The sequence below is a fragment of the Algibacillus agarilyticus genome (assembly GCF_003286125.1).
Lineage (GTDB): Bacteria > Pseudomonadota > Gammaproteobacteria > Enterobacterales > Alteromonadaceae > Algibacillus > Algibacillus agarilyticus.
This window is the reverse complement of the sequence record NZ_QMED01000017.1, coordinates 57,672-109,318: the sequence shown is the minus strand read 5'-3', so window position 1 is coordinate 109,318 and position 51,647 is coordinate 57,672. Positions and strand designations below refer to the sequence as shown.

The window sequence follows — 51,647 nt, the reverse complement described above, 5'->3', positions numbered from 1 at the left end:
CCGATTAAGGTGGCAAATTGAGTTATTGTTCAAAGAGCTTAAATCGTATTGCAACCTTAAAAAATTCAGCACACAAAAAGAGCCTATTGTTTGCGCCTTAATCTATGCCAGCTTCATCACTGTGTTACTAAAAAGGATGATGGCATTTGCAACAGAGGCATTAAAATCTTTATGGATATCGACACAAAAAGTGGCGAGGTCCGCACCAACATGGCTATCACTGTTAGTTAATAAACTGAGTCAACATCATGCAGTAGCGATAGCAGTGGAGGAATGCGTAGAACTAATATCAAAGCTATGTCCACGCGCCCACCCCAAGCGAGATTTGAAAGATGGGCTATATCAATTCGGTGTTACATCCTTGGTTGAGAATAACGGGATTGATTAATAAGTGAGCTTAAGTACCTACATATGAAGCGCATTTAAACGCTCGCTGAGTGGGCTCTTATTATTACGGATTGGTATTAATGCCTTTAAAAAGTCACACTCATACCAATAGACGGGAAAATTCCCATGTCTTGTTCTTTTTCGATAGCCAACTCCCCTGTTTTATTCACTCGGGCATAATCTAGATCTTCTCCGGTTATATTTTTACGGTTAAACGCATTAATAATGTCGACATAAAATTTGGCTTCTTGGCCAAAAAATGCAAACGGTTTGCTGGCTCTTAAGTCTAAACGTGAATAAACGGGCAGTCTTTTAGCAAAGGGATCACCATATACACCGATGTATTTATCTTCAAAAAAGGGATTGGCTTGAATCCCCATCACTTGAGTATAAGATTCGCCTGATTTTGCAATAAATCTGAATCCTAATTCCCATTTTGATTTTAACAGGTAGCTTCCCACTAAGTTAAATACCACGGGCGTATCAAATCTATAATTGCTTGTTTGTCCGGTTAAATTATTGGTTCGATCACTTTTAGCGTAACTTAACGACATCCAGCCATACCAGTTATCGGCTCTGTCACGATTTATCAATAGCTCAACCCCTTTAGCCGTACCCGATGTTTGCGCTACGTAATAGTTTTTTTCTGCGTCTTGATCTTCCGGTATTGCGGTGGGTAATCGATCAAAGGTTTTATAGTAGCTGTCTACTTGCCAACTCCAGTTTGTTAAAAAATCGCCTTTAAAACCAAAAGTATAATGATTAGATACGGGCTGCTTAATTTTAGGATTACCAATTTCAGGTAATGCAGTGCCGATATCAGCAAAACGGTTGTAGCGCCCTGCGGCTGATAACAAGGTTAAATTGGGACTTAAATGCCAGCTAAAAGCCATACGAGGATGCACAAAGGTTTCATCTAAATAATGATTACGTGTTGCTTGCAGACCGGTTTCTAAACTCATATCAGGGTTAATTTGCCAACGATCAGTAATAAAAGCGCTACTGTCTTTGGCGGTTAAACTATGCGTAGCACGAATAGGGTCGCGTCTTGACGCTTGGCAATTAACATCAAATTCAGTACACACAAATAGAATAGAATTGAGGTCGTAAGTAAAATCTGTTTTTTTGTGCTCCACACCCAAAGTTAATTGATGCGATTGATTTAATGCAAAGCGATAACGCCCTTTAATATATTGCTCAATAAAATCGATACTTTCGTAATAGTCGCTGCCCCATTCGGTTGTCATTTCATCTTTATAACGTGCGATTATCCATTGCATTTCGCTGGTTGAATTAGCGTTATATAACCAAGTAAGCGCTTGACTAGCGAAGCCTTCATTTATTTTGGCATCACCCGCAAAATCTGGATTAAGCGCCACCATATCAAAGTTATCGGTTAATTCAGCTTCTACATAATCTTTAGCGCCCACCGCCAATAACGAAAGTTGATGGCGGGGGTTAATATCCCAGACATATTTTGCAACATAATCACTGTCTTGTGGCGGATCGATAATGCGAACACCATCTTCGTCGGCTTCATCTTGTTTTGGCAAAAAATATTGAATTAACCCTTGGCGAGCAGATAGATAAAAAGCAGAGTTGTCGGTGACTTGCCCCTCAACAAATACACCTGCTCTTAATAAAGACGCGTCTAAGGTAATGGCGATATCTTGTTTTTTGGGATCGCGTAAACGCACATCAAATACGGCACCTGTTGCACCGGTATATTCAGCGCCAAAACCCGCAGAATAAAGTTGAAAGTCTTGTATGGTTTGCGCATCAAAAATAGAGGTATTAAATTCGTGAAAAATATAACCGGCGGGCATGCCATCAATATAATATCGGTTATCAGCCGGTGAAGAACCTCGCACCGCTGGCTCACCTCCTGCCGTCGGAATAATAACGCCTGGCAATGCGGCAATAGCGGCCATAGGATCACCCATAGATCCCGGCATATTAGTCAGCTTTTCAGCATTTTCAGTAATTTGCGTGTAATACGCTCGACGGCTGCCTTTCACCTCGATTTTTTCGATATTCTGCTTTTGCTGTTGCTTTTGCAGTTCTGGGGGTTGATCCGCCGGTAAATCGTTTGCATCAGCATAAACAAGGTTTACGCTAGATAAGATCAACCCGCTCCCCACGATCCTCCAATTCATTTTTTTAGGTATTATGCTTGCAGCTCGATTAATAAAATTAACAGTATTACGGTACATGTCTGACTCCATTTAAACGTATATTAATCCCAAGTAACTTGGGTATAGAAACCGGCCCCTAAAACCCGATCGCTTTGACTATATAACCAGCTTAAATAAAAAGTTCGTCAATAAATGTAACCAAAGCTTTCACTTTTGTATCAATATGTAACGGATTGCTTGAACATCAATTCTGTTACACTTAGTTACACATAAATTGGGATTATTCGTGCATAATTAGCCTATCCAAAAGCCTGAACTGAATGTTATGAATTCATTTTACAAATTAGCCTCGCATTTATTTTTATTATCAGCCATGTTATGCACTCACAGTTATGCTGAAGACATTAGCCATTCTGTAAGAGGCGGCGCGAGTATTCCGGCGGATCAAAACGGCGGTTTTTTAGATTTAGGTTTAGGCCTTACTTATTTTAAGAGCCCACTTTGGGGCTACCCAGAAAAAAACACAGATAAAAATGTGGGTATGAGCACCGAGGTATACCTCAATATAAATGGCCGTTATCAATATGAAGGTTTTTTTATTGAAGCTTATGCCGAAGGCTTTAACGGTTTTAATATCGGCTATAATTTTATTAGCGACACCCATTGGTCATTCGATATAATTCTTGCACCTGAGCATTACGGTATGGGGGATGAAGACGATAATCAAACATGGAAAGATTCAAACTTAACCCCACGTGAAGCTGATTTTAATTTGGGTTTGAGAGCCAATTATAGCCAGCCAGGTTATCGAGTTGAAGTTAGAGTTTTACAAGATATAAGTGACACTCACGATGGCCATGCCGTAACCGCGTTTATTGGCAAAAATTGGCAAAAACGCAACTTAAACTTACACGTATTAGGCGGTTTGGCTTATCACAGCAGGCATGCTGCTGAGTATTATTTTAACGTAAGGCCTGAAGAACAGAGCGAGCAATTACCTGCTTATGATGGCGCGAAAGGGGGATTAATCGCTAATGCCGAATTTGGCCTCACTTACCCAATAAAAGAAAATTGGGTATGGCGCGGTTTGTATCGATATACCAAGTTTTTGTCTGGCGTAACCGACAGCCCTTTACTCATTCATGACGAAGCGCACATTCTGGCATCTTCAGTTAGTTATGTGTTTTAGGGATCGACTCGTGTATAAATTAACTTTGCTTAGTGTTTTGTTTCTTACTAGCCTAAATGATATATCGAGTGCATTTGCCAACCCGATCAGCACTCAGCTGCACGTTACCCCAACCCGCTGCGTTGCTTTGCATCAAGGGCAAACCTGTTATCAACTGATTGATATTAGTTGGGAAATAACATCTCAAGGTTCATATTGTTTGTTTATTAGCTCAACAAAGCAAGCCCTAAACTGTTGGCAACAAAACACCGCACAACACGGCACTTATCAATACGATGTACAAAGTGCAAAAGATGTCATAATTAGTATTAAAAACATGCAGTCAGAACAAACCATTGCGCAAATGAGATTTGAAATTGCTTGGGTGTATAGTCAATCACAACAAAGGCGTTCATCATGGCGACTGTTTTAAAAAACAACGGCAACCTATTATTGGTTGAAGATGACGAATCACTCGCACAATGGATCGGTGACTATTTACTTAGCCATAACTTCACTCTATTTCATGCATTAGATGGCGAACAAGCCATAACACTCTTTACTGAACACACGATTGATTGTGTTATTTTGGATTTAAATTTACCCAAACTCAGTGGGTTTGAGGTGTGCCAATATATAAGGCAACAGCAACAAATTCCCATTTTAATGTTAACCGCGAGCAATGAAGACAATGACGAAATTACCGGGCTTGAGCTAGGCGTCAGTGACTTTATGCACAAACCAGTACGACCACGTGTATTATTAGCCCATATTCAAGCCTTATTGCGTAGAGCAATGCCTACCGCCAATGAGCATTTACAGTTTGGATGTTTGTCTATAAATAAAACCAGTCGCGATGTAAAACTCGATGCTCATAAAATAGAGCTAACCGCCAACGAATTTGATCTACTGTGGTTACTGGCTAGCCAAGCAGGTCAAATTGTTTCACGAGAAGCCCTGTTAAAGTCGTTAAGAGGGTTAGAGTATGATGGCTTTGACCGGTCAGTTGATATTAGCATTTCAAGGCTACGCAAAAAATTAGGCGATACAGCCCAGCCATCCAACAAAATAAAAACGATCCGCGCTAAAGGTTATTTGTTTAACCAGCACGCTTGGCAACACAATTAATTGAGCACATCGCATGCGAATTTTCACCTTGTCACTCATCACTGTCACATTAAGTGCCGCTATTGGCTTAGGCTACTTACTCGACTATAGCTACCTCAATATTCAGCAACCGCAGCAAGAAAACATTCAAATAAATCAGCAGCAAAGCTTTTTGTTTGAATTAGCAAAACAACTCAAGCCCGATAGCCAATTACAGGCGCCACTCAGCTTAGCGTATAACAATTTAACCGAGCTAGCCCTACCAGCCGAATTGACAGCACATATTAAAACTGGAGAGCCGCTATTTTTACAATCTAGCCAACAAATAACTTTATATTGGCTAACCGACCATCGGCAGCCCGATCACATGATGAGTTTAAACTACCAGTTACCTGAGCAAAATTTAACAATGCCAACAACCGACTATCGTTTATGGTTTACTCTCATTTTTTATACTGGCATTGCGTTGCTGGTGATTGGGTGGTCAGCCCCCTTGATTAGGCGTTTATTTATTATTCAAGCGGCACTGCATAGGTTTGGTAACGGTGAACTCAAGCAACGCATTCCCAATAGTCATTTTAGCTACATTAAAAACATTGAAATGGGCTACAACCAAATGGCACAGCGCATTGAAACACTTCTAGAAGATAACAAACTATTAAGCAGTGCGGTATCACATGATTTGCGCACGCCAATTGCGAGACTACGTTTTGGTTTAGATTGGCTAGAAGAAAAATTAGAAAATGATGTTGATATCTTGCAACACATTCAACGGCTTAGCCAAGATTTAGACGAAATGTCGAACCTCGTTGAAACCTTGTTAAAATTCGCCCGCTTGGAGCAACAACAAATTGAATTAAAACCCCGAGCCTATGCAATAAAACAACAAGTAAACCACATTATTGACGCCTTAAAACAACAGTATCCAGACAAAGCTTTTGAACTCAACATTGATGACCAAGCAATCATTCAAGTTGATCATACTTATTTTTCGATGCTGTTAAATAACCTGATCAGTAATGCCTGCCGTTATGGGCAAACACATATTCAAATTAGCTTTGTGCAGCATAAACTCAATTGGCAATTGCACATTTGCGATGATGGCCAAGGTATCGCGCCCGACATACGCGACAAAGTGTTACTGCCTTTTTTTCGGCAAGCAAACTCTCAGGGATACGGAATGGGGCTAGCGATAGTGACAAAAATTGCTCAATGGCATAAGCTTAAATTGCATTTAGATGCCTCACCCATGGGCGGGCTGCAAGTCATTATTCAAGCAGACTCAAGCTCATAACGTCAAACTAAGCCGTAACGTTAAGCCGTTAGCATTTTGTGTAATTTATTAATGGTATTCAAATTACGCCCGGTCGCAAAAACACCTAAACAAGCTTCAACCTTAGCCACTAGTTTTGAACGTCCAATCCCGTTAGGGGCGTGTAAATATAAAACAGAATCGATAAGCTGATAGCTTTCTGTTTCAGCCAATAAATGCTGTGTTTTATCTACATCTAAGGTGGGTGTTTGGCCGCAAATATAAAAATGCACAAATTTACCTTCAGCTGAATCATAAGGGTTATTGACTCTAATTTGCTCAAACTCGGCTTGACTTAAAATAAGTAAATCAACAACAAAACCAAACTTATCTGCCACTAACTGTTTGATAAACTCAATTTTAGGTGGCTGTGCGCTTTGCACAACAACGTTACCACTTTGAATGTAGGTTTTAACGTGATGAAATCCACCTGCATTTAACGCCTCAACTAATGCCTTCATCGGCATTATATTTTTACCCGATACATTAATGCCTCTAAACAAAATAACAAAACTTGGCATAAATAAGCTCCTTGACCTGTTTTACAACAACATAGTGAATACGATTTTATTCGCCGGTATCTTTCAACTTTTTAGCTGCTAACCTTTAAAGTTAGCCCAAGGATCCGCTTTAATTTTTGATTTTGAATGAGAAGCTGCAGAGGATTTTTTATGGCCTTTTTTGGGCGTAACGGCTTGCGCTTCCAATTCATTTTTTGCAGAAAGTGAACGAGGCTTGGGTATTGAGTCAGTGAATGTCGTAATATATAAATCTTCAACCTCATCACGTGCCCACTGGGTTTTGCGTAAAAATTTTAAAGAGGATTTAATCGAAGGATCACTTCTAAAACAGTTTATTTTCACGATCTGTGCTAGTTCACGCCAACCATAATGATCGACCAATTGCGTTACGACGTTTTCTAACGTGATACCATGTAATGGATTATTGGGTTGTGCGTGCATAGATTGACTCTGTATTCAAAAAACTAACAAAAAGTATAACGTGATCTTGGCAACAACTCATTAAAAAACCAATTTTGAAACGCGATTAAACCTCGGCTCATTTTGCTGATTAAACGCATCGTTAACTTTACATCACAGGCAATAAAATGAAAAAATCGGATAAAAAAATTGAAAATGCATTAATCAAAATACTCACAACTGTATGTGAGCCCGCATTAGATAATGTGCCTGGGTTTGTCTGGTTAACTCACGTGGTAAATTATGCTGATGTACCTAACTCGTTAAACGTTATTCTTGTGTTTAAGACAATAGATGATCGAGCGCAAGCCGAAAAAAATCAACACGATTTGCAGCTCATTAAAGAGACAAAAAAAGCCCTATCCAATATCAACATCACACTTAAAAACCCACAAAAACAAATTAAGTTTGATACAGAAGAGGCTTGCGATCTAGAACATAATGGTAATTGGGCACTGCGCTTAAGTTAATGGGTTACGGCGGGTAGATTGTTCATCGATCGCAGATTGCAATTTTTCTAATTGCTCAATAATAACTAAAAATTGCTCTCCAAACGTAGTGACTTGATATTCTACTCGAGGCGGTAATTCATTAAAAACAATTTTCTCTAAAATGCCAAATTCTATATTTCGTTTTAAGCATTGATTTAACACTTTAGTGCTTAAACCTTCCACGTTATTAACCATTTCTCCTGGCCTGTTTATACCTTGAGCTAATAATTGATAAACGGTTAATGACCATTTACAACCAAAAATAACCTCAACCATACGAGCACTACTTTTAGGCGCTAATTTTCGTGGAAATAGTTTTTCTTTATTAATCATAAAGATGTACCTCTAAGTGCCTACCCTACCAATTTGTACCGACTATTCAGTCAGTTGTGAAGCTTTTAAGATTATCACGTTCATACAATTTGGAGATAAAAAAATGACATTTAAAAAGACAACAAGCGCGCTGATTATAGGTGGTACCAGTGGTATTGGTTATGAAACGGCAAAGCAGCTACTGCAAAAAAACATACCTGTTATTATTGTGGGCAAAAATAAAAGCAAGTTAGAAAAAGCAACGCAAACACTTAAATCATTTGGCGATGTAACTGGCTATGCTGTCGATTTATACCAAGCCGAAAGCGTAGATAACTTCATCGACAAGATTAATAATTTTTCAATTCATATTAACTACCTCGTCAATGCCGCTGGTTATTTTTACCCTAAACCTTTTATTGAACATACCGAAGCTGATTTTGATCGATATCATCACTTAAATAAATCAATTTTTAGGATCAGCCAAGCTGTCACACAAAATATGATCCGATACACAGGAGGAAACATCGTCAATATTGGTTCGATGTGGGCAAAACAAGCGGTTAAAGCAACACCTTCATCGGCATATTCGATGGCTAAAGCAGGGTTACATGCATTTACACAACATTTAGCCATGGAACTAGCTGAATATAATATTCGGGTAAACGCAGTCGCACCAGCCGTTGTAGAAACACCGATTTACAATGCCTTTATTGACACTGACAATATAAAAGAAACACTAACAGGCTTTAACCGTTTTCATCCCATTGGCCGTATCGGCACAACAAAAGATGTTGCTAACAGTATTCTATTCTTGTTATCTGAAGAATCAAGTTGGGTAACTGGCGCAATTTGGGATGTAGATGGCGGCGTGATGGCCGGTAGAAATTAGCAAAAAACCATTTTAATTAAAATGGATAAATAGAGGTTATACTCTCGTTTATCCATTCTTTTATTCAAAATATTCTGAATATCCTCAAATAGCAGACGAAAATAAAACTGTAACTTACAAAATATTAACAATATATTTTATACATAGGCTAAACTACTATAATGTGACTTAAAATTTTTGCTATCCGACGATTAATTATGCAAGTAAGAGGAAATAAGTAAATGAAATGTGTGAAGTTTATAACACTACTTTGCTTAACATTATGTAGTTTTGTCAGTTTGGCAGCATCAGAAGCCATTCGTATTCAAGGCAATAGCGATGTTAGCTCATTACCCCTTACGCTACTTAAAGCAATCACTAAAAACAACCCACAATACCACCTTGATTTCCCTTATGATGGTCAAGGCAACTTAACGAAATCTCGACTTTTAGAAGAAGTAAAAAACGGCCAGATTGATATACATTGGAGCCAATCTAACGCCGCCTTTGAAGAAGATTATAATGCGATTTATATCCCTATTTATCGTGGTTTGATAGGGTTACGGTTAGCGGTTGTGCCCAAAGACAAACGTAACATTTTGCAAAACGTTAGAACCCTTGAAGATTTGCAGCAATACACGGCAGGTTCAGGTAGTTTGTGGTCCGATACCATCACGCTCATCCATAACGGCATCCCCGTTGTTAAAGAACAAAAGTTTCCTAATTTATTCCCCATGCTTGAAGGCGGTCGGTTTGATTACTTCCCACGTGGTTTACACGAACCCTGGCGTGAACTTGACCGTTGGCCTGAATATAACTTAATTGTTGAACCCCATATTTTGATTAGATACGCAGCTCCCTTTTATTTTTTCGTGACACGAGAAAATGCAAAAGTGACCCGTTTTTTAAATAACGCCCTAAATGAGTTATATGCGTCAGGTGAATTTGAACGTTTATTTTTTGCAGATAAAGATGTCGCCCGCGCCCTAGAAAATGCCAATTTAGCCGACAGAAAAGTTATTGAGCTATCGAGCCCTAATATTACATCGAGAACACCGCTTGATAAAGCACACTTATGGTTCAACCCTTATAAGAATTAGTGCCTATACTCAGCTCGTTTTTTGATCGGTATCGCAAGTAATTGTTTAAATATTGCGTTCACCAATATAACGAGCCTAAATATTACCGATATCAATAACCGCTCCAGTTAACCGCTGGAGTGCCTTTATTTTTAGTCTTCTCGCTCAGGCTTTATGGTTCATTGTCAGCGCTTACTCTCGACTTTGGCTCCTGCGTCGTTCTAACACCTAAATCCATTTNAGGCGGCCCCAATCACATAATAGAGCATATGCTCATGGGGTCTCGAAGCTTGCCTGCATGGATGCAGGTAAGGGGCGAGAGCAGGACGCGGTAGCTTTTGACGGCTTTGCTTACATGGATGTAAGTACTGAGGTTTCGCCTGGAACTAGAAACCAGCCCTAAAACCCGATCGCTTTGACTATATTTATCCCTTTATGCTATCTCTTTTTCCCCTATTAGTAATAATTTAACCGTACCCTGCACCTTCTTCTACCTACCCTCGATAAAAATAATTTATATAACTTTTAGATATAGCAAATTGATATGTAGACTTTGTGTTAAAATTACTTTTTGCTATTGTTAATTATCTGTTATCGCTATAACAGATACACCACACAAGGCATCGCTAATCGTTTTTAGCGCCAACCCAAAATTTAGTAACCAATAACGAGAAACAAACTCGTGATTCAATAGCATCCACTTCTGCATGCCTTGAATTTAGGTTTATAAGACAAACTCACGCAGGCTCTATATTTTAAACGTCTGTGTTATCAAGTTTGCACAATAAAAAACACACTATTTTTAAACAACAACACTTGAACACTTAAGGATAAACATGAAAATCAAATTAATGGCATTATTATGTCTATTAATGGGGATATCTATCTCGGCATTTGCCACTATTTTACCCACAAAAACCTATAACAATATTACCTATTTAGCCAACACTGAATCCAATCAGCTCAAACGTTATTCACATACCATCGACGATTTTTTATTACCCATAACACTAACAGGCAACCCCTGGGCTTTTCATGTTGATGAGAGTGGTATTTATTTAAGTTATGGTAACGAGATAAAGCATGTTGACCATACTGGTAATAATGAAAGTCTCTATCGGAGTACCAGTCAAGAGGTACACAGCTTGCTCTCGACAGATGACTACTTAATTGTCGCAGGTTATGGTTACTTACTTAGCATTAATAAAAGTAGCGGTATTTTAGCGGATGAATATGAAGATCGCTTACAAGATACTGGCCCTAATATCGCATTAAGCCCAAATAAAAATAAAATATATGCAACCAGCTATAACAATGCTTATGTTATTAATATCGATGATAATGGCCAATTAAACCAAGCGGCAGAAAGTTTTTACACACTCGTTAATGATCCCACTTATTACCCTGTGCCGGGCAGTACACATGTACTCGACAATTATGGTTCAGTTTATAATGCAGCTAACTTAACACCGTTAATTAAAGGAACCGAAGATGGAGAGTGGTATACCGTCCGTGCTGATGACACCACTTTTTGGCAAGGCTTACCGATTGTTTTACGCAACAATGCCTTGCATGCATTAAATAAAGCTTATCAATCAACCGGCAGCCAAACAGTTTCAATACATAATGCAATTCACACTGAAAGCTTTACCATTCCTAATGGCGATGAAACGGTCACATTCAACATGTCAATCGAGCGTAAAAATGGCACATCAGAAATTTTAAGTGTTACTCCAACCTTAAATTTTTATACGACAGGCACTTATGCTCGAGGTGATCTGGAATCAGCTAATGCTGTGCAGCAGGCCATTTTTGAAGGCCAACATGGGGCTCTGCATGTATATGACGGGGGCGGTTGGAGCTACTGGTTATCGAACGACGAAAACCAAGGCGAAAGCAAAAAAAGCGTAACGGTTATTAACGATAAGGCTTATGTGTTTTCAACCGATAAAAACGAAACCTTAGTTCAGATAATCGATATTGCCGACTTATCACCTGCCGATCCCAATGCAAAATTAGATGCTAATGGCCTAAAATTTAATGTTGATGCTGTCCAAGCTGATGCTAATAACGACTATTTATATGTATTGAGTCAGGCACATGCCAGTATTTTTGTGTGGTCAGTGATCGAACAAAAATTCATTGATACGATCGCATTAACTAAAACCCCAACTGAATTTACTTACGCTGAAAAATGGCAGCGTATTTATATGAGTGCCGATGATGGCTCATTGTTTTATTTAGATTTAAGTGATAACTCAATAACCACGCTCGACTGGCAAGAAAAGCTTAGCGCTTTAGTCAGTGCAGGCGATTTTATCGTAGGTAAAAGTAGCGAACAAAGCAATAACTACCTGCTTGATAAAGAAGGTCAAATTCTCGATACTCAGTATCTTTCAGCTCCTGTTGATAGCATGGTTTGGGATGCAAATAAAAACCGAATTTATTATTTAACCCTTTGGTCACCGGCTGATCTCGAAGCCGTTAATATTAACCCTATAACAAAACAATTTGCACAGCAGGACGAAAGTGACTTTCATGATGGCAATGGCTGGGCGAATCCACTGAGTGTATCTTCTAATGGCCATCTTATCGCCAATGCAACAGGTCGCGTATCAACCGCGGCAAAATTAGGTGAAAAAGCCGATATATTAAATGACGGCTTATTAACCGATTTAGCTTGGCTTCAAGGTAATTTATTTAGTTTAAAGGGCGTAGATTCAAATAGTTACAGCAAATTACAACGCTGGCAAGCCGACTTTACCGAATACCCTCTCGATGCCTATGAAGTGCAAGGCACCCCGATTAAATTAATCGCGTTAGCCAACAAGCAGCAGCTTGCTTTAGTGTATAGCTCCGATACACAAATCAATATTGAACTGCTCGATTTTGTTGAACATGATTTCGATAACGATGGTTACCTTGATAGTGCCGATGAGTTACCCGCAGATGCTTCGGATCATCTTGATAACGACGGTGACGGCGTAGGTAACAGCGCAGATATCGATGATGACAATGACGGCGTCATGGACGATGTAGATAAATTTCCTTTCAATACTCATGAATCAACAGATAACGATAATGATGCGATAGGTGATAACCAAGATCCTGATGATGACAATGATGGTGTTAACGATGATGAAGATATATTTCCATTTGACCCTAATGAGTCAATTGATTCTGATTGGGATAACATTGGAAATACAGCCGATTTAGATGATGATAACGATGGCGTTAACGATGAGGAAGATGCATTTCCATTAAACCCGCATGAGCAATATGATCATGATAAAGACGGTATGGGCAATGAAGAAGATCAAGATGACGATAACGATGGTGTACTTGATTACGAAGATCGATTTCCGACGGATCCAGCTGAAACAACCGATTTAGATCACGATGGGATTGGTGATAATAGTGATCCAGATATCGATGGCGATAACACAAATAATGATGAAGACCCATTTCCATTAGACAGTTCTGAATGGGCTGATACTGATAATGACGGTATCGGCAACAATACAGATTCTGATGACGATGGCGATGGTATTAGTGATGCAAACGATTACTACCCAACCAATGCCGCTAAAAGCGCTATTACGGCCAGTGATTACTTCTTATTAAATGCGGGTAGCACTTGGCAATATAACGGTAATAACGCACGCATCAGTTCAGCGATCAATATTGCGGGTCAAAACATAACACCGTTAACGTTTACACAAGGGTCAAAACTATACTTAAAAGTGGTGGACAATAAAGTTCAATTGTTTGGTTTTTACCTACCCACTGTTTACACCAATTATGGTGATTTCAGCACAGACATAAGGTTGGATAAAGGCATAAATTTACTGCAAAGTAATACAGGAAATGGAAGTGGCAATGTCAATATATCGCCAACCTATGGTGATCGTTCAATGACTTGGTCTGCGAGAACAAGATATCAAACACCTGAGTCACTTTCACTTCCTGCGGGGCAATTTGATACCTTGCATACGCAAATTTCATTTACTGGCGCAGTGAATATTGACGGGGCAGACATCAGAGTCACCTACGACGTGAGCTTTTGGTTTGCCGAGGGTATTGGTATTGTGCAAGTTGCAGAGAATGGTTACTCCAGTGAATTAACAAACTACACAATAACCAATAATGCAGCGGCAGATGCGAGCTCAAATAACGCAAACGGTAATACGTCAAATAACGCAGGCGGAGATAGCGGTGGTGGCGGTAGCACGCATTGGTGGTTATTCACGATGTTAACGGTGAGCTTATTAATTCGTAGAAAAGCCATCGCCAAATAACCCCTCCCTTGTTCTACTAGGGTAGATATACCCTAGTCACTTGGGGATAAAGCCACTTGGGGATAAAATCAAAAAAAACAATAAACGCCCATAAAAAAACGGCCAGTAACTAACCGGCCGTTTTTTATTTTTCACTTCTCGCCGGCGATCAAACCGGTTTATTAAGCAGTCTTGACAAGGTGCAACCTCCCAACTCAGATAAGTTCTTATGCGCTCGTATGATTAACGAGTCAGCGAAACGCCCTTTTTATAACAAGCTAATGCTTGGCTGGTTTGCTGGCTTTGCTCTAAAACATGCGCTAAGGCAAAGTATTCATCTTGAGCAGGCTGTTTACGGATAACCATTTCAAACGCTTTTTGTGCTAACGTCCAATCTCGAGCGCTAGCCGCAACATAGGCTAAGGCGGTAACGGCTAATATATCATCTGGATTTTTCTTAATGGCTTGTTCTAACCACGCAATTAATTTTAAAGGTTGCTGAAACTGCGCATGTTTAAGCATCATCACCCATTCAGGCGTGATCGCATTTTTAGCGCTTTTTAACACAAATTTTTCTGCGTCGTCGTTAAACCCAGCTTGATTTAATGCATTTACGTATAAGTAAATTAGCTTTTCAGGCGCATCACTGAGTTTCTTTAAACGATCGGCTAATTGCTGCAATGGTTTAAGTTGTTTGGCATTGGCTAGTTCACTAAACAAGCCACTAAACGCACTTTTTACTAAACCTTCGTATACCTCGTTTGGCATATCAGTATGCTGTTTGAGTGGTTTTAAAAGCTCAACTAAATGCGCACTGCGATTAGCATCTTTATATAACATACTCAGTAAAACTAACGTTTGGCACTGCTTAGGGTGCTTTTTATATAACGCTTCGGCTTGTTCTATCGCTTGTAATAACTCGCCCTGCTCTTTCAAATTTTGAACAAGCACTAATTGCTTTTCAAGATCAGAGCCTTGCTCTACGGCACGCAAACTATAACGCGCATGATCATCAAATTTACCTTGGCGTTTTGCCGATTCAGCCGCCATTAAAAAATGCGATTTACGCACAGGGCTATGCTCCGCTTGCGTTAAACTTAACTTTTCTGCAGTCACATATTCACCACTCAAAAAAGCTTCAAATGCTTTATCAAATTGTATAAATGCTCCTTTTTGTCGGCGCTGGGCACGCCAAGCTTTACTGACTGAGCGCAAACGAAACACTGCAACAATAAAACGAACGGATAAATGAAAAGCAAAATACGCGCCTATTAACATGATCACGCTAGCAACAACCGATGTCTCAATCGTCCATTCATTCATGGCGATCAACACATAGCCTTTTTCATCAACCCAATAAAAGCCTAACGCTAATACCCCAGTGATAAATAGAATAAATAAAATAAAACGTATCATAACGCATCACCTGACGGCTCTGTTGGTATTACCTTTTTTGGAGATTGAGATAATAACGCTAAGCTAGCAAGTTGAACCTGAGATAAATCTTGCACAATGGTTTGATTAATTAATTGATTTAACTGTGATTTAGCCTCTAAAACAGGCCGCTCATCGAGGTTGTAGTATTGACTCAACCAATTTTGCACCTGCTGCAAAGCATCTTTATATAATGCAGGCTGTTTGTTGATCACCGCGTGCTGCGCGTGCATTATTTTGGCTTGCATGTTCTGGCGTAAATTCGTTTCATGTTTAGGCGACAATAATGCCTCAACATTACCATTACGACGCTTTACGGTTATAAACTTCTCCGTTAAGGTTAACCACGTTTTATGCACATTTTCGAGCCAATCATCGGTTGAATCCGAAAGCGTTAAATCTTGTGGAGCCTCAACCTCATCTGGGATCATGGCTTGATTAAGCGGAAGGTTAGCCACAAGCGCCGCCAACGATGTTAAATCAAGATAAGTTTTCTCAGTTTGTACGGGGTTAATCGATTGTAATTCACCTAAATCATGGGCTATTGCATTTTTTAGCGCTGACCAGTCTGGCGTGTTAAATTTAGCAATGCGCTGCTGAGCGAGCGCTAAAATTTGCATACTCGCTTGCACATCTTGCTCTAATCCTAATTTACGCCCTGCTAAGTTAATTAACTGGCTGGCATCGGCACGAGCCGCTTCAGCATCAATATCGAGCGTTTTACGCTCAATAGCGCCCATTAATTCTTTTAGTGTTTGCTGATTATTTTTAGCTTCTTGTACAAAATAGTCTTGCGTTTGCTGCAATTGAGTCGCCACTTGCTGTTGAAAACCTTTTTGCTGTTGCTTAACATCTTGCTGCCAAACGCTCACTTGGCTTTGATCTTGTTCGATACGCTGTTGCAACAACCAACCTTGCCAGGCAATAAATGCGACACCGCCAAGGCCGATAAAGGCCAATAAAAAAGCCAGCCAAGCAACCGCCCCGTTACGTTTTTTTACAACAACGTTTTGCTTCAAATTCGCACGAGCATCTGAATGCGCGATATCATCATTATGGTTTTTAACTGATGTATCGCCTATCACTGCAGCATTTGGTTCTATCGTGTGATCTAAAACGGCGTCTACTGGTGGTGTAGGCTTGTTAGTCTCTGCGTCGGCTGATTTATCACTCTTAGCAGGATCAGCAAGAGCTTCTTCAGGTTTAGCTAATTGCGCGTCTTCTGCCGAGTTATCGACATTCTTGTTTGGCGTTTGCTTCATTTATCAACCTTGAAATTATTATTTTGATAATAGCGTTGTAATGCCTTTATCATATCGCTATTCGATGCACTTTTTACATCGATTACTTGGGTAAATGCAAATGATTTTGCGATTTGTGCAACACGCTCACTTGGCACAAAAATAAGTAGATCATGTTGTGGTGTTAATTGGTTTTTATCACATTGACGCATTAAATGTTCTAACATTTCGCCACTGGTTATAAACCATGCGTTCAGTTGGCAAATACGCGTTAAATCAGCGTATGATAAAAGCGTCCAGCAACGTTTGTATACAGCATAATTATCAACACTAAATCCCAATTTAGCCAATTCTATCGCTAAAGTATTTCGACCTTGCTCACCTTTTATAATAACAACGTTATCTGAGGTTTTTAATGAGGTTGAACCCAAAAAGCTTTCAGATGTGTGCCCTGCATTTACCACAATATCAGTAAAGCCTTTTTGGCGTAAGCTATGTGCTGTTGCTTGACCTATCGCATATACTGTTTGAGGTTTAATGGTGTTTAAGGTTTTGGTATCAAGTTGATTTAAGCCAAACTCAATGGCGTACTGGCTCGTAAAAATCAAACTACAATGCGTTAAATTAGCACGCTGAAAGGCGTTTAAGTCGTTACCCGATTGAATAGAAAAAAGAGGGATCGAACAGGGGGTAAAACCGGCTGCAAGTAAGCTTTGAGTTAAAGCAACCCCCGATTGCGAAAACCGAGGGTTAAGCACTCGAATGGTCGATAAGGAGTTAACCATATACCGCTTTTAATACTTCTCCTGCGCCTTGGTCTAACAAGTTTTGAGCAATACGCTCACCTAATGCACTTGCATCATTCACCGATGCCGTTTCTTCTGCTGTAAAGCGCTGCTTACCATCAACTGAAGCAATTAAACCTCTAAAACGAATGGCATTATCAGCGGTCAATTCAGCGTAACCGCCAATAGGCACTTGGCAACCACCATTTAATTTTTTATTAAAAGCACGCTCAGTTGTTAAACGAACTGTTGTTTCGGCATGGGCAAGCGGTGCTAATAAATCAAGTATCGCTTGGTCTCCTTCACGGCACTCAATACCAACGGCACCTTGACCCACCGCCGGTAAAATCAATTCAGGTGCAATATATTGCTTAATACGCTCTGGCATTTCTAAACGCAATAACCCAGCAGATGCTAATATAATGGCATCATACCCGCCTTCATCTAATTTACGTAAACGCGTATTCACATTACCGCGTAAAAAATTCACTTGTAAATCAGGTCGATAAGATTTTAATTGGCATTCACGACGTAAACTCGACGTACCAACAATGGCGCCTTGTGGTAAATCATCAATGCATGCATAGTCATTAGAAACAAACGCATCACGAGGGTCTTCACGTTCACAAATACACGCGAGCTGTAAACCTTCAGGAAATTCCATCGGCACATCTTTCATTGAATGCACAGCGATATCGGCTTCGCCCATCATAATGGCATGTTCAAGCTCTTTAATGAATAAGCCTTTACCACCAATTTTAGCCAAAGGGGTATCAAGTATAATATCGCCTTTTGATTTCATCGGTAACAAGATGACCGTTAAGTCAGGATGGCATTTTTCTAATTCAGCTTTAACAAATTCAGCCTGCCACATGGCAAGGGCAGATTCACGAGTTGCGATGCGTAGAGTTTGGTTCATAAGAAATCTTTTATATTGAATGGATATAACGAAACAAAGCCGTTAAACGCCATATTTAAATCGTTTAACGTCGAGCAAATTATTATCGGCGTCTAGCACTTCAACTCGCCAATCACCTTGCCAACGCCATAAAATACGTTTACTTGACCATGTGCGCCAGTTAGCGTCTTTCACGTCAAGTGTCACTTCCGAAACCACTTTATCACGCCAAAACCAGCGATGGGTAATCGTTTGTTTTGTGTAATCTTGTAATTCAGTAAACATATATAGTTTAAACGTGGTTGTTTGGGCATTAATACGTGTTGATTCAACCACAACAGGCTCGCGGCTTTCAATAGCCGAGCTTAAAACAGAACGCTTGATAAAGGCCGATGTTTTGGTTTGAGCTTGTTTCGCCTTGGATGACGCACGCGCTGTCTTATCGGTAGAATGTGGATCTTGCGTGGTGGATTCAAGCTCAGCTTGAGATGTTGTTACATCGCTTTCTAAACCCACGTTAGCCGTTTTTAAAGGCTTAGATAATGATACCGAATTAATTTCATTCTCAGATAACGCGTTCGCTTGCTGATTTTTTTTGACATCTGCGGCACGAATATACTCAAGTCCGACCACTTTTTGAGTTTTTTTGTCATCAACAATCTTTTGTTCGATCTCTAATAAATTAGGTGTCAGGCTACTCACAGTAACCACATTAGAGGTCGGCGGTGCAGAGGTTTGCGTAGTTTGTGTCGCTTGGTTAACCTTGTCAGCAGACGCTTCAGGGTCAGCGATAGCATGCACCAAACCGGTACAGCCTAAAATGCTCACCGCTAACGCAGCAAATACCTTGCGCATATTAAAAGGCGCGGGTGAATGATCGATATCCATTTCAGGTTCAAGCAAGGTTTCTCGCTTGATTTTCACCTGTATTTTAAGTGCAGCTTTAGCCATTATGCGTTAAACACCTTGTTTAGCCATTGTCCAATATAGGTAATTTGCTGTGGGCATAAATTATGTTGCATGGGGTATTCTTGCCACTCAACATTAAAACCAAGTTGGCTAAGCGAATCAGCCGCCATTTTACCGGCAGCAAAAGGCACAACATCATCAGCGGTACCGTGAGCCGCTAATAAAGGTGTCTGTTTGTTAATATCATTAACTTCTTGTGCTAATTTTTCAGGCACGGCTAAATAAGTCGATAACGCTAAAATACCGGCTATTTTATACTTTAAACGAGTACCAATGTGGTAAGCCATCACACCACCTTGCGAGAATCCCGCAATCACCATGTTCTCGGCTTTAAAACCTTTTGCTAATTCAGCTTCAATCAGCGCTTCAATTTGTAAAGCCGATTCGCGCACACCTTTTTCGTCAGCTCGGCTAACAATGTCCATACTTGCAATATCGTACCAGCCTGGCATTTTCATACCATTATTAATCGTAATAGGACGGATTGGTGCATGCGGAAACACAAAACGAACATGACACTCATCTGGTAAGTTAAACGCAGGCACGATAGGCGCAAAGCCATGACCAGAATCACCTAAACCATGTAACCATATAACCAGTTTATCGGGCTTTTCAGCAGTTTCGACATCGACAAAAGGTAATAAGTTAGTCATCCTGACTTATCCTTTTAATGAAATTGTACGACCAGCTTGTTTTGAAGCGGCAGCATCAATGAAATGCCAAAACTCATCACCAAAACGCTCATCGATCCATTGATCGGTATCAGCATGATAATTAAAGTGGTAACCATTGAATTTTGTGGCGACCCAAATTTGATGCAACGGTTCTTGTTTATTAATAATGATTTTACTGCGATCGGCAAATTCGATATCTAACTTGCCGCCATTTGATTCAAAATCAAAATCGAGATCGGTTTCATCTAAAATATCGAGGGCTTCTTCGATCTTTAAAATAATGGCATCAACTTTTTGATGATATAAGGTATCACTTAACTGGCTTTTGTGTTCGCTCATTAAAAAATGTCTCTAATTATTATTCGTTTTATTACGGTGAATGGAGATCGCTCTTGGCATTTATACGCAAATTATATAATGCACTGATTTTATACAAAAGTCATAACTTTGCTTGGAATGAATTCATCAACAAAAGTCACAATGCTTTATATCAAATCAACTAATTTGGCCATTATACGCAAATTACGTAAAGATGTAGAAATAAGCATGGCAAAAAAATTGAGCATATCGCATCAAGCACGCGGTTATTGCTTGATTTTAAAATAATCAATGCGATTATAGAGCGCTGATTTCAACAATTTAAGACCTATTGATGAGAAATCGTACATTTTATCTATTTTTGATCTTGATTGCACTTGCTGGGTGCGGCCAAAAAGGGCCTTTATATTTACCAGCTGAGCCAGAACAAAATCCAAACCAACCCAAAGATTAGGGAGCTGAAACGTGGACTTTTTTGATTACCGCGAAAACCAACTATTTGTTGAAGATGTGGCCGTGGCTGACATTGCTAACAACTATAATACCCCATGTTATATTTATTCGCGCAAAACAATAGAGCGTCACTGGTTAGCTTTTGATAACGCGGCTAAAAGCCATCCTCACCTTATTTGTTACGCGGTTAAAGCGAACTCAAATATTGGCGTATTAAGTGTGTTAGCTAAATTAGGCTCAGGCTTTGATATCGTGTCGGGCGGCGAACTCGCCCGTGTTATAAAAGCCGGTGGCGATCCAAGCAAAATTGTATTTTCTGGTGTTGGTAAAACCGAAGCAGAAATAGAATATGCTTTAGAAGCCGGTATTCATTGTTTTAACGTTGAATCGATCCCTGAGTTAGAGCGCATTAATAAAGTCGCTGGTGAAGTGGGTAAAAAAGCGCCAATTTCATTACGAGTTAACCCTGATGTCGATGCTAAAACGCATCCTTATATTTCAACGGGTTTAAAAGCCAATAAGTTTGGTATTGCGCGTGAACAAGCACTTGGCGCTTACCAAAAAGCAGCCGCCTTACCTCATTTAGCGATCCGCGGTATTGATTGTCATATCGGCTCACAGTTAACTGAATTACAACCTTTTATTGATGCGTTAGATAAAGTGCTTGTCTTAATTGATGAGTTGGCCAATGCCGGCATTCACATTAAACATTTAGATTTTGGTGGGGGCTTAGGGGTAACTTACACCGATGAAAAACCGCCACATCCAGATGAATACGCAGCCGTGATCGTTGACAAACTAAAAGATCGACCCGATTTACAACTTATTTTTGAACCGGGTCGTGCCATTATGGCAAACGCAGGCATACTTGTTACTAAAGTTGAGTTTTTAAAAGAAGGCGAAGAAAAGAACTTTGCCATTATTGATGCTGCGATGAACGATTTAATTCGCCCTGCTTTATACAGCGCTTATCAAGAAATCATTCAAGTTGATAATAGTTTAACGCACAACAACGCAGTCTACGATATCGTCGGCCCTATTTGTGAAACCGGTGATTTCTTAGGTAAAGACCGCGAATTAGCCCTTGCCAGTGGCGACTTATTAGCCGTGCGTTCAGCAGGTGCTTATGGTTTTACAATGGCATCAAACTACAATAGTCGCGTTCGTCCGGTTGAGTTATTAGTTGAAGATGAAACCGTACATGTTGTGCGCGAACGTGAACAGCTTGATGACTTATGGCGTGGTGAAAGCGTTTTATAAATGTTTTAAAACGCAAAATAACCCTTCTTAAATTGAAAACTTAAAACAAAAGTCCGAAGCCTCTTTATACAGAAGCATCGGACTTTTTAGTTTTATCATTTACCTCTCAGTGACTTAAACCTAACTGACTTAAGCCTATTTTATTAGCTATCGTAATAACGCTTAGGCGATCACAAGCCAACCAAAGCAGCTGGGGTTAAATCTTTGGGTCGTGATTGATCTCCTTGCTCAAAATCACAAACGCCATCAGGAAACAAAGCTTGTAATTGTCCTTTATACGAGGTGACATCAACGCCTTCATAAATGCCTTTTTTAATCGCTTGATCAATTGAAATACGGGCACAATCGAACACGTTACCCGCCCAACGGCCGCCCGCCTGTATACGGCTCGTTTTATGTAATTTGTAAACTTGCTGACAAGCACCTAAAGGTTGTTTATTCCATTCACCATGCCAAACTTCATCGCCGATTGCGATAACACCACCTTGCTCATCAAAACAGGCATCTTGTGCTATATCTGGTTTTGCTATATCCAAAGCCTGCCCAGCTTTAATACCCTGCATCCATTCATCCATCACTTCAAAAGCGCGATCAACAGGGTCATAATCTGCATTGGCAACCCATATTACATGATGCGATGTTTTTCCTTGCCAATCTTCAATTCGCTGACGAGATTGAAAACTCGCTGAAACATGATGCATATCGAGTTTATCTTCTAAATAATGACGCACATCTAAAATAGGGATATCAGCCACACCCAGATAGATTTGGCCGTAACGGTAACCACGCTCTGTTGCCGTATAATCGGTTGCGTGACGGCTAGCGGACTTACCCGTTTCAACTTCGGTTACATTATGAAATCCCCATAAAGACAACCAAAATGGTTTATCCCAGATCGGAATACGCGCAATATTTTCAGGTTGCATTTCTTCAACCGGCTTCCAACTGCCCACTTTACGATTTACATCCATAAATTCATCAAATGACATCTCGCCTTTTTTTAAAGGCTCTAAACCATATTGAATACCCTGATTACCCCAAACATGACGAGCAAAGCCATTATCGTCTTCACCATAAATATTGACTAAATCTTGCCAATGATTCCAATGATGCTGATCAACGACATCCTGCGAGAAGTAATCACGCATCCAACCTTGTCTCGGGTTATGAATAAAAGCATATAAACCAAACCAACCATTAACACATTCACTATTGCCATCAGGGTAATTAGGCCATAAACCTTGCAGCACTTGATTAATGGGCTGAAAAATAGCACTTGGGTGTGCATCTCCATTTTGTGTGACTAACCCATCAAGTTGACGACGCTTGTTCATGTCTTGCCAACTGTCTCGATCTTCCGCTCGAAAAGTGTAATAAGTATTTAATAAGTCACAGTCCATCGCATATAACGTTTGCGATACCATATCGGGATAGGAATAAAGTGGGATAGCGGCATCAATTAAACCCGGTGCGTTCTGTGCCAATAGATATTGCGCTAACCCCCCACCAGACCCACCAATACCAACGGTGTATTCAGGTTCTCCATACAATGAAATAAAATTAAGTTTTACACGTCGCGCAATATCTTCCGATAACAGCATGTTATAGGTGTAAGATGTGCGGTTACCACTTGACGTAACAATGGCATAACCTAATTTCAGCTGGTCATACTGACGCTGAAACATGTGATAAAGTTTGATTTTACCTTGTCTAAAACCGATACCGGCTCCACCGCCAAATTGATAAATTAGTTTATTATTCCACTGACTTTTCGCTTGTCGGTCACCAAGTTCATCTAGGTTAATCGGCATTGCCATCGCATATAAAAACCGATTAATACTGCCGTATTCAAGTCTAACCAGCATATCCTCGGCGTTTAACTGACCATCAAATAATGAAAACTCTTGATCTGGCGTGACCCGATAATATTGAATCGCAGTTTTTACCAGACAATCTTTACTGTAACCGATAATATCGGCTCGAGTTCGGTTTTCAGCCGCAATATCAGGTGAATATACCGGCATACCATAACCGTCTTGGTTATCAACTTCAGGTTGACCAAAGCCTGTGCGCTCTGACATGCAAATAAAAGGATATTGCGCGGGTCCTGAAAACAAGCTTTGTACGGGGCCAATTTCACCAATCGAAATAGGGAACGAAAAAGTTTCAGTCGGGCGCGGAGTGACTCTGACATGAGTTTGCGGTTTAAGTAAATAATTAGGCTCTGGCGTGGCCACTTTATCAATTCGCAACGGATTAGCCGGTTTAGTCGACATGAATGATGCAATCAATAAAATAGTGAGTGTGGCGATCAAACCCACTTTAATGATTCGAACAACTTTACGCATACAAAACACCTCAATGAATAATCATTTCAACAACTTAGCCTGTATTTGCTGCAGCATTCTTGTCGGTTATTGTTTAGTGCGTCCTTATCTAGGCTTAGTTATAAGTGTAGTTCAAATATACATAAGCAGCTAAAAAGTCGCTTTATTTAAGGGTCATTATGGTGGTGAAAAACTTAAGTAATTGTATTTTCATGCAAATAACCTGAACTCTGGCCTATTCGCTTAACGCTTAATTGGTTATCACAGGTACCTGCCATGCGGCAAACTCACTTAAACACGACACCTCTCCACCTGAGACAACCCGTTTGAAAAAACAAAACCTAGCTTAAATACAGTCAAAGCGATCGGGTTTTAGCGGCAGGTTTCTAACCGAAGTACTGACATCAATGTAAGCAAAGCCGTCAAAGCTACCGCGTCCTGCTCTCGCCCCTTACCTGCATCCATGCAGGCAAAGCTACCGCGTCCTGCTCTCGCCCCTTACCTGCATCCATGCAGGCAAGCTTCGAGACCCCATGAGCCTATGTGATTGGGACGAGTAAGCACTGACAATGAACCATAAAACTTGAGCGAGAAGACTATAGAGACCAAGCCCAAAGCAAGGCTCAAAACCCCAAGCAAAAATAATCTACACTTAGCGATACACATGCGCTGACGTTCTAGGTAAACTATATCGATTAGAGTTTTAAGATTTATATGTGTAATGCAATTTACCTTTTCAAAAATGCACGGTTTAGGCAACGACTTTTTAGTGCTCGACAATGTGAGCCAGTCTGTTTTTTTATCGCCTGAGCAAGTCGCAAAATTAGCGGATAGAAACTTCGGGGTTGGCTTTGACCAACTGCTTATCGTTGAACCTCCTTACTCACCCGATTTAGATTTTCATTATCGCATTTATAATGCAGACGGTAGCGAAGTTGAGCAATGCGGTAACGGAGCTCGGTGCTTTGCGCGCTTTGTACGCTTAAAAGGCTTAACCAATAAAGCAAAAATCAATGTGAGCACCGCTAACGGCAATATCGTTTTACACGTAGAACAAGATGGCCGTATCACAGTTAATATGGGTGTGCCACAGTTAACACCTGAAAAAATCCCTTTTAAAGCGAATAAAACAGAAAAAACCTACATATTACAAGCCGACGATAGAAACATCTTATGCGGCGCAGTATCAATGGGTAACCCCCATTGTGTTTTAACCGTCGATGATGTGAATAACGCCGATGTTGAAACATTAGGACCATTATTAGAAAGCCATGAGCGCTTCCCTAACAAAGCGAACATTGGCTTTATGCAGGTTGTTTCTCCTGATCGTATTAAGTTACGTGTTTTTGAACGTGGCTCAGGCGAAACATTGGCTTGTGGTACAGGTGCTTGTGCGGCCGTTGTTGTGGGTATTTTACAAGGTAAACTCAATAATTCGGTCACAGTTGAATTACCGGGTGGTGAACTTTCAATCCGTTGGCAAGGCGAAGGGCAACCGGTGAAAATGACAGGCCCAGCACAACACGTATTTGATGGGCAAATAAATATATGAGCGATGAACAACCCGAATTGATCACCTTAAATGAAAGTGATGTATTGTATTATCTCGCTCAAAACGTCGACCTTTTTGCGCGCAACCCAGAAGCCCTTGTTGCGCTGACGTTGCCACATCAACAAAAAGGATCGATTTCATTACTTGAGCGGCAGCAAGAGATTTTACGCGCAAAAAACAAACAACTCGAAGCCGAAAAAAAACAATTAGTCGCAACCGCTAAAAGCAACGAGAAAATTTACAAAGCGTTCATTAATTTATACATGGCACTAATCGAAGACCCCGATAGTGAAAAATTAATGACCTTACTCAAAACGATATTAATCGAACAAATAAAATTAGACGGTGTTAAATTATGTTTGTTTACACCGCCAACCGATAATAAAACCGATTACCTTGTTAATAATCTAGCCGACTTTAATGATGTATTGTCTGATCGTTTAGCGCGTGACACTTACTATTTTGGCCGGTTAAAACAACAAGAAATGGATTTATTTTTTCAAGCAGAACAACGTATCGGCTCGGTTTGTTTGATACGTTTAGGCGCACAAAAAGATTTAGGTCTGCTTATTTTTGGCAGTCGTGACGAACATCATTTTAGCCCAGAAATGGACACTGTCTTTTTAGCGCCTATGGTTAAGTTAATTAACCGAATTTTATTTAATTAGCTTAAGGTTTTTATTCAGCAGGAATTAAGCCTAATCACTTTTCATAAGGAAGTCATGAACACGATCAATAAAATTGTAGAGGCTTATTGGCGATACTTAGGTGAAGAAAAACGTTTATCACCACAAACCCTGATTACTTACAAAGAACAATTAAAAACGATATTGACTAAACAACCGATTGAAAATATCGCTGATATCGATAATCAATATGTACGTCAAGTACTCGCTAATGCTAAATTACAAAAACTCAGCCCCAGGAGTATTAGCTTAAGGCTGTCAGTGATCCGCTCTTTTTGTCAGTTTTTAGTGCGCGAAAAAATACTTGAGCACAATCCAGCTAAAATAGTTAACGCCCCTTCACAAGGCCGTTCACTGCCTAAGAACTTAGACATTGATGAAATAACCCAACTTTTACAAGCGCACCCGAGCACAACAATCGCTATACGCGATTTTGCAATGATGGAATTAATGTATAGCTCTGGTTTACGAGTTAGTGAATTGATTAATTTAAATATCGCAGATATCAATTGGGGCGATAAAACGTTAATCATAAACGGTAAAGGCAATAAACAACGTATAGCGCCTTTTGGCAAAATTGCCGAGCAAAGATTAAAACGCTGGCTAGAATGCCGTTATAAACATACCGAACAAAAGAATGACGCTGTTTTTAGAGCAAACAGCGGCCGTCGATTAAGTGTTAGGCAGTGCCGCGAACGCATGCGCAAATGGGGTGTTGAGCAAGGTTTAGCTAAACATTTAAATCCGCATAAGTTAAGGCATTCATTTGCGACTCATCTACTTGAGGGCAGCCAAAACTTAAGGGCGGTACAAGAGCTACTTGGGCATGAAAATTTATCAACAACCCAAGTTTATACTCACCTCGATTTTGAGCATTTAAGCAAAGTGTACGATAGCGCCCATCCAAGAGCTAAAACACCGCCTAAAAAATAAATGTAAACCGAATACGAACAAAGGCCTATTTTAACGATGAAATTTTATAAAGCATATCAGCCCATTAAAGCCATTAGTTTTGATCTCGACGATACACTTTATAACAATCAGCCCATTATTCTTAACGCCGAACAGGCATTGCACCAGCATTTAGTTAATACTTATCCTGAACTCAAAAACATCTCAAAATGCGATTTATCCAGCGCTAAACAATTTGCAACGTTAAAACGCCCCGAATTACAAAATGATGTCACCTTGTTACGTAAAGCCTGGTTAGCTTATTTATTTCAAAAACACGATATCACCTATAGCGATAGTGATATTGACAGCGCTTTTGCTATTTTTATGCAGGCGCGTAATCAAATAGTGATCAGTAAAGAGTTTCAAGACACATTAATCGCACTCAGTGAACATTTTACCCTTGTCGTTATTTCGAATGGCAATGTCGATTTTGATCGTTTAGCCATATCAAGACTATTCAAACTAAAATTATTTGCCAACACACAAAACAAAGCCAAACCTGAACAAGATATGTTTAACAAAATAGCGTCTGCGTTGAACTTACCTGTACAGCAAATATTGCATATAGGTGATAACCTCGAAACCGATATTTTTGGTGCAAACCGTGCTGGCATGCAATCATGTTGGTATAACCCGTTTAACAGTAAAACCAATTACCCCGCTCTGCCTCATATGCAAATTAATGCGTTAGCTGATTTACTTAAATTGCGGCCTTAGGCTTAGCACTCAGCAACTCAAAGCTCCTTCAGCTCTCGGGCTATACTCTTATTTAATCAAAATTCACTAAGGCGTGTTTATCTTTATCGTATATATTTTGTTCAATTCCAAAACGTTTTGATCGCGGCATTGGCTTGATGGCATAGTGGTTCTACGTCAAAAGCCAATAACAAAGAGCAAAACCTTTTGGATTGAACCCAAAGGGCAGCGCATTTCCACTATTTCTACTATGTTGCCCCACATGGATGTGGGGTAAGGTGACTTTGCAGAAGCATAAAGTCTTTGCCCCACATGGATGTGGGGTAAGGTGACTTTGCAGGAGCATAAAGTCTTTGCCCCACATGGATGTGGGGTAAGGTGACTTTGCAGGAGCATAAAGTCTTTGCCCCACATGGATGTGGGGTAAGGTGACTTTGCAGGAGCATAAAGTCTTTATCGCTCTTTTATGTAGAATAACGACACCACAATCGCTCTGCCTTGTATAAATCGTGCAAATACGGCTGCAAAAGCATACACAATAGATAAACACGCCCTAACAGAGCAATACATTATTTTTTGCCATTTTGATGTGTTGTTGCCGATCTCTGACTATATTTTAAACAAGCTATTTATAAAGAGTTAATATGCAATGTCAGTTAATATCATGGTGGTTGATGACGATAAGTTGATCCACAAAATAATTGATAAGCACCTCAAAGATCAGTTTGCTTTGCAACACTGTTTTTCAGGTACCGAAGCCCTAAAACAACTGAAGATGAATAAGCCTCAGCTTATTTTGCTCGACGTTGAAATGCCGGGACAAAATGGCTACGAAGTTTGTGATGCGATCCGTCACATCAAAAGTCTTAAAAACATTCCTATTATATTTTTATCCGGCAAAACATCGCTACGTGAAGTGATGCTAGGTTATGAAGCCGGTGCTGATGATTACCTCGTCAAGCCGTTTGAAAGTGATTTACTGCTGAAAAAAATTCATATTCACCTCCAACATTCACATGAAAGAGAAGAGTTAAGTCATCAAAAAAACCAAGCTGAACATGTTGCAATGGAGGCGTTAAAAGGCTTTAGCGAACTGGGTCAAGTCATGTTATTTATTGAGCAATCATATTCAATAACCAGTTTAGAATCTTTATCTTCACGTTTTTTTGCATTGACTAACATGCTAAAGCTTAATACTAGCCTTATGTTTACATTGCATGATAATGCCCAATTCTATTCAGCAAAAGGGCTTGTTAAGCCACTTGAGAAAGAGTTATTTAAATCAGCTAAAGACACAAAGCGCTTTGTCGATTTTGGCTGCAGAACAATCATTAATTACCCTCACGTGAGTGTGCTCATTAAAAATATGCCACTCGATAATGCGGAGAACTATGGCCGTTATAAAGATTTATTTCCAGCGGTACTTGGTGCGGTTGATGCAAAAATAATGGCTTTAATTGAGCAAAGCTTCATTATTGAACAAGCTAAAAAAATGACGTCGTCGTTTCAAGCCATTAAAGAAACACTGGTGAGTTTAGCCGGCACATTAAATACAAACACCGAAAAAAATAAAAGTCACTTAACCGCGATGTATAATGAATTAGAAGAAAGGATCCCTCGTCTAGGCCTCGAAGAAGATCAAGAAATATATATACTCAATTTAGTTCAAACCACCTTAGATAAAGTCAATGAAGAAACATATGATGCGGATACAACCAATCGAAAATTAGCCAAGGTGTTAATAACAATGCAGCGCCTCGTTAATGAGCAAAACCACATTGTTGAAGAAGTGCAAAAAGAGTCAATTTATATCAACAACCATTTAAAGAATGAAGATAAAGCAGATTATCAAATGGATGTAGAATTGTTTTGATTAAATTATCTTCTAAATATCAATAAGGTAAGAACATATACCCAAGTCACTTCAACATGCTCGTTCAGAGCCCTTGAGCGATATTAATTCTAGGCGTATTAATGCAGGAATGTAGTCTCCTTTCAAGTTAATACAACACCGAAGTAACATCGCTCAGGGGCTCCGTTCCGGTGGGTTTTAAATTGATTTATGCTGTGTTAAACAGGCTTAATTTAACCCGCTAAACTTGCACCTGTTTGCCGTGCCTAAATCAATTTAAATTCCCACTGAATCCTGCATCTTGAAGTCACTTGGGTATAAAACCATTTGCATGAAGATAATGGCACTTGGTTTAAATGCTCAAAACATGTATATTTAGCCAGTTATTAATCTAAATATGCGAAAACACGATGGATATATCCTACCTCATTGACTCTCTTAACGATAAACAGCGCGAAGCAGTCGCCGCCCCAGAGCAATCTATGCTGGTTTTGGCAGGTGCAGGTAGTGGTAAAACCCGGGTTTTAGTTCATCGCATTGCTTGGCTAATGCAAGTTGAAAGAATCTCGCCTTACGCCATACTGGCCGTTACTTTTACCAATAAAGCCGCAAAAGAAATGCGCGGCCGCATAGAAAGCCTATTACAAACATCCGTTAACCACATGTGGATAGGGACGTTTCATGGTTTAGCTCATAAACTTTTACGTTTACATTATAAAGATGCTGGCCTACCCGAAGGTTTTCAAATACTTGATTCAGATGACCAATTGCGCATGCTTAAACGCATTATCAAAGCGATGGAGCTTGATGATAAGAAATGGCCGGCAAAAGAAGCCATGTGGTATATTAACGGTAAAAAAGATGAAGGTTTACGCCCTAAACATATCGATACGTTTAATGATCCAAGTGCAAAAGTTTGGCTTAAAATTTATGAAAATTATCAGCAAACATGTGATCGAGCAGGCTTAGTCGATTTTGCTGAGTTATTGTTACGCGCACACGAATTATGGTTACGCCACCCCCATTTATTGCATCATTATCAACAACGATTTCAACACATTCTAGTTGATGAATTTCAAGATACGAACAGCATTCAATATGCCTGGTTACGCATTTTAGCGGCAAGCCCGAGCAATCATATGATGATAGTAGGCGATGATGATCAATCAATTTATGGTTGGCGCGGCGCTCAAATAGAAAACTTACAACACTTCTTACGTGATTTTCCAAGTGCCGACACCATTCGTTTAGAACAAAATTATCGCTCCACCGGCACTATATTAAAAGCATCAAACCATTTAATCGCCTACAACAGCGATCGTATGGGTAAAGAATTATGGACCGATGCTGATGATGGCGAACGCATTGGGTTATATGCCGCCTTTAACGAATTAGACGAAGCACGGTTTATTGTAAGCCGAATTAAAGACAGCTTCGCTAAAGATATCCCATTATCGAGTCATGCCTTGCTATATCGCTCTAACGCGCAATCACGAGTACTTGAAGAAGCGCTACTAGCCGAACAAATACCGTATAAAATTTATGGCGGCCTACGCTTCTATGAACGCCAAGAGATTAAAGATGCCCTCGCCTATTTACGCTTAATTAATAATTTTCAGGATGATGCGGCTTTTGAGCGTATCGTTAATACACCAACACGTGGCATTGGCGATAAATCATTGTCGCAAGTGCGTAGCCATGCAAGACAATCTCAATTACCACTCTGGCATGCGGCCAAAGACATGCTAGGGCAAGGTTTATTAAAAGGACGTGCAGCAACCACCATTAGTAGTTTTGTTGCTTTGGTGGATAATATCGCTGAAGAAATCAATGAAGTATCACTAGAGCAAAAAGCAGAAATAGCCATGAAACGCTCAGGGCTTGAAAACATGTATCGAGCTGAAAAAGGTGAAAAGGCGCAAGCCCGATTAGAAAATTTAGCGGAGTTAGTCACCGCTTGCCGAAACTTTCAAAGTCCAGATGAAGACTTATCTGATTTAAGTGCATTTTTATCACACGCCGCCTTAGAATCAGGTGAAAATCAAGCCGCACGCGATCAAGATGCCGTACAAATGATGACATTGCACTCAGCTAAAGGCTTAGAATTTGATACCGTCTTTATGACCGGGGTTGAAGAAGGCATGTTCCCTAGCCAGTTGGCCAGTGAAGAATCAGGCCGAATGGAAGAAGAACGCCGACTTTGTTATGTGGGTATTACCCGTGCAATGCGCAAACTTTATATCACGTATGCAGAAGCCAGACGCATATACGGCAAAGATAACTATCATTCACCCAGTCGCTTTTTACGCGAACTCCCCCCTGAATGTTTAGATGAAATTCGCATGCAAGCCAAAGTAACAAAACCGATGAACAACGATAATCGATTTAGCTCAGTCAAAGTTGATGCGGCATTTGATCAAGCAGGCCTCTATTTAAACCAGCGAGTTGAACACAGTAAGTTTGGTGAAGGCACAGTGCTAAATTACGAAGGCAGTGGCGCACAAAGCCGAGTGCAAGTAGCCTTTGATGATGAAGGTACTAAATGGTTAGTTGCCGCTTATGCTAAATTAGTCCCGTTAAGTTAAAATACGGCTAAAAAATACATTTATACTCAAGTGACTTCACATACTCATTCTTGCGTTTTGAAGTCACTTGAGTACAAACAACCGATCTTGAATAAGTTACTTTTTTGAGAACTCATTCTTAATCAACCATTAAACAACTACATCGGCCCACTCTCTTTTGTACTCCCGCGCTCCACTTTACTTTTCAGCTCAAACAACACAATAATAAATCTTGTTTTACCCTACATATTTCATATACTTAAAAATCACTCTCATAAGAAGCTGCCATCGTGACTACAAATGTAACTACAAAAAAATTACTTGCGGTTGAAGACAGCCGTCCCGTCTTAAAGCTCATAAAACATGTAGGCCAACGTGCTGGCTACGTGGTCGATACTGCGACAACACTGGCTGAAACGCAGGCCTTACTCGCAAAAGATACCGATTATGATATCGCAACTATTGATTATAATTTACCGGATGCATCCAATGGTGAAGCCATTGATCTTGTGCTCAGTAAGAGCATTCCCAGTATTGTTTTAACCGGTAGTATGTCAGATAAAGTCCGCGACAGTTTATTAGCCAAGCCCATTGTCGATTATATTCCTAAAGAAACCACACAAGCGTTGCTCTACCTTGAAAAATTATTAACTCGCTTGCATCGCAATAAACACTTCAAAGTGCTAATTGTAGATGATTCAAAATCGGTAAGAACCTATTTAACCACATTGCTTAAACGCCATAACTTTCAAACGTTAGAAGCGGAAGATGGTACAAAAGGCTTAGAGGTTCTGGCGCAACATAACGATATTAAGCTGATTATTTCTGATCATGAAATGCCTAATATGGGCGGAATAGCCTTCACAGCCGAAGTCAGACGTAAATACAACAAAGACGAGATCGCCATCATAGGGCTTTCAGGTGCTGATGCAGGATCTTTATCGGCTCGCTTTATTAAGAATGGCGCCAATGACTTTTTGAAAAAGCCTTTCTGTCATGAAGAGTTTTATTGTCGAATAATCCAAAACATTGAACATTTAGAATATGTTGAAGATATACAACGTTCAGCTAACACCGATTATTTAACCACTTTATTTAATCGTCGCTATTTCTTTAGCAAAATACCAACGTATGTCAAAAAATTAGAAAGTGAAGGTAAGCCGTTTAGTTTAGCCATGGTTGATATCGATCATTTCAAACGTATCAATGATGCCTATGGGCATGATGCAGGCGATAAAGTCATTAACGATATTGCCGATAAACTCACCGAACACTTTCAAGATTGTGTGATCGCGCGCTTTGGTGGCGAAGAGTTTTGCATATTTTTACCTGATTATGATGAATTACATGCCGGCGAAGAGCTCGATGACTTTAGGCGAGTGATCAGTGAGTCTTGTTTAACGTATGATAATGAAGATATCGAGTACACCATTAGTGTTGGTTACACATCGCGCAATGAGCATTTAGCCGCTTTAGTCTCTCACTCAGATGAAGCGTTATACCAAGCGAAAGAAACAGGCCGTAATCAGGTTTTATGTTTCCAATAAAATAACGGATTAAACCATGGCCGACCAAAAAGTATTAGTGATAGACGATAGTACCTCTATCTTAAAAGTGGTATCCACTATTGCTAAACGTGTCGGTTTTATACCGATCACCGCAAAAAGCTTAAGAGAATTAGAAACGGTACTCTGCGAGCACACGGATTTTTTTTGTGCTTGCGTTGACTATAGTTTGCCCGATGCACCAAACGGCGAAGCTATCGACTTTGTCATTAGCCAACAAATTCCTGCCTTTGTTTTAACGGGTAATTTAAATGAAGGCACTCGCGAAAATATTTTAAGTAAACCCATAATCGATTACATACCAAAAGAAACGATCCAATCTTTTGATTACGTAAGTCGCCTACTACATCGTCTTAAAAACAACCATCAAACAAAATTACTTATCGTTGACGATGCGCGCTCGTCACGCATTTTTATGCAATCACTATTAGTGCGTCATAACTTTACCGTTTTAGAAGCTGAAAATGGCCAAGAGGCACTTAAAGTGCTCAGTCAAAAACCCGATATTAAAGTCGTTGTGACCGACAATGAGATGCCGGTTATGAATGGCATTGAATTAGTGTCGGCGATTCGGCAGCAGTTTAGCAGCGACCAAATTGCTATCATTGGTATATCAGGTACACGTAAGCAATCACTGTCTGCTCGTTTTTTAAAAACCGGCGCCAACGATTACTTAACAAAACCTTTTACGCATGAAGAGTTTTTTACCCGTATTTTTAGAAACTTAGAATTTATTGAAAACGTAGCCACCGCTCGCCATGCGGCTAATCATGACTTTTTAACAAACCTAACAAACCGCCGTCACTTTTTTGAAGTTGTGCCACAATTAATTACCGATACGCGCGTTAATCAGCATCCTTGTATTGTCGCTTTAATGGATTTAGATAAGTTTAAATCGGTTAATGATACTTATGGGCATGATGTAGGAGACGAAGTATTGATTCATATGGCTAACCGCTTGATGTCGCATTTTAGAGAAGACAATATAATAACGGCGCGTTTTGGCGGTGAGGAGTTTTGTGTATTCTTTGCCAATGTAACACAAGCCGAAGCAGCAGGCCGTTTGGAGTTTTTCCGGCATCACCTCGAAAGCTTTCCGATGGAATTGCAAAGCGGCGATACATTAGAAGTAACCACGAGCATAGGCGTTGCGCAACTAAAATCAAACCAAACGATAGAACAAGCCATAACACAGGCGGATAAAGGACTTTTTCAAGCAAAAGATGAAGGCCGCAACTTAATGATTGAGGTACCCTAATTTTATGGTTTGCATCCGCCAACAAAAAAACGAATTAAACAGCCCTGTTGTGCTCTAAGATATTATGCTCCCTACTATTTACAAAGTAATAAACATCAAGAAAGGCATACTATCTGTAATGGCAAAGCCTGTATCCGGAGAATGGATTGAAGATGAATTCGCGGGTCTAAAACGATTGGGTATTGATAAGGTAGTCTGTTTACTAGAGAAACCAGAACAAATCGAAGTCGGTTTGGCGACAGAAGAAGAATTATGTATTCACAATGGAATTGAATTTTCCTCATTCCCAATACCAGACAGAGGGTTGCCAGATACTTCGAAAGCCAAATTATTTGTTCAACAGCTTTATAAAGAGATATGTAGCGGTACGCATATTGTAGTTCATTGCCGAGCAGGGATTGGCCGAACCGGCATTATTGCCGGAGCAATTCTAGTTCATTCGGGTATGCCTGCCAAAGAAGCTTTAGAGCTAATTTCCTCTGCTAGAGGGGTTCAGGTACCGGATACCGAAGAGCAAGAGGAATGGTTGTGTTCTATTTAATTAAATCTGCATGTAACCAGGCCAGCAAATCTGACCTTCGCAAGCGGCCTTTTTTATTTTCAAACCTACAACCTTATTCAATATTAACCTTGTGATAAAACAGGCGGCAACATACCCTTTAATAAACGGCCAAAAATATCAGCACCGGTGATAATGCGCTTCTCTTCACCTTCGCACCAAACCAGTAATACATCATGCTCGATCACGCCATCAAAATGCTTGTCAGCCTCTTCTGTCGCTTTTAATTTTAAAATAGCCTCATTGATTGAGGTTCCTTCATCGGTCACCACGACTGGACGATGACAGTGCTCATAAGGGTCAAACGTATCAAATTCAAATAGTGCGGCCCGTAAAAAGCCGTCGGCATCGATAACTAACAAAGGATGATCATGTTCATCGGTTACCACAACCCAGCTATGTCCTGACAAATGCAATTTTTTCAAAAATGGATCATCAGAGCTGTTAGTAATATCGGGGATTAAAGGGAGATCCATTTTGGTAGGCAAAACAATGATTGAATCTGGATCAAGTACCTCCCCTTCATTAGTGACTTTGACTTCATCTAAGGCAAAAAAGTTAAGCGCGCCAATCCCTTCCACATGATTAATATCCGCTTCTTCAGCTTCTATATGTTTACGAATAATATTACGTAATTCACTTTCAGCATAATAAGTAATACCTTCTTTACCTAACCAGCCATCTAAAATTAATGCCGTTGGCTTAGCAAAGAAAAACAACACGACTTGATAGAAGCGAATAACAGGAGACAGCATACCCGCCATTTTTAATGCATTACGCGAGAAATAAGCCTGCGGTGTAATTTCACCAATAATCGTGATCGCAAATGCAGAGAATAAAAAGGAGCTAACGCCGGTTAAAACCGAATCGGTTAACAAGGTCAATAACACGTTGATCCCAACATTACCCCATAATATGGTAGATAATAGAAAGTTTGAATCGTCACGCAATGCTAATACTTTTTTTGCGGCCGCATTACCTTTACTCGATTCCACCTCTAACTGTAATCGTGTTAACGAGAAAAACGCTAAATTTAACCCAGAGAAAATGGCAGACTGCGAAATACAAACCGCAATACCTATCCATGTAATGACCTCAATCGACATTTTTATTCCTTAACCTTTAAAGTATTCACATATTCTATTCACAGAAAAAGATGCGATGACCAATGCTGTATCATTTTATTCAACAGCCATTTTTAATGCTATACCCATCGCCGTTAATAACGTAAAACGTTATAGCAACAGTAAACGACCCAAACCTAAGAAGACGACAAAACCAACGATATCTGTCACCGTGGTTAAAACCACCGACCCTGAGAGCGCAGGGTCGATTTTTAATTTATCTAAAACCGACGGAATAATAACGCCAGAAACAGAAGCCGCAATGAGATTTAATAAAATAGCAAAACCAATAACAAAACTTAATGCTGAATTATCAAACCAGTAGTATGTAATAACGCCAATAACCAAAGACCATATAACCCCATTGACGGCCCCTACTTTTAATTCTTTTTGCAGTAAGGCATTCCGGTTTGCTTCGGTTATTTGGCCAAGGGCTAAGCCGCGCACAATAACCGTTAATGTTTGACTACCCGAAATGCCCCCCATCGATGCGACAACCGGCATTAAAACAGCCAAGGCGACAACTTGTTGCAATGTTGCTTCAAACAAGCCAATAAACCAAGAAGCTAAAAAAGCAGTCGCTAAGTTAATACCTAACCACACACCTCGGTTTTGCGCACTTTGCTTTACACTCGAAAATAAGTCTTCGTCTTCACGTAAACCCGCCGCATTATTTATTTGCCCTTGAATTTGCTCTTGTCTAATTTCATACGCAGAAGCGATATGAATACGGCCAATAAAATGCCCATTTTCGTCAATAACCGGTAACGCCATTTTATCTGACATGATCACTTTTTCGGCTGATTCATATAACGCCTCATTACCCTGCAAAGTCACTAATTCGCCATCGATTAAATCAGCAAGCAATGCACTTTCATCAGCCGCCAATAAGTCATTTACACTCACACACCCCGTCAGCAGGCCTTCTTTGTTAACCGTATAAAAAGTATCTGTATAAGGTGATAAGCCTTTAGCCACTATTCGCTTGGCGCTTGATACTTTTAACTTTTCAGAAATCCGTACGTAATCATAATCTAACCAATGACCAATTTGCTCATTATCAAATTGCTGCGCTTGTTGAAACAATGCTCGCTGTGATTCATCAAGCTGTTTGATCGCATAAGATAAAAAACGATCGGGTAAATCTTCTGCCAATTCGAGTATATGCTCAACATCGAGCTGAGCCAGTAATTCAAAACAGGCTGAATCAGTTAACTTATCCATCAACCAAGTTCGAGTGTCATCCCCCATCAAGACAAATGAGCTCTGCTGGTTCTCTTCTGAATAAGCATTCCACACAACCAATCGTTGTTGCATGGGGATGGCTTCAATCAATAATGAAAACTGCTCTAATGCTAATACCTGACTCGCCTCTTCTACGATTTGAGTGACTTCAATATCACTCGTCGCAGCAAGCACATCATTAAGCACAATAGATAAAGTGTCGGAAGATAAAGAGTCGGATGTAATATCTAACATAAAATCGGCTAAGTAAAAATAGATGCTTAATTGTATACCTAAACCACAATCAAATGCGAAATATCAATAAGATATAAAACGTCTGCATTGAAAGCTCATCAGACATACGTTAGTTTTTCTGCTGACCATATTAATTTATTTTGTTGGCGATAAATAAGTACGAGATTGTCTGCATTTTGTCAGGTTTGCGTATAGAATACGCGGGTAATTTAGGAGGTCAGTCTTTGAGTGAATCAGCACAAAAAATATTAGAAAATGTATTTGGTTACCCGGCATTTCGTAGTGGACAAGCCGACGTTATTGAGCAAGTTTTGCAAGGTAACGATGTACTTTGCATTATGCCAACGGGTAGTGGTAAATCACTTTGTTATCAAATACCCAGTTTGTGCCTCTCGGGTTATACGATCGTTATTTCGCCTTTAATTGCGTTAATGCAAGATCAAGTTGATCAGCTAACCTCGCTGGGTGTTTCGGCTGCTTTTATTAATTCCAGTTTAAACTATCAACAACAGCAAACGGTTTTAAACCAGGTTAGTACGGGCATCATCAAATTACTTTATGTTGCGCCTGAAAAATTACTTACGCCAAACTTCATTAATTTTTTACAGTTCAATCCGCCAGGTTTATTTGCCATAGACGAAGCTCATTGTATCTCGCAATGGGGGCATGATTTCAGGCCCGATTACACCGCATTAGGTCAGTTAAAAATAAACCTGCCCAATGTGCCTGTTTTAGCATTAACCGCAACGGCAGATAAAGCGACACGTCATGATATTACCTCGCAACTAAAACTCGAAACGGCGTTTGAATATATTGGCAGTTTTGATCGACCGAACATTCGCTACCTGCAATTAGAAAAATTTAAGCCATTACAACAGATACAACGCTACGTAAAAGAGCATGATAATGAAGCCGGTATTATTTATTGCAGCACGCGTAAAAAGTGTGAAGAAGTCTGCGACTTTTTACAGCGCCAAGATTTAAAAGCAGCGGTTTATCATGCCGGTTTAACACTTGAAGAACGCTCGCATAATCAAAATAGCTGGTTACGAGATGACATTAATATCATTGTCGCCACCGTGGCTTTTGGCATGGGTATTAACAAACCAGACGTTCGTTATGTTATCCACTTTAATATTCCACGTTCAATTGAAAATTACTATCAAGAAACAGGTCGTGCGGGGCGTGATGGTTTAGATGCCGAAGCACTCATGTTATACGAGTTTTCAGATGGTGACACCATACGCTGGTTTATCGAACAAAGTGATAGTGAAGAACGTAAAGTTATAGAAACACAAAAATTTGATGCCATGACGGCACTCGCCGAAAGTGAAACGTGTCGCCGCCAAGTATTATTAAACTATTTTGGTGAACCAACACAAAGCGCCTGTGGTAATTGTGATATCTGTTTAGATCCACCACAAAAGATGGATGCAACGGTTGATGCACAAAAAGCATTATCAACCATTTATCGAACAGGACAAGCGGCCGGTTTTAACTATATTGTCGATGTGCTACGCGGAGCAAAAACCCAACGAGTTAGAGATTTCAAACACGATGAGTTAAGTGTTTATGCGATTGGCAAAGAGCACCCAGTTGAATATTGGCATAGCGTACTCAAGCAGCTAGTACATCATGGTTTACTTATTCAAGACATTACAGAGAGTAATCATTTAAAACTCACTGAAGCGGCTCGGCCTGTTTTACGTGGAGAAGCGATATTAGAACTTGCGCAACCAAGATCAGCTCCACAACCGATTAGCGCTAATAAGAAAACTAACCTCAGTAAACTTAATTACGATAAACGCTTGTTTGCTCGTTTGAAAAAGCTGCGTAAGTTTATTGCCGATGAGCAAGATATTCCACCTTATATTGTTTTCAATGACGCAACACTGGCGGATATGTCTTGCAAATTACCAACGACATTAGACGATATGTTAAAAGTGTCTGGGGTTGGTAATAGTAAGCTAGCTAAATATGGTCAGCGCTTTATTAATGATATCTCTGATTACCTTGACCGATTCGACTAATAAACGAAAAGTAAACGAATGAGTAGCGTTTTATGCTTACGGCAGAGGGGTTTTCTTTATATGACTTGCAACATGACTTTCAACTTAACGCTTGGCTTGATTATCAATATCGCACTCAAGTAGGCTAAGCAAATCAGCCGCATATGCAATAAGCTGTTGTTCTGGTACAGGCTTGCTATATAAATAGCCCTGCCCAATATGACAGCCATGCGCTTTTAAGAACGCTGCATCTTCTTCTGTTTCGACACCTTCAGCAATAACCGTTAAGCCTAAGTTAACCCCTATATCAATAATACTCTTTACAATCGCCACACTGCGTTTGTTTTGCTGTAAATCTTGCACAAAGCTTTTATCAATCTTTAAGTAATCAATATCTAAATCTTGTAGGTATGAAAAAGAGGAGTAGCCGGTACCAAAATCATCGATCGCAATTTTGACAAAATGTTGTTTTAACTTCGATAATACATTTCTCACTTTTTCTAAATCATCAAATACAGCGGTTTCTGTCAATTCAAATTCAAGCAAGCTACTATCAAAATTATAGGTTCCCATTATTTCAAATACATTTTGGATAAATTGATCATTATTAAAATCAAGCGCTGATAAATTGATAGAGATAGGGACATTAGCTAAAGTCGGTATCGTGCGCCATGCCTCGCGTCTTTCACAAACCGTTTCTAATACCAATTCAGTGATACGGCTAATCAAGCCCATTTCTTCAGCCAAGCCAATAAATTGATCAGGATAAATCAGCTCACCATGGCTAATCTCCCAACGTATTAATGCCTCAACACCAATTAAATTTCCGGTTTTAATATCAATTTGCGGCTGGTAATGTAGAACAAATTCTTTATTTTTTATCGCGTGATGTAGCTTTTCTTCGTTATATATTCGGTGCTGAATATTTTCTTCTAAAGATGAATCAAACATAACCACTTTATTTTTACCTTGGCGTTTTGCTTGATACATGGCCATATCGGCTTTGCCGATTAGCTCGTTAGCTTGTTTTGCATCTTCAGGAAAACGAGCCATACCCGCACTGCAAGTCACCACAAAACGCTTACCTTTCACAATAAAAGGCGATTGAAATACCGCTAATAGCCTTTTAACGGCGGTATCAAATTCTTCATATAGCTCGCCTTCATTTCGGCTTTCTAGTACCAGTACAAATTCATCACCACCAATTCGAGCTAACACATCACCTTTACGTAAAATTCGATTCAACTTAATGGTTATCGTTTTAAGAAAATTATCACCAGCAGCATGGCCAACCGTGTCATTAATTTTTTTAAAGTCATCTAAATCAATAAAAATAACAGCCATGCGCGCTTTATTACGCTCACTTAAAATGATGTTTTTTTCTAACGTTTCAATCAAAAAGGTTCTATTGGGTAGGTCGGTTAATGTATCGTGGTAGGCTCTATATTTAAGTAAGGCTTCTTGACGTTTTATATTAGTAATATCGCGGCAACACCAAACACGGCCAATATAGCGATCGCCAGCAAGCTCAGGTACAGAATAATATTCATAGGTTTTTTCATCTAGCGTATTAATAAAACCATGTAAACGAGCATGTTTGCTATTAAACATCGGGTTTATTTTAGCCAAGAATTCATCAGGTTCGAGCACTTTTTTCAAGATCATAACCAGTACATCTTCCCCTGTCATGGCTACGATTTCGATTTCTTCTTTATTAAAAAAGTCACAACCCGACTGGTTAATTTGCACTATTTCACCCGCAAGGTTAAAACTAAACATGGCCTCTGGACTTGCATCTAACAATGCTTTTTGTTTAATTAGCATGTTTTCAGTTTCGTGCTGAAAACCTTTTACTTGTTCTAATTGATTATTTAGCTTGCCATTAATATCATTCAACTCATTTGATGTGAGTTGCAAACTATGTTCAAGCATTTTTCTATCATCGTCAGCTTGATCAAATGCTTCTGATATATGATCTAAAAATCCAGCCATTTCGGGTGTCACTTTGATACCATGACCTTGCTTGCGTAAAATCCTTGCGAGTAAGCTATGCATTTCGTTCTGCTATTATTGTGATTGTCATTGTTTGATTATGCAGTGTACTTTTTTCACCATAGGTTAATGGGGCAATTTCCCCGTATGAATAGAAGCCACAATAACAATGCTCCGTGCCTAGTTCTTCTACCACCGCTTCGAGTTCTTCTTCTGTTCGTTGATTTAATACAACACGTCGTCCCAAGCAGCTAATTAATAAAACTAAACTATGCTGGCTAGCATTAATTTCTGCAGAAGCTTGCATCGCTGCCATCTCGGCTCCATCGATCAGTCGATCAAAGTTAGCGCGCATAAGCTGAGCTTTTGCACCTTCTGGTATATCGCCAGCGAACATCATGCTTTCTTCAGCCTCATTTATTTCGAGTATGGTACGAATAACTTCAGTTGAGTTATTTTTTTCATCTGTTAAAAGTAGTGGAAAGCGCATCGCAGAGGCAGGCAATTGTTCAGCATATACGCCAAGATAATCTTTATACAACGTTAAAGCAGGCTTGCCATCTAACTGATATAAGCAATTCGCTTTTGACTTTGTCACGGTTCTTACAGGGCCAAATGGATCCCACCCTCCTTTTGTGCCATGGCCGATAACGAGATCTTCTCCGTATAAGCCACAAACAAGTACTCTGCCTTGTTCGGATTTATCATTATACCAAACAGTGGTCTCTTTGAATCGCATGCCATCACCCGCTAACCCGCCGGTTAAAATAGTCTGTTCAGGTAATGCCGCGACTAATGCACTGACTAATTCACTGCCGTTAATTGAATGACCATCGGATAACACTAACGCATATTTAAGTTCATCTTTAGGTAGCTCTGCCGCTAATTCATTGCAAACATTTGTTATATCATCGCCAATAACTGAGCGCCATGCGATCCTTATTTTGGTCGTAGAGAATTCAATGGCAGTAACAATGAGAGATTCATCATAAAGACAATTACCGGCAATATCGCCAGAACTGGTACAACCTATAATTTCAGCATTGGGGAAAGCAGCTCGAACTTGTTCAATACAATGGTTATTTTGGCTAAATGTTTTACAACCAAATAATAAAACCAAGCGCACTTCTATATCGAGCTGAAGTGGTTTATCCCATTGATCTGCTTGATAAATGTATTGGGTGTTTTTCATTGTTTAAGATGCTGTTTAATATAGTCTAACTTTAAATTTAGCACTAATTAGTGATTAAACAATTTTAAACGAGCTATGATTGCGGTATTTTTAGCATAGATATAAAAAAGCCCGTTTATATATTTAAAGGTAATATAAACGGGCTTTCGAAGTCTATTTTGAGTTATTTTTATACGTCTAAGTTTGTTACTTCTAACGCATTAGTTTCAATAAATGCACGACGCGGTTCGACTTGATCGCCCATTAGTGTACTAAATAATTGGTCGGCACCAATCGCATCTTCAATCGTCACTTTAAGCATACGACGAGTTTCAGGATCCATCGTTGTTTCCCAAAGTTGATCTGGGTTCATCTCGCCTAGCCCTTTATAGCGTTGAATATATAAGCCTTTACGACTTTCATTCATTAGCCATTCGTAGCCTTCAGCAAAACTCGTAATTGGCTTAACTTTTTCACCACGACGAATATGTGCACCCTCTTCTATCAACGAACTAATTGTCGCTCCAGCTTTGGCTACATTTTTGTAATCAGCAGAATTAATAAACTTCTGATCCATTACATAAACGTGATCAACACCATGCGTACGAATATTAAATTCAGGTAGATACTGCTGGCGCTCTTCATCAAACCGCACTTGTCCAGCATAAATAGATTCACTACCTTCTTCTTTCGCTAAACTGGCGAGTGTGGTTTCAAGCCAAGCTTCAACCAGCGCTTTATCATTGAGTGTTTCAGTCGTGATTAAGTCAGAAAATTGCATAATTTCAATTAAGCTCTTATTCCAATGACGACCTAAGCGTTCTTTAATTCGCTCTGCTAACTGATACTCAGTCACGATATTTTCAAGCGCAGAACCGTTAATAGCCGGTGCATCTTCATTAACATGGAACGATGCATTATCTAGTGCAAGGTTAGTTAAGTAGCTGGTTAATGAATCTTCATCTTTAATATAACGCTCTTGCTTACCTTTTTTAACTTTATATAAAGGAGGCTGGGCGATATAAATATGGCCTCTTTCAACAATCTCAAACATTTGGCGATAGAAGAAAGTTAATAATAATGTACGAATATGAGAACCATCAACATCAGCATCTGTCATGATGATTATTGAATGATAACGCAATTTTTCAATGTTATATTCGTCTTTACCAATACCACAACCTAATGCCGTGATAAGGGTTCCAACTTCAACTGAAGACAACATTTTATCAAAACGTGCTTTTTCAACATTAAGAATCTTACCTTTCAACGGTAATATTGCTTGGTTTTTACGATTTCGACCTTGTTTGGCAGAGCCACCGGCCGAGTCCCCTTCCACTATGTAAAGTTCAGAAAGCGCGGGATCTTTCTCTTGGCAATCAGCTAATTTACCTGGTAAACCGGCAATATCTAACACACCTTTTCGACGTGTCATCTCACGCGCTTTACGAGCGGCTTCACGTGCGCGTGCAGCGTCCATAATTTTAGCAACGACTTGCTTCACATCAGCGGGGTTTTCAAGTAAAAACTCATGTAGTTTTTCTGCCATCGCTTGTTCAACAGCCGATTTCACTTCACTTGAGACCAGTTTATCTTTTGTTTGTGAAGAGAATTTAGGATCAGGTACTTTTACCGAAACAACCGCTGTTAGGCCTTCACGAGAATCATCACCTGTCATGGCAATTTTTTGCTTCTTGTTTAAACCTTCTTTCTCAATAAACGTATTTAACGTACGCGTTAATGCACCTCTAAAACCGGCTAAATGTGTTCCACCATCACGTTGTGGAATATTATTTGTAAAACAAAAAATATTTTCTTGGAAACCATCATTCCACTGCATTGAAACTTCAACAGTAATGCCATCTTCTTCACGGTGACTAATAAAACTAAATGCATTTTGATGCACAGGCGTTTTATTTTGATTCAAATATTCAACGAAGGCCTTTATACCACCCTCGTATTTAAAATGATCGCTGCGGTCATCGCGTTCATCTTTTAAGATAATTGATACGCCTGAGTTTAAGAAACTCAATTCACGCAAACGTTTAGCTAAAATATCATAGTGATATTTTACATCGGTAAACGTTTCAGTTGATGGCCAAAATTGAATGGTTGTACCGGTTTTTTCTGTATCACCAATTGGCGATAACGGAGCATCAGGCACACCATGAGTATAAGTTTGTGAGTGAACCTTGCCTTCACGACGAATTGTCATTTCAAGTTTATATGACAACGCATTAACCACAGAAATACCGACACCGTGTAAACCACCCGATACCTTGTATGAGTTGTCATCAAATTTACCACCGGCATGGAGTACCGTCATGATAACTTCGGCAGCGGATACACCTTCTTCTTCATGTATCGACGTTGGTATACCACGCCCATCATCCGAAACACTTACTGAACCATCAGCATGAATAGTAACAACGATATCGGTGCAGTGCCCCGCAAGGGCTTCATCTATACTGTTATCAACGACTTCAAACACCATGTGGTGTAAGCCTGTTCCATCATCAGTATCACCGATGTACATACCAGGTCTTTTTCGTACTGCATCCAAGCCTTTTAAAACTTTAATGGATGACGAATCATAAGATTGTTCAGACATTTTTAAACCTTATTCATTAACTGTAGTTCCATGTTCCACGTGAAACATCACGCTTTCATGCTTTATTTTTTCTTTTAATACGGGTAAATCTTTTTCAATGCACGTTACAAAAAGTTGACGTTGCATTGCCAATAAATACGATAGTAACTTATCAAGCGTTGGCTTATCTAACTCTGCCACTATATCGTCAATTAACCATATGCATTGTTTATCAGAATGGGCTTCAATGTATTGACTTGCCGCAATCAATAAACACATTAATAATATTTTTAGCTCGCCCCGTGATAAAACGGTTTTAGCAATAGACTCACCGTAAGAGACAATCATGTCGTCACGATGGATGCCATAGTGCGTTGTTCCACGCTTTAAGTCTAAATCTAAACTCGATGTAAGCAACTCTTCTATTTCGCCGTCTAAGCGCCAACCACGTTTATATTTTATCTCAAGTTCAGCAAGTTCTAATAACTGCTCTTGACCTAATATTTTAAATGCCGCTTTGCAACGTTCATTTAATTCATTAATAACATGTTCGCGTTTCGCTGAAATAGTTTTGTTTAAGCTGACTAATTGTGGAGTCCACGAATTAGCCAGTTGCTTGTTACCCAGTTTTAACGACCGATTACGTTGATCAATTGCACGTTCATACTCTTTATATGTTTGTGCAATGGTTTCATGTTCCACGTGGAACACAAGCCAATCAACAAAACGACGTCTAACCGCGGGGCCATCTTCGAGCAATACATTACTTAAAGGTGAACAATTTACTATTGGAAAAAAACTAGATAACTCACTTTGACGTCGAATTGTTTTACCATCAATTCGAATATCACTAATGCCAGCAAGTGTTTTTCTAATACCAAATTTTTTCTGTATATCATTTGATGTAGCGCCAACCGCTAACACCATCAAAGATTCTTTTTGTTTTTGTACTAAATCTTGGTTTTTATGTGTTCTAAATGAGCGGCCAAAACCCAGTAGATGAATAGATTCAAGAATAGATGTTTTTCCGCTGCCATTATTACCGACAATAATATTGCATCGCGGATGCGCTATTAATTGGATTTTATCAATGTTGCGTACGTCACTAACAACTAGTTTTTCTATTATCATTTATATAAAACAAAGGTGAATATTCTCAATTTATTCACCTTTGTTCAGCTACCTCTTATAAACGCATTGGCATAACAACATACAACGAAGCATCGTCTTTGTTGTCTTCGATTAATGCGCTACTGTTAGAATCACCCAATGTGATTTTAACTTCATTAGACTCAATCGCATTTAAAATATCGACAATATAAGCAACATTAAAACCGATTTCTAATGAATCACCTTCGTAGTTTACATCAACAATTTCTTCAGCAACTTCTTGCTCAGGATTGTTAGCCGTAATAGTTAGCTCATGCTGGGCAAGATTTAAACGCACCCCTCTGAACTTTTCATTAGATAATATAGCCGCGCGTGAGAAAGCTTGTTTTAAATAATCTTTTTCGCCTGTAACGGTCTTATCTCCGCCCTTAGGCAATACACGACGATAATCAGGAAAACGACCATCAACTAATTTGCTGGTAAAAGTAAAGTTTTCATTATTTAAACGTATGTGATTTGAACCCACTGAAATATAAATAACATCTTCGACATCATCAATTAAACGTAAAATTTCGGTGACACCTTTACGTGGGATAATGACTTGGCTTTCTTGTAAACGCTCATTAGGTAATTCATGCTGGGTTAACGCTAAACGATGCCCATCAGTTGTCACACAGCGAATAATATTATCTTGAGTTTCTAACGACATTCCATTCAAATAATAACGCACATCTTGCACTGCCATTGAAAATGAGGTTTTTTCAATTAAGTTTTTGAGGACGTTTTGCGCAACACCAAAGTTAATTTCACTTTGCCAATCTTCTAAATTAGGGAAGTCTTTTGCGTCAAGCGTTGATAGTGAATACTTACTTCGACCACATTTAATTTGCAACTTGTTATTATCTAAAACAAACTCAATTAACGATTGTTCATTTAAGCCTTTGCAAATATCAAATAACTTTTTAGCCGGAACTGTTATTTTTCCATCTTCAGATGCTTGAACAAGTTCAACCGATGCAACTAATTCAACTTCTAAATCAGTGCCCGTTATCGATAATACGCCATCGGTAATTTCTAATAATACATTAGATAAAATAGGTAATGTATGACGGCGTTCAACCGTACCGGTTGCGAGTTGTAATGGTTTTAGGATGTCTTCTCGGCTGATAGCAAATTTCATTTTTTAATAATATCCGTTTGTTAAGACGATAATGTGCGAACTAAATTTGAATAATCTTCTTTAATATCTAAATTTTCTTCTCGTAGCTCATTTATTTTACGACAAGCATGTAATACCGTTGTGTGGTCTCGACCACCAAAGGCATCACCTATTTCGGGTAAACTGTGACTGGTTAATTCTTTAGCCAGTGCCATCGCGACTTGTCGTGGGCGTGCAACACTGCGGCTACGACGCTTAGATAAAATATCAGCGATTTTAATTTTGTAGTATTCAGCTACCGTTCTTTGAATGTTGTCTATTGTAACGAGTTTTTCTTGTAATGCGAGTAAGTCTCTTAACGCTTCTTTAACAAATTCGATCGTAATCGCTTTGCCTGTAAAATTAGCGTGAGCAACAACTCGATTTAATGCACCTTCAAGTTCACGAACATGCGAACGTAAACGCTTAGCAATAAAGAAGGCGACTTCGTGAGGTAATGAAACTTTTGCCTCTTGCGCTTTTTTCATTAATATCGCAACGCGTGTTTCAAGTTCAGGTGGTTCAATCGCAATTGTTAAACCCCAACCAAAACGTGATTTCAAACGATCTTCTACACCATCAATTTCTTTAGGGTAACGATCACTTGTCATTATGATTTGTTGATTACCCTCAAGTAGTGCATTAAAGGTATGAAAGAACTCTTCTTGCGAACGCTCTTTTTTAGCAAAGAATTGAATATCATCGATCAATAACGCATTAACTGAACGATAATGCTTTTTAAACGACTCAATCGCATTATTTTGTAACGCTTTAACCATATCTTGCACAAAACGCTCTGAATGCATATAGATCACTTTTGCATCTGGATTACGCGCAATAATTTCGTTACCGACAGCATGTAATAAATGTGTTTTACCTAAACCAACACCACCGTATAAAAATAACGGGTTATATGAAATCCCCGGATTATCAGCAACTTGGCAAGCTGCCGCACGTGCAAGTTGATTTGATTTACCTTCAACAAAGTTATCAAATGTGTAGTTTTCACGAATATTCGATTTCAGCTGTAAGCCTAAATCAGATTGTGCGGGGGTTAATGAGGTCGTTTTAGGTACATGCACTGCAGGAGCATGGCTATAACCCGTTTGCGGTTGCAAAGGCTGAGAGGCAGGTATTTTACTGCCCATTTCGAGTTTAGGTGCCGCAACAGGGCGCGTATTAGCATCCGGCTTACTGCCGACTTCAACACGTAAGTTTGGAGGAGTGCCTTGAACCAATTGACTAATAATGCTGTTGATCGAATCAGAGTATTTATCTAATACCCAATCACGGACAAAACGATTAGGGGCAAATAAAGTGATAACGCTTGGATTTTCCTGACTCTGTAGTGGTCGGATCCAAGTATTGAATTCTTGAGCAGGCAAGTCTTGCTGCATCTGGTTCTGGCAAGATTGCCACAGCGAGTCGGTCAAAAGTCACTCCATTAATAAAGCTGGGGGGTGATATAACCAAATTATATCCACAAGTGCAAGAAGCACTTTACATCATTTTAAAAAAGCCGAAAAAAACTAATCTAAGCGATTGTTTTATATAGCATTAACCCTTAATCACATTTGGTTATAATACCACGTTTTTTACACCTTAAAGATCTCTAGATTTTCTTGACAACTTTTAAATGTGGATAACTAGAATAATTTTTATGCGATTATATAAAGTTATTCATTTAATGTAGAGAACATGAAGGCTAAAACCTAAATAACCATGTAAATATAACCAGTAAAAAAGAACAAAAACCGTTTTACAGCCTAACTTTACCGTCAATTAACGTATTTATCCCCAAGTAAAAGATAAAGCCCCTTTTAAGACGATAAATACCTCAAATATTGTCGTGATGCTTTTATAACCGATCTAAAGGTGTTAAATAGCGTTTTAAAAAGCCAAAACATCACAATTACTTGATATATTCAGGCGCGGATCGCATTAGTTGCTTGATCTCTGTTCGGCCTTTACTTATAATTCGCGCCCCAATAAATGACTTGGCCTGCATTTATTGGTAATTTTAGGCCACAAATTTGCAAATTTGGAAGTTATCCTATGAAACGTACTTTTCAACCAAGTAATTTAAAGCGTAAGCGTACTCACGGTTTCCGTGCTCGTATGGCTACTAAAAGCGGTCGTCAAGTTTTAGCTCGTCGCCGTGCTAAAGGACGTAAAGTTTTAAGCGCTTAATAGCTTGAAATCTTATGCCTATGGTCGGGAGTTAAGACTATTAACTCCCGAACACTTTCAACAAGTGTTCAACTCATCCCCACGTAAATTCGCCTGTCGTCTATATACCCTTTTAATTTGTAAAAATAACCAAGAACATCCACGTCTTGGATTTACAATCTCGAAGAAAAAAGCCAAACTAGCCGTCGACCGAAATCGAATTAAACGCGTAACCCGCGAACAATTTCGTTTGAATGCATCAGAGTTACCGGCAATCGATATGGTATTTATCGCACGCCAAGGTATAGCTGATATCGATAATGAACAGCTTATTCGCGAATTAAATAACACATGGCAAAAAATTCAAAAATTTTACAAAAAGTCTTGATCGCCATTATTCGCGCTTACCAAATAGCGTTAAGCCCACTGCTCGGACAGAATTGTCGCTTTTATCCCACTTGTTCTAAATATGCTATAGATGCAATTAATCTACATGGTGGGCTAAAAGGTTCTTGGTTAGCAGGCAAACGCATATTAAAATGCCATCCATTTAGCTCGGGGGGCATCGATCCCGTCCCCGAAAAACATCAAAAGCAATCGAAAGAGAATTAAACCAACATGGAATCACAAAAAAATTTCCT

Annotated in this window: 44 protein-coding genes and 1 pseudogene (1 of these 45 only partly in view); 25 read left to right on the top strand and 20 right to left on the bottom strand. The window is 39.5% G+C overall.

The window, feature by feature from the left end; genetic code table 11:
- Positions 1–388, top strand: a pseudogene (locus DPX34_RS22050) (IS4 family transposase); the annotation flags it as partial.
- 85 nt (positions 389–473) lie between these two features.
- Here DPX34_RS22050 and DPX34_RS13945 read toward each other — a convergent pair.
- A complete protein-coding gene (locus DPX34_RS13945; protein WP_232824741.1) occupies positions 474–2,600 on the bottom strand; it encodes a TonB-dependent receptor in 2,127 nt (708 codons plus the stop codon).
- 247 nt (positions 2,601–2,847) lie between these two features.
- Between DPX34_RS13945 and DPX34_RS13940 the strand changes: the two genes are divergently transcribed.
- The 4 genes from DPX34_RS13940 to DPX34_RS13925 are packed head-to-tail and all read left to right on the top strand — an operon-like array spanning position 2,848 to position 6,091.
- Complete coding sequence (locus DPX34_RS13940; protein ID WP_111979063.1) at positions 2,848–3,711, top strand: MipA/OmpV family protein; 864 nt, start codon at positions 2,848–2,850, stop codon at positions 3,709–3,711.
- A 10-nt stretch (positions 3,712–3,721) separates the two neighbouring features.
- Positions 3,722–4,123: a DUF3019 domain-containing protein gene (locus tag DPX34_RS13935; protein WP_157964737.1), complete on the top strand. Its 402-nt coding sequence runs from the start codon at positions 3,722–3,724 to the stop codon at positions 4,121–4,123.
- Positions 4,108–4,818 carry a response regulator gene (locus DPX34_RS13930; RefSeq protein WP_111979061.1) on the top strand — a complete coding sequence of 237 codons (711 nt, stop codon included), beginning with the start codon at positions 4,108–4,110 and terminating at the stop codon, positions 4,816–4,818. The genes DPX34_RS13935 and DPX34_RS13930 overlap by 16 nt, the downstream gene beginning before the upstream one ends.
- A 13-nt stretch (positions 4,819–4,831) precedes the next feature.
- Positions 4,832–6,091 carry an ATP-binding protein gene (locus tag DPX34_RS13925; RefSeq protein WP_111979060.1) on the top strand — a complete coding sequence of 420 codons (1,260 nt, stop codon included), beginning with the start codon at positions 4,832–4,834 and terminating at the stop codon, positions 6,089–6,091.
- Between the two features lie 20 nt (positions 6,092–6,111).
- Here the strand turns inward: DPX34_RS13925 and DPX34_RS13920 are convergent, their stop codons facing one another.
- Together DPX34_RS13920 and DPX34_RS13915 are read right to left on the bottom strand one after the other, a co-directional pair.
- Positions 6,112–6,630 carry a DUF1697 domain-containing protein gene (locus tag DPX34_RS13920; protein WP_111979059.1) on the bottom strand — a complete coding sequence of 173 codons (519 nt, stop codon included), beginning with the start codon at positions 6,628–6,630 and terminating at the stop codon, positions 6,112–6,114.
- Positions 6,631–6,708: 78 nt separating this feature from the next.
- On the bottom strand, positions 6,709–7,071 hold the full coding sequence (locus DPX34_RS13915; protein WP_111979058.1) for a VF530 family protein: 363 nt from the start codon (positions 7,069–7,071) through the stop codon (positions 6,709–6,711).
- 146 nt (positions 7,072–7,217) lie between these two features.
- Here DPX34_RS13915 and DPX34_RS13910 point away from each other — a divergent pair, with 146 nt between their 5' ends.
- A complete protein-coding gene (locus DPX34_RS13910; RefSeq protein ID WP_111979057.1) occupies positions 7,218–7,559 on the top strand; it encodes a Fis family transcriptional regulator in 342 nt (113 codons plus the stop codon).
- Here DPX34_RS13910 and DPX34_RS13905 read toward each other — a convergent pair.
- Entirely contained in the window at positions 7,551–7,913 is a 363-nt protein-coding gene (locus tag DPX34_RS13905) for a winged helix-turn-helix transcriptional regulator (protein ID WP_111979056.1), read from the bottom strand. The genes DPX34_RS13910 and DPX34_RS13905 overlap by 9 nt on opposite strands.
- 103 nt (positions 7,914–8,016) lie before the next feature.
- Between DPX34_RS13905 and DPX34_RS13900 the strand changes: the two genes are divergently transcribed.
- From DPX34_RS13900 to DPX34_RS21760, 3 genes are all read left to right on the top strand, one after another.
- Complete coding sequence (locus DPX34_RS13900; protein WP_111979055.1) at positions 8,017–8,784, top strand: SDR family NAD(P)-dependent oxidoreductase; 768 nt, start codon at positions 8,017–8,019, stop codon at positions 8,782–8,784.
- Positions 8,785–9,005: 221 nt separating this feature from the next.
- A complete protein-coding gene (locus tag DPX34_RS13895) occupies positions 9,006–9,863 on the top strand; it encodes a transporter substrate-binding domain-containing protein (RefSeq protein ID WP_111979054.1) in 858 nt (285 codons plus the stop codon).
- Between the two features lie 815 nt (positions 9,864–10,678).
- Complete coding sequence (locus DPX34_RS21760) at positions 10,679–14,140, top strand: thrombospondin type 3 repeat-containing protein (protein ID WP_157964736.1); 3,462 nt, start codon at positions 10,679–10,681, stop codon at positions 14,138–14,140.
- A gap of 222 nt (positions 14,141–14,362) precedes the next feature.
- Here the strand turns inward: DPX34_RS21760 and DPX34_RS13885 are convergent, their stop codons facing one another.
- The 7 genes from DPX34_RS13885 to cyaY are packed head-to-tail and all read right to left on the bottom strand — an operon-like array spanning position 14,363 to position 20,459.
- On the bottom strand, positions 14,363–15,535 hold the full coding sequence (locus DPX34_RS13885) for a heme biosynthesis HemY N-terminal domain-containing protein (protein ID WP_111979053.1): 1,173 nt from the start codon (positions 15,533–15,535) through the stop codon (positions 14,363–14,365).
- Positions 15,532–16,815, bottom strand: a complete 1,284-nt coding sequence (locus tag DPX34_RS13880; RefSeq protein WP_111979052.1) for a uroporphyrinogen-III C-methyltransferase — start codon at positions 16,813–16,815, stop codon at positions 15,532–15,534. Before DPX34_RS13880 ends, DPX34_RS13885 begins: the two co-directional genes overlap by 4 nt.
- Positions 16,812–17,579, bottom strand: coding sequence for a uroporphyrinogen-III synthase (locus DPX34_RS13875; RefSeq protein ID WP_111979051.1), 768 nt, complete (start codon positions 17,577–17,579; stop codon positions 16,812–16,814). The genes DPX34_RS13880 and DPX34_RS13875 overlap by 4 nt, the downstream gene beginning before the upstream one ends.
- The gene (gene hemC / locus DPX34_RS13870; protein WP_111979050.1) at positions 17,572–18,498 is read right to left on the bottom strand and encodes a hydroxymethylbilane synthase; all 927 of its coding nucleotides are present in this window, start codon (positions 18,496–18,498) and stop codon (positions 17,572–17,574) included. The genes DPX34_RS13875 and hemC overlap by 8 nt, the downstream gene beginning before the upstream one ends.
- A gap of 42 nt (positions 18,499–18,540) precedes the next feature.
- Positions 18,541–19,428, bottom strand: coding sequence for a DUF2914 domain-containing protein (locus tag DPX34_RS13865; protein WP_111979049.1), 888 nt, complete (start codon positions 19,426–19,428; stop codon positions 18,541–18,543).
- Positions 19,428–20,099: an alpha/beta hydrolase gene (locus tag DPX34_RS13860; RefSeq protein ID WP_111979048.1), complete on the bottom strand. Its 672-nt coding sequence runs from the start codon at positions 20,097–20,099 to the stop codon at positions 19,428–19,430. Before DPX34_RS13860 ends, DPX34_RS13865 begins: the two co-directional genes overlap by 1 nt.
- Positions 20,100–20,105: 6 nt before the next feature.
- Positions 20,106–20,459, bottom strand: coding sequence for an iron donor protein CyaY (gene cyaY, locus DPX34_RS13855; RefSeq protein ID WP_111979047.1), 354 nt, complete (start codon positions 20,457–20,459; stop codon positions 20,106–20,108).
- A 313-nt stretch (positions 20,460–20,772) separates the two neighbouring features.
- Here cyaY and lptM point away from each other — a divergent pair, with 313 nt between their 5' ends.
- Both lptM and lysA read left to right on the top strand, forming a co-directional pair.
- Entirely contained in the window at positions 20,773–20,892 is a 120-nt protein-coding gene (gene lptM / locus DPX34_RS13850) for an LPS translocon maturation chaperone LptM (RefSeq protein WP_111979046.1), read from the top strand.
- Between the two features lie 11 nt (positions 20,893–20,903).
- A complete protein-coding gene (lysA, locus tag DPX34_RS13845; protein WP_111979045.1) occupies positions 20,904–22,151 on the top strand; it encodes a diaminopimelate decarboxylase in 1,248 nt (415 codons plus the stop codon).
- Between the two features lie 170 nt (positions 22,152–22,321).
- On the opposite strand, the gene DPX34_RS13840 is transcribed toward lysA, so the two are convergent.
- A complete protein-coding gene (locus DPX34_RS13840; RefSeq protein WP_111979044.1) occupies positions 22,322–24,499 on the bottom strand; it encodes a DUF6351 family protein in 2,178 nt (725 codons plus the stop codon).
- A gap of 700 nt (positions 24,500–25,199) precedes the next feature.
- Between DPX34_RS13840 and dapF the strand changes: the two genes are divergently transcribed.
- The 9 genes from dapF (at position 25,200) to DPX34_RS13795 (ending at position 36,146) form a co-directional block, all read left to right on the top strand.
- Positions 25,200–26,030 (top strand): diaminopimelate epimerase, encoded by an 831-nt coding sequence (dapF, locus tag DPX34_RS13835; protein WP_111979043.1) that lies wholly within the window; start codon positions 25,200–25,202, stop codon positions 26,028–26,030.
- The gene (locus DPX34_RS13830; RefSeq protein ID WP_111979042.1) at positions 26,027–26,698 is read left to right on the top strand and encodes a DUF484 family protein; all 672 of its coding nucleotides are present in this window, start codon (positions 26,027–26,029) and stop codon (positions 26,696–26,698) included. The genes dapF and DPX34_RS13830 overlap by 4 nt, the downstream gene beginning before the upstream one ends.
- A 54-nt stretch (positions 26,699–26,752) precedes the next feature.
- Entirely contained in the window at positions 26,753–27,649 is an 897-nt protein-coding gene (locus DPX34_RS13825) for a tyrosine recombinase XerC (protein ID WP_111979041.1), read from the top strand.
- A 36-nt stretch (positions 27,650–27,685) separates the two neighbouring features.
- The gene (locus tag DPX34_RS13820) at positions 27,686–28,387 is read left to right on the top strand and encodes an HAD-IA family hydrolase (RefSeq protein ID WP_111979040.1); all 702 of its coding nucleotides are present in this window, start codon (positions 27,686–27,688) and stop codon (positions 28,385–28,387) included.
- 628 nt (positions 28,388–29,015) lie between these two features.
- Positions 29,016–30,239: a response regulator gene (locus tag DPX34_RS13815; protein WP_111979039.1), complete on the top strand. Its 1,224-nt coding sequence runs from the start codon at positions 29,016–29,018 to the stop codon at positions 30,237–30,239.
- Positions 30,240–30,628: 389 nt separating this feature from the next.
- Complete coding sequence (gene uvrD / locus DPX34_RS13810) at positions 30,629–32,803, top strand: DNA helicase II (protein WP_111979038.1); 2,175 nt, start codon at positions 30,629–30,631, stop codon at positions 32,801–32,803.
- Between the two features lie 269 nt (positions 32,804–33,072).
- Positions 33,073–34,329, top strand: coding sequence for a diguanylate cyclase (locus DPX34_RS13805; RefSeq protein WP_111979037.1), 1,257 nt, complete (start codon positions 33,073–33,075; stop codon positions 34,327–34,329).
- 16 nt (positions 34,330–34,345) lie between these two features.
- Positions 34,346–35,605 (top strand): diguanylate cyclase, encoded by a 1,260-nt coding sequence (locus DPX34_RS13800; protein ID WP_111979036.1) that lies wholly within the window; start codon positions 34,346–34,348, stop codon positions 35,603–35,605.
- Positions 35,606–35,669: 64 nt separating this feature from the next.
- A complete protein-coding gene (locus DPX34_RS13795) occupies positions 35,670–36,146 on the top strand; it encodes a protein-tyrosine phosphatase family protein (RefSeq protein WP_111979035.1) in 477 nt (158 codons plus the stop codon).
- An 83-nt stretch (positions 36,147–36,229) separates the two neighbouring features.
- Here the strand turns inward: DPX34_RS13795 and DPX34_RS13790 are convergent, their stop codons facing one another.
- A complete protein-coding gene (locus DPX34_RS13790) occupies positions 36,230–37,270 on the bottom strand; it encodes a DUF21 domain-containing protein (protein ID WP_111979034.1) in 1,041 nt (346 codons plus the stop codon).
- 129 nt (positions 37,271–37,399) lie between these two features.
- On the bottom strand, positions 37,400–38,767 hold the full coding sequence (locus tag DPX34_RS13785; RefSeq protein WP_111979033.1) for a magnesium transporter: 1,368 nt from the start codon (positions 38,765–38,767) through the stop codon (positions 37,400–37,402).
- Positions 38,768–38,991: 224 nt separating this feature from the next.
- Between DPX34_RS13785 and recQ the strand changes: the two genes are divergently transcribed.
- The gene (recQ, locus tag DPX34_RS13780; protein WP_198673710.1) at positions 38,992–40,797 is read left to right on the top strand and encodes a DNA helicase RecQ; all 1,806 of its coding nucleotides are present in this window, start codon (positions 38,992–38,994) and stop codon (positions 40,795–40,797) included.
- A gap of 84 nt (positions 40,798–40,881) precedes the next feature.
- Here recQ and DPX34_RS13775 read toward each other — a convergent pair whose 3' ends face one another.
- From DPX34_RS13775 to dnaA, 6 genes are all read right to left on the bottom strand, one after another.
- On the bottom strand, positions 40,882–42,831 hold the full coding sequence (locus DPX34_RS13775) for a sensor domain-containing protein (protein ID WP_111979032.1): 1,950 nt from the start codon (positions 42,829–42,831) through the stop codon (positions 40,882–40,884).
- On the bottom strand, positions 42,824–43,960 hold the full coding sequence (locus DPX34_RS13770; RefSeq protein WP_111979031.1) for an FIST signal transduction protein: 1,137 nt from the start codon (positions 43,958–43,960) through the stop codon (positions 42,824–42,826). Before DPX34_RS13770 ends, DPX34_RS13775 begins: the two co-directional genes overlap by 8 nt.
- A gap of 169 nt (positions 43,961–44,129) precedes the next feature.
- Positions 44,130–46,550 (bottom strand): DNA topoisomerase (ATP-hydrolyzing) subunit B, encoded by a 2,421-nt coding sequence (gene gyrB / locus DPX34_RS13765; RefSeq protein WP_111979030.1) that lies wholly within the window; start codon positions 46,548–46,550, stop codon positions 44,130–44,132.
- Positions 46,551–46,559: 9 nt separating this feature from the next.
- Positions 46,560–47,660: a DNA replication/repair protein RecF gene (gene recF / locus DPX34_RS13760; protein WP_111979029.1), complete on the bottom strand. Its 1,101-nt coding sequence runs from the start codon at positions 47,658–47,660 to the stop codon at positions 46,560–46,562.
- Positions 47,661–47,715: 55 nt separating this feature from the next.
- Complete coding sequence (gene dnaN, locus DPX34_RS13755; protein ID WP_111979028.1) at positions 47,716–48,819, bottom strand: DNA polymerase III subunit beta; 1,104 nt, start codon at positions 48,817–48,819, stop codon at positions 47,716–47,718.
- Between the two features lie 20 nt (positions 48,820–48,839).
- The gene (gene dnaA / locus DPX34_RS13750; protein WP_111979027.1) at positions 48,840–50,270 is read right to left on the bottom strand and encodes a chromosomal replication initiator protein DnaA; all 1,431 of its coding nucleotides are present in this window, start codon (positions 50,268–50,270) and stop codon (positions 48,840–48,842) included.
- 622 nt (positions 50,271–50,892) lie between these two features.
- On the opposite strand from dnaA, the gene rpmH reads away from it, so the two are divergent.
- The 4 genes from rpmH to yidC all read left to right on the top strand — a co-directional run.
- On the top strand, positions 50,893–51,027 hold the full coding sequence (gene rpmH / locus DPX34_RS13745) for a 50S ribosomal protein L34 (protein WP_111979066.1): 135 nt from the start codon (positions 50,893–50,895) through the stop codon (positions 51,025–51,027).
- Positions 51,028–51,091: 64 nt separating this feature from the next.
- Complete coding sequence (rnpA, locus tag DPX34_RS13740) at positions 51,092–51,394, top strand: ribonuclease P protein component (RefSeq protein ID WP_232824744.1); 303 nt, start codon at positions 51,092–51,094, stop codon at positions 51,392–51,394.
- The gene (gene yidD, locus DPX34_RS13735) at positions 51,358–51,618 is read left to right on the top strand and encodes a membrane protein insertion efficiency factor YidD (protein WP_111979025.1); all 261 of its coding nucleotides are present in this window, start codon (positions 51,358–51,360) and stop codon (positions 51,616–51,618) included. The genes rnpA and yidD overlap by 37 nt, the downstream gene beginning before the upstream one ends.
- Positions 51,619–51,624: 6 nt before the next feature.
- On the top strand, positions 51,625–51,647 hold the 5' portion of the coding sequence (yidC, locus tag DPX34_RS13730) for a membrane protein insertase YidC (RefSeq protein ID WP_111979024.1). The gene runs 1,609 nt beyond the window's last position; 23 of the gene's 1,632 nt are visible here — the first part of the coding sequence; its start codon is at positions 51,625–51,627; its stop codon lies off the right edge, out of view.

Coding starts and splice junctions, on each gene's coding strand:
- DPX34_RS13945 (WP_232824741.1), bottom strand. CDS start 2,600: ATGTACCGTAATACTGTTAATTTTATTAATCGAGCTGCAAGCATAATA.
- DPX34_RS13940 (WP_111979063.1), top strand. CDS start 2,848: ATGAATTCATTTTACAAATTAGCCTCGCATTTATTTTTATTATCAGCC.
- DPX34_RS13930 (WP_111979061.1), top strand. CDS start 4,108: ATGGCGACTGTTTTAAAAAACAACGGCAACCTATTATTGGTTGAAGAT.
- DPX34_RS13925 (WP_111979060.1), top strand. CDS start 4,832: ATGCGAATTTTCACCTTGTCACTCATCACTGTCACATTAAGTGCCGCT.
- DPX34_RS13920 (WP_111979059.1), bottom strand. CDS start 6,630: ATGCCAAGTTTTGTTATTTTGTTTAGAGGCATTAATGTATCGGGTAAA.
- DPX34_RS13915 (WP_111979058.1), bottom strand. CDS start 7,071: ATGCACGCACAACCCAATAATCCATTACATGGTATCACGTTAGAAAAC.
- DPX34_RS13910 (WP_111979057.1), top strand. CDS start 7,218: ATGAAAAAATCGGATAAAAAAATTGAAAATGCATTAATCAAAATACTC.
- DPX34_RS13905 (WP_111979056.1), bottom strand. CDS start 7,913: ATGATTAATAAAGAAAAACTATTTCCACGAAAATTAGCGCCTAAAAGT.
- DPX34_RS13900 (WP_111979055.1), top strand. CDS start 8,017: ATGACATTTAAAAAGACAACAAGCGCGCTGATTATAGGTGGTACCAGT.
- DPX34_RS13895 (WP_111979054.1), top strand. CDS start 9,006: ATGAAATGTGTGAAGTTTATAACACTACTTTGCTTAACATTATGTAGT.
- DPX34_RS21760 (WP_157964736.1), top strand. CDS start 10,679: ATGAAAATCAAATTAATGGCATTATTATGTCTATTAATGGGGATATCT.
- DPX34_RS13885 (WP_111979053.1), bottom strand. CDS start 15,535: ATGATACGTTTTATTTTATTTATTCTATTTATCACTGGGGTATTAGCG.
- DPX34_RS13880 (WP_111979052.1), bottom strand. CDS start 16,815: ATGAAGCAAACGCCAAACAAGAATGTCGATAACTCGGCAGAAGACGCG.
- DPX34_RS13875 (WP_111979051.1), bottom strand. CDS start 17,579: ATGGTTAACTCCTTATCGACCATTCGAGTGCTTAACCCTCGGTTTTCG.
- hemC (WP_111979050.1), bottom strand. CDS start 18,498: ATGAACCAAACTCTACGCATCGCAACTCGTGAATCTGCCCTTGCCATG.
- DPX34_RS13865 (WP_111979049.1), bottom strand. CDS start 19,428: ATGGCTAAAGCTGCACTTAAAATACAGGTGAAAATCAAGCGAGAAACC.
- DPX34_RS13860 (WP_111979048.1), bottom strand. CDS start 20,099: ATGACTAACTTATTACCTTTTGTCGATGTCGAAACTGCTGAAAAGCCC.
- cyaY (WP_111979047.1), bottom strand. CDS start 20,459: ATGAGCGAACACAAAAGCCAGTTAAGTGATACCTTATATCATCAAAAA.
- lptM (WP_111979046.1), top strand. CDS start 20,773: ATGAGAAATCGTACATTTTATCTATTTTTGATCTTGATTGCACTTGCT.
- DPX34_RS13840 (WP_111979044.1), bottom strand. CDS start 24,499: ATGCGTAAAGTTGTTCGAATCATTAAAGTGGGTTTGATCGCCACACTC.
- dapF (WP_111979043.1), top strand. CDS start 25,200: ATGCAATTTACCTTTTCAAAAATGCACGGTTTAGGCAACGACTTTTTA.
- DPX34_RS13830 (WP_111979042.1), top strand. CDS start 26,027: ATGAGCGATGAACAACCCGAATTGATCACCTTAAATGAAAGTGATGTA.
- DPX34_RS13825 (WP_111979041.1), top strand. CDS start 26,753: ATGAACACGATCAATAAAATTGTAGAGGCTTATTGGCGATACTTAGGT.
- DPX34_RS13820 (WP_111979040.1), top strand. CDS start 27,686: ATGAAATTTTATAAAGCATATCAGCCCATTAAAGCCATTAGTTTTGAT.
- DPX34_RS13815 (WP_111979039.1), top strand. CDS start 29,016: ATGTCAGTTAATATCATGGTGGTTGATGACGATAAGTTGATCCACAAA.
- uvrD (WP_111979038.1), top strand. CDS start 30,629: ATGGATATATCCTACCTCATTGACTCTCTTAACGATAAACAGCGCGAA.
- DPX34_RS13800 (WP_111979036.1), top strand. CDS start 34,346: ATGGCCGACCAAAAAGTATTAGTGATAGACGATAGTACCTCTATCTTA.
- DPX34_RS13795 (WP_111979035.1), top strand. CDS start 35,670: ATGCTCCCTACTATTTACAAAGTAATAAACATCAAGAAAGGCATACTA.
- DPX34_RS13790 (WP_111979034.1), bottom strand. CDS start 37,270: ATGTCGATTGAGGTCATTACATGGATAGGTATTGCGGTTTGTATTTCG.
- DPX34_RS13785 (WP_111979033.1), bottom strand. CDS start 38,767: ATGTTAGATATTACATCCGACTCTTTATCTTCCGACACTTTATCTATT.
- DPX34_RS13775 (WP_111979032.1), bottom strand. CDS start 42,831: ATGCATAGCTTACTCGCAAGGATTTTACGCAAGCAAGGTCATGGTATC.
- DPX34_RS13770 (WP_111979031.1), bottom strand. CDS start 43,960: ATGAAAAACACCCAATACATTTATCAAGCAGATCAATGGGATAAACCA.
- gyrB (WP_111979030.1), bottom strand. CDS start 46,550: ATGTCTGAACAATCTTATGATTCGTCATCCATTAAAGTTTTAAAAGGC.
- recF (WP_111979029.1), bottom strand. CDS start 47,660: ATGATAATAGAAAAACTAGTTGTTAGTGACGTACGCAACATTGATAAA.
- dnaN (WP_111979028.1), bottom strand. CDS start 48,819: ATGAAATTTGCTATCAGCCGAGAAGACATCCTAAAACCATTACAACTC.
- rpmH (WP_111979066.1), top strand. CDS start 50,893: ATGAAACGTACTTTTCAACCAAGTAATTTAAAGCGTAAGCGTACTCAC.
- yidD (WP_111979025.1), top strand. CDS start 51,358: ATGGCAAAAAATTCAAAAATTTTACAAAAAGTCTTGATCGCCATTATT.